Here is a 57671-nt window from a genome sequence, read left to right as displayed (position 1 = left end):
CCAGGTCGCCTCGCCCGCGAGCTGGTGCCGGTAGACCTCGACGGCGGCGGGGTCGGCGTGCGGGCCGCCCGGCGGCATGAAGAGGTTGACGCCGAAGGGCCGCGAGGTGAGCCCGCGTACCTGCTTGATCTCCTGGTACAGGCCTCCGGCCGTCTTGTACCCGCCGGCCAGGAACCCGAGCGCACCGGCCTTGCAGACGGCTCCGACGAGCTCGGGACAGGAAGCGCCACCCGCCATGGGGGCCTGCACGATCGGAAACCGAAAGAGATCGTTCAGTGCGGTGGTGGACATACGGGCATCGTTTCATGGCCGTGTCGGCGGGCCGAATCGGTAGGCGGGACAGGGAAAGGGCGGCACCCGTGAACCACGGATACCGCCCTTGTCACCGGCTGGGAGCCGAGCGCCCACCGCCCGTTGAAGGCGTACTTCAGGCGCGGAAACAGCCCTTTGCCGAGCGTCTACCGCCCGTTGAACGCATCCTTCAGACGCGAGAACAAGCCCTGCTGCCCCGGCTGGAACTGCCCGGTGGGGCGCTCCTCGCCGCGGAGCTTGGCCAGCTCGCGCAGGAGCCGCTCCTGCTCCGCGTCGAGCTTGCCCGGGGTCTGCACCTCGACGTGCACGATCAGGTCGCCCCGGCCGTTGCCCCGCAGGTGCGTGATGCCTCGGCCGTGCAGCGGGACCGACTGGCCGGACTGGGTGCCCGGACGGATGTCGATCTCCTCGATGCCGTCGAGGGTCTGCAGCGGCACCTTCGTGCCGAGCGCGCCGGCCGTCATCGGGATGGTCACCGTGCAGTGCAGGTCGTCGCCCCGCCGCTGGAACGTCTCGTGCGGGATCTCGTGGATCTCGACGTACAGGTCGCCGGCGGGGCCGCCGCCGGGGCCGACCTCACCCTCGCCCGCGAGCTGGATCCGGGTGCCGTTGTCGACACCGGCCGGGATCTTGACGGTGAGCGTGCGGCGGGACCGGACCCGGCCGTCGCCCGCGCACTCGGGGCACGGGGTCGGGACGACGGTGCCGAAGCCCTGGCACTGCGGGCAGGGCCGGGAGGTCATGACCTGGCCCAGGAAGGACCGGGTGACCTGGGAGACCTCACCGCGGCCGCGACACATGTCACAGGTCTGCGCGGACGTGCCGGGGGCCGCGCCCTCACCCGAACAGGTGGTGCAGACGACGGCCGTGTCGACCTGGATGTCCTTGGTGGTGCCGAAGGCCGCCTCGTTGAGGTCGATCTCCAGGCGGATCATGGCGTCCTGGCCGCGGCGCGTGCGCGAACGCGGACCGCGCTGCTGGGACGTGCCGAAGAAGGCGTCCATGATGTCGGAGAAGTTGCCGAAGCCACCCGCGCCGAAGCCACCCGCGCCACCGCCGCCGGAGGCCGAGAGCGGGTCGCCGCCGAGGTCGTAGACCTGCTTCTTCTGCGGGTCCGAGAGGACCTCGTAGGCGGCGTTGATCTCCTTGAAGCGTTCCTGCGTCTTCGGATCGGGATTGACGTCCGGGTGCAGCTCGCGCGCGAGCCTCCGGAAGGCCTTCTTGATCTCGTCCTGGGAAGCGTCGCGGCGCACGCCGAGTACGGCGTAGTAGTCCGTGGCCACTTACGACTCCGCCAGGATCTGTCCGACGTAACGTGCCACTGCGCGTACCGCTCCCATCGTTCCGGGGTAGTCCATGCGGGTCGGTCCGACCACGCCGAGTTTGGCGACTGCTTCGCCGCCCGAACCGTAGCCGACCGAGACGACCGAGGTGGAGCTCAGCCCCTCGTGGGCGTTCTCGTGCCCGATGCGTACGGTCATGCCCGATTCCTTGGCCTCGCCGAGCAGCTTGAGGAGCACGACCTGCTCCTCCAAGGCTTCCAGGACTGGCCTGATCATCAGGGGGAAGTCGTGTCCGAAGCGGGTGAGATTGGCGGTGCCGCCGATCATCAGCCGCTCCTCGTGCTCCTCCACGAGCGTCTCGAGGAGGGTCGCGAGCACGGTCGAGACCGTGGCGCGGTCCTCGAGCTCCTCGAAGGACTCGGGGAGGTCCTGCACCAGCTGCGGCACGTCGGCGAACCGGCGGCCGACGACCCGGCTGTTGAGCCGGGCCCGCAGGTCGGCGAGGGAGGTCTCGCCGAAGGGCGCGGGGCAGTCGATGACGCGCTGTTCGACGCGGCCGGTGTCCGTGATGAGCACGAGCATCAGGCGGGCCGGGGCCAGCGCGAGCAGCTCCACGTGCCGGACGGTCGAACGGGTCAGCGAGGGGTACTGGACGACGGCGACCTGACGGGTCAGCTGCGCGAGCAGCCGCACCGTACGGCCGACGACGTCGTCGAGGTCGACCGCGCCGTCGAGGAAGTTGTGGATGGCCCGCCGCTCGGGCGTCGACAGCGGCTTGACGCCGGCCAGCCGGTCGACGAAGAGCCGGTAGCCCTTGTCGGTCGGGATACGGCCGGCGCTGGTGTGGGGCTGGGCGATGTACCCCTCCTCCTCCAGCACCGCCATGTCGTTGCGGACGGTGGCGGGCGAGACGCCGAGCTTGTGGCGCTCGGTGAGCGCCTTCGAGCCGACCGGCTCCTCCGTCCCGACGTAGTCCTGGACGATGGCGCGCAGGACCTCGAGTCTGCGTTCGCTGAGCATTCGTGCGCACCTCCAGCTGTCGTCGTCGTTCCGGTTGCTCCGCTTTTGGCACTCACCCCGCCCGAGTGCCAGCAATCCCCCGGCCAGTGTACGGCGGCGGACAACGCTCCTGGCAAGGAGGCGGGCACGCAGCGGTTAGCGTCGCCCCATGGACATCGATTGGGAAGCGTACGGGTGGGAACGGCTGGCACGCGGAGTCGGCAGGGTCCGACTGCCCGGCTGGGACGCCACGGTGGGCCTGGTCGTGGGGGCGGAGGCGGTACTGCTGTACGACACGGGCTCGTCGCTCGCGGAGGGCGTCGAGCTCCGGGCGAAGATCGCGGCGCTGACGGACGGCCGAAGAGTGACGCACATCGCACTGAGCCACCCTCACTTCGACCATGTCTTCGGGACGGCGGCGTTCGCGGGTGCGGAGGTCTTCGGCGCGGTGGGGTCGGACGACCTCCTGGCCCGGGCGCAGGACCGGGAGGCCCTGCGCTCGGACGCGGTACGGCACGGGCTCGACGCCGCGGCGGCGGCGGAGGCGGTGGACGTGCTGGTGGCCCCGCGGCACGTGGTGTCGGGCGAGTGGACGCTCGACCTGGGCGGCCGGCAGGTGCTCCTGGCGAACATCGGCCCCGGCCACACGGGCCACGACCTGGCGCTCTTCGTCCCCGGAGAGCGGGAGGTCGTCTTCTGCGGGGACCTGGTGGAGGAGTCGGGCGAGCCGCAGGCCGGACCGGACGCGATCCCGTCCCGCTGGCCGGACGCGCTGGACCGGCTGCTGTCGCTCGGCGGCGAGGACGCGGTGTACGTGCCGGGCCACGGGGCAGTGGTGGACGCCACGTTCGTCCGGACACAGCGCGAGGAACTGGCACGCCGCTTCGCCGTGTCATAACGTCGCGCAGATGCGCAGCTACGACCCGGACCTGACCCCTGCCTGGAAGAAGCCGAAGGCCGTTCCGGAGATCCCGGCCGATCCCGACCTCGTCGTGGAGGAGGTCGCCACGGGCTTCTGCGGGGCGGTGATCCGCTGCGAGGCGGGCACGGTGACCCTGGAGGACCGCTTCGGCAAGCACCGGGTCTTCCCGATGGAGCCGCGCGGCTTCCTCCTGGAGGGCAGGGTCGTGACCCTGGTCCGCCCGGCCGCGGCGGCCCCGGTACGCCCCACCCGTACGGCCTCCGGTTCGATCGCCGTCCCGGGCGCGCGGGCGCGCGTGGCGCGGGCGGGCCGGATCTACGTGGAGGGCCGGCACGACGCCGAACTCGTCGAGCGGGTCTGGGGCGACGACCTGCGGATCGAGGGCGTGGTCGTCGAGTACCTGGAGGGCATCGACGACCTGCCGTCGATCGTGGCTGAGTTCGGCCCGGCACCGGACGCCCGACTGGGCGTCCTGGTGGACCACCTGGTCCCCGGCTCGAAGGAGAGCCGGATCGCCGCGCAGGTCACGTCCCCGGACGTCCTGGTGGTCGGCCACCCGTACATCGACGTCTGGGAGGCGGTGAAACCGTCCTCGGTCGGCATCAGGACCTGGCCGACGGTCCCCCGCGGCCAGGACTGGAAGACGGGCGTCTGCCGCGCCCTGGGCTGGCCCTCGGACAACACGGGCGCGGCCTGGCAGCACATCCTGTCGAAGGTCACGTCCTACAAGGACCTGGAGCCGGAGCTCCTGGGCCGAGTGGAGGAACTGATCGACTTCGTGACGGCTCCGTAGCGGGCCCCGCGCGGTGGTCGTCGCTCCCGGGCCTGGACCTCAGTCCACCAGGTCCCGCACCACCGCGTCGGCCAGCAGCCGACCCCGCAGGGTCAGCACCGCGCGCCCGTCCTCGTACGACCCGGGGTCGAGGAGCCCATCCCCAAGCGCCCGCCCGGCGGCCGCAAGCCCTGCGGGCTTCAGCAGATCCAGCGGGCACCCGTCCCGCAGCCGCAGCTCCAGCAGCACCCGCTCCACCCGGCGGTCCTCCTCCGAGAGGAGCTCCCGCCCGGCACCGGGCGACTTCCCGGCCCCCAGCGCCGCCGCGTACGCCCCCGGATGCTTCACGTTCCACCACCGCACCCCGCCCACGTGCGAGTGCGCGCCCGGCCCGGCGCCCCACCAGTCGGCGCCGCGCCAGTACAGCTCGTTGTGGAGGCAGCGCCCGGCCTCGGAGGTGGCCCAGTTGGACACCTCGTACCAGGAGAACCCCGCCTCCTCGAAGGCCGCGTCCGCGATCAGGTACCGGTCGGCGTGCACGTCGTCGTCGGTCATCGGCACCTCGCCGCGCCGGATCCGGCGGGCGAGCTGCGTCCCTTCCTCGACGATCAGGGCGTACGCGCTGACGTGGTCGGGCCCGGCGCCGATGGCCGCGTCGAGGGAAGCACGCCAGTCGTCGTCGGACTCCCCGGGCGTGCCGTAGATCAGGTCGAGGTTGACGTGCTCGAACCCGGCGGCCCGCGCCTCCGCGACGCACGCCTCGGGGCGACCGGGGGTGTGGGTCCGGTCGAGGATCTTCAGGACGTGCTGCTTGGCGCTCTGCATGCCGAAGGAGATCCGGTTGAACCCGCCCTCCCGCAGCTCCGCCAGATACGCGGGGTTCACGGACTCCGGATTCGCCTCCGTCGTCACCTCGGCGTCGTCCGCGAGCCCGAACTCGTCGCGGACGGCCCCCAGCATCCGTACGAGGTCACCGGCGGCGAGCAGCGTGGGCGTGCCGCCGCCGACGAAGACGGTCCGCACCGGCCTGGGGTCGTCGCCGAGGACCTTCCGGGCGAGCCGGATCTCCTCGGCGACCTGCCCGGCGTAGTTGTCCCGGGAGGCGAGCACGCCGCCGGCACCGCGCAGCTCGCTCGCGGTGTACGTGTTGAAGTCGCAGTAGCCGCAGCGCGTCGCGCAGTACGGCACGTGCAGGTAGAACCCGAGGGGCCGCTCCCCCGCCCCTTCCAGGGCGTGCGGGGGCAGCGCCCCGTCGTCGGGGACGTTCTCACCATCGGGCAGTACGGAAGGCATGAGCCCATTGTCCCGTACCGCCCGAGGCGAACCTCCGGCCTGTGGAAAACCGCCGCGACCACGCCCACCGTGCGGCGGCGGCCACTGCGGCTACGCCTCGCGCGAGCCCTCGTACATCGCGTCGATGAGGTGCTGGTACGTGCGCTCCACGACGGGCCGCTTCATCTTCAGCGACGGGGTCAGCTCGCCGTGCTCGACGTCGAGGTCGCGCGGCAGCAGACGGAACTTCTTGATCGTCTGCCAGCGCTGGAGGTTCTCGTTGAGGCGGTCGACGTACCCCTGGACCAGCTTCTCGGTCTCCGGGGCGGCGACGACCTCCGCGTACGTCTTGCCGGTGAGGCCCTGCTCGGCGGCCCAGCCGAGGATGGCGGGCTCGTCGAGGGCGATGAGCGCGGAGCAGTAGTTCCGGTCGGCGCCGAGCACCACGATGTTGGAGACGAACGGGCAGACGGCCTTGAACTGGCCCTCGACCTCGGTCGGGGCGATGTACTTGCCGCCGGAGGTCTTGAACAGGTCCTTCTTGCGGTCGGTGATCCGCAGGTACCCGTCGGCGGACAGCTCGCCGATGTCGCCGGTGTGGAACCAGCCGTCCGGCTCCAGGACCTCGGCCGTCTTCTCCGGCAGGCGGTGGTAGCCCTCCATGATGCCGGGGCCGCGCAGCAGGATCTCGCCGTCGTCGGCGATCCGGACCTCGGTGCCGGGGAGCGGCTTGCCGACGGTACCGGTGCGGTACGCCTCGCCCGGGTTGACGAAGGAGGCGGCGCTGGACTCCGTCAGGCCGTAGCCCTCCAGGATGTGGATGCCGGCGCCGGAGAAGAAGTAGCCGATCTCGGGTGCCAGGGCGACGGAGCCGGAGACGGCGGCGCGCAGGCGTCCGCCGAAGGCCTCGCGGAGCTTCTTGTAGACCAGCGCGTCGGCGACCTTGTGCTTGGCCGTGAGGCCGAAGGGGGCCGAGGCCGTGCCGGTGCGGCGGAAGTTGTCCTGGGTGACCTTGGCGTACTCGCGGGCGACGCCGGCCGACCACTGGAAGATCTTGTACTTCGCGCCGCCGCCCTCGCGGGCCTTGGCGGCGACCCCGTTGTAGACCTTCTCGAAGATGCGCGGGACGGCCGCCATGTAGGTCGGCTGCACGATCGGCAGGTTCACGATGATCTTGTCGATCCGGCCGTCGAGGGCGGTGACGTGTCCGACCTCGATCTGGCCGGAGGTCAGCACCTTGCCGAAGACGTGGGCGAGCGGCAGCCACAGGTACTGGACGTCGTCCTTGGTGACGAGGCCGGTGGCGGCGATGGCCTTGGCCATGTACGACCAGTTGTCGTGCGGGAGGCGGACGCCCTTGGGGCGGCCGGTGGTGCCCGAGGTGTAGATGAGGGTGGCGAGCTGGTCGGCGGTGATCGCGGCGACCCGCTCCTTGACGGCCTCGGCGTTCTTCTCCAGGTACGCCTTGCCGCGCGCTTCCAGGTCGGCGAGCGAGAGGACCCAGTCGTCGGTCTCCACGCCCTCGGGGTCGACGACCACGACGTGGTGGAGGTCGGGCAGCTCGGAGCGGCGCTCGCGCGCCTTGGCCACCTGGACCGCGTCCTCGGCGATCAGAACCTTGGACTCGGAGTCCGCGAGGATGAACGCCGACTCCTCGGCGTTCGTCTGCGGGTAGATGGTGGTCGTCGCGGCGCCCGCGCACATCACACCGAGGTCGGCGAGGACCCACTCCACCCGGGTGGAGGAGGCGAGGGCGACGCGCTCCTCGGGCTGCACGCCGAGGTCGATCAGGCCGGCGGCGATCGCGTAGACCCGCTCGGCGGCCTGCCCCCAACTGAGCGACTTCCAGTCGTCGGGGCCGGTGCCGGACGCGGCGGGGACCGGGTACCGGTAGGCCTCCGCGTCGGGAGTCCGCTCGACGCGCTCAAGGAAGAGGGTCGCCACGGAGGGCGGCCGGTTCTCGATCAGGGTCTGTGTGTCGCTCACGACGTCCTCCGGGCGGCGGCGGTGCCTGCTGGCGGTGCGTAACTACGTAACTAACTGGCGAGTAACCTTCGATTCGGGATCAGAGTAAGGGCCCGAGGACTGGCGCGTAAGAGCTTGCAAGCCCCCGCTTGGTAACGAACGGGTCCACGCGCCGTCGGCACGTGGACCCGTTCGATGCGCAAGGCACCTGCTTCTGACGTTCCCGGCTACTTCTTCTTGGAGGAGGACTCGTCGCTCGACAGGACGGCGATGAAGGCCTCCTGCGGCACCTCCACCGAGCCGACCATCTTCATGCGCTTCTTGCCTTCCTTCTGCTTCTCCAGCAGCTTCCGCTTACGGGAGATGTCACCGCCGTAGCACTTGGCGAGGACGTCCTTCCGGATGGCGCGGATGGTCTCGCGGGCGATGACCCGGGAGCCGATGGCGGCCTGGATCGGCACCTCGAAGGCCTGGCGCGGGATGAGCTCGCGGAGCTTGGCGACGAGCCGCACACCGTAGGCGTACGCGGCGTCCTTGTGGGTGACGGCGGAGAACGCGTCGACCTTGTCGCCGTGCAGCAGGATGTCGACCTTGACCAGGCTGGAGGCCTGCTCGCCCGTGGGCTCGTAGTCGAGGGAGGCGTAACCGCGCGTCTTGGACTTCAGCTGGTCGAAGAAGTCGAAGACGATCTCCGCGAGGGGCAGGGTGTAGCGGATCTCGACCCGGTCCTCGGAGAGGTAGTCCATGCCGATCAGGGTGCCGCGACGGGTCTGGCACAGCTCCATGATCGCGCCGATGAACTCGCTCGGGGCGAGGATCGTCGCCCGCACGACGGGCTCGAACACGTCATTGATCTTGCCCTCGGGGAACTCACTCGGGTTCGTGACCGTGTGCTCGCTGCCGTCCTCCATGACCACGCGGTAGACCACGTTGGGGGCGGTGGCGATGAGGTCGAGCCCGAACTCGCGCTCGAGCCGCTCGCGGATGACGTCGAGGTGGAGAAGACCCAGGAAGCCGACGCGGAAGCCGAAGCCGAGCGCGGCGGAGGTCTCCGGCTCGTAGACGAGCGCGGCGTCGTTGAGCTGCAGCTTGTCGAGAGCCTCGCGGAGGTCCGGGTACTCCGAGCCGTCCAGCGGGTAGAGACCCGAGAACACCATCGGCTTGGGGTCCTTGTAGCCGCCGAGCGCCTCGGTCGCGCCCTTGTTCAGGGAGGTGATCGTGTCACCGACCTTGGACTGGCGGACGTCCTTCACACCGGTGATGAGGTAGCCGACCTCACCGACGCCGAGCCCGTCGGACGCGGTCATCTCGGGGGACGAGACGCCGATCTCCAGCAGCTCGTGGGTGGCCCCGGTCGACATCATCTTGATGCGCTCGCGCTTGTTGAGCTGGCCGTCGACGACACGGACGTACGTCACGACACCGCGGTACGAGTCGTAGACGGAGTCGAAGATCATCGCGCGGGCGGGCGCGTCGGCGACACCGACCGGAGCCGGCACGTCCCGGACGACGCGGTCGAGCAGCGCCTCGACGCCCATGCCGGTCTTGGCGGAGACCTTCAGCACGTCCTCCGGCTGGCAGCCGATGAGGTTGGCCAGCTCCTCGGAGAACTTCTCCGGCTGGGCGGCGGGCAGGTCGATCTTGTTCAGCACGGGAACGATGGTGAGGTCGTTCTCCATGGCCAGGTAGAGGTTGGCCAGCGTCTGCGCCTCGATGCCCTGCGCAGCGTCGACCAGCAGGATCGTGCCCTCACACGCGGCGAGCGACCGGGAGACCTCATAGGTGAAGTCGACGTGCCCGGGGGTGTCGATCATGTTCAGGATGTGGGTCCTGCCCTCACCCTGCCCGTCGGTGGGCGCCCACGGCAGCCGGACCGCCTGGGACTTGATCGTGATGCCGCGCTCCCGCTCGATGTCCATCCGGTCGAGATACTGGGCACGCATCTGCCGCTGGTCGACCACACCGGTGAGCTGGAGCATCCGGTCGGCGAGCGTGGACTTGCCGTGGTCGATGTGCGCGATGATGCAGAAGTTGCGGATCAGAGCCGGGTCGGTACGGCTCGGCTCGGGCACGTTGGTAGGAGTCGCGGGCACGCAGGGTCTCGTCTCGGGGCGATGTCGGATCGATACGTAGGCTCCATGGTCCCATGCCCGCCGCCCTGCGCCCGGTTTGGGCGGCCCCGCGGGTGACTGATACTGTGGACAGCTGTGCCTCGTGTGCCCTCTCAGCTGCGAGTCACACTCCAGAAGGAACATCGAACCTGTAAAGGCTCTTTTCGTGGCGAACATCAAGTCCCAGATCAAGCGGAACAAGACCAACGAGAAGGCGCGCCTGCGCAACAAGGCCGTCAAGTCGTCGCTCAAGACCGCGATCCGCAAGGCCCGTGAGGCTGTCGCCGCCGGCGACTTCGAGAAGGCCACCGTTGCCACTCGTGCCGCCTCGCGTCAGCTCGACAAGGCTGTCTCGAAGGGTGTCATCCACAAGAACGCCGCCGCCAACAAGAAGTCGGCGCTGGCCACCAAGGTTGCCTCCCTCCAGGGCTGAGCTCTGATGTAACCGGTCGTACGGGACCCAGCGGGCCCTCTCTCCCGCTCCCGCCGACCACCAGGACTCGCACGCGGACGCGTTCGCCACGCGGGTGCGAGCCCACCCAGCTGTAACGCCGAAGGCCCCGCCGCCTCCTCCCCCAGGAGCCGCCGGGGCCTTCGCCGCGTCTGGGGACCGGGATGCCCCGATGCGTAGCACCGGACCGGAGAAACCGACGCCGGACGGCACGAGGTCGCGGTTGATCGCGGCTGATCCTGGGGGGAGAGAGCCGACTCCCCGCGACGCAAAACTGCCGCTGGCCCTCCGGGACCGAGAGCGGAGCCCACGGCGCGAAGCTGCCGACGCCCCTCCCCGGGGGCCGGGGCCGACACCCCGCGGCGCGAAGCTGCCGCCGGCTCCTCCGGGTCTCCGGGGGCAGAGCCCCCGGAGAACAACCTCATCCCCCACCAGCCCCCGGCAGGGTTTCGGGAAGGGGCGGGGAAATCGACTCAGGCGCCAGCCACGAACCACCCCGCACCGGCCCACCGCCCCGGCAGGGCAGGGCAGGGCAGGGCAGGGCACGGCACGGCACGGCACGGCACGGCACGGCAACCGGTACTCGCCCCAGCTACCCCCGCCGCATCCTCGCCGCCCGCGCCACCGCGACCACCGCCTTCTCCAGGGCGTACTCGGGATCGTCGCCCCCGCCCTTCACCCCCGCGTCCGCGTCCGCGATCGCACGGAGTGCGAGGGAGACGCCGTCAGGGGTCCAGCCCCGCATCTGCTGCCGCACGCGGTCGATCTTCCAGGGCGGCATGCCCAGCTCACGCGCCAGATCCGCCGGCCGCCCACCCCTCGCCGACGAGAGCTTGCCGATCGCCCGTACGCCCTGCGCCAACGCGCTGGTGATGAGGACCGGCGCCACCCCGGTCGAGAGCGACCACCGCAGCGCCTCCAGGGCCTCCGCGGCGCGTCCCTCCACGGCCCGGTCGGCCACGTTGAAGGACGAGGCCTCGGCACGGCCGGTGTAGTAGCGCCCGACGACCGCCTCGTCGATCGTGCCGTCGACGTCCGCCGTCAGCTGCGCGCACGCGGACGCCAGCTCCCGCAGGTCGCTGCCGATCGAGTCCACCAGCGCCTGGCACGCCTCCGGCGTCGCCGCGCGGCCGAGCGCCCGGAACTCCTGCCGTACGAACGTCAGCCGCTCCGCCGGCTTCGTCGTCTTCGGGCAGGCCACCTCCCGCGCGCCCGCCTTCCGCGCCGCGTCGAGCAGGCCCTTGCCCTTCGCGCCGCCGGCGTGGAGCAGGACGAGCGAGATGTCCTCGACCGGGTCGTCGAGGTAGGCCTTGACGTCCTTGATCGTGTCGGCGGAGAGGTCCTGCGCGTTCCGCACGATCAGGACCTTGCGCTCGGCGAAGAGCGAGGGGCTGGTCAGCTCCGCCAGCGACCCGGGCTGGAGCTGGTCGGAGGTGAGGTCCCGCACGTCCGTGTCGGCGTCGGCGGCCCTGGCGGCCGCCACCACCTCCTGGACGACGCGGTCGAGGAGCAGGTCCTCCTGCCCCACGGCGAGCGTCACGGGGCCGAGGAGGTCGTCGGGGGAAGTCTTTCTGGTGGCCATCGCGATCCAGCATCCCACGGGCCACTGACAGCCATGCCCGAGAGCCGTACGGCCATGCCCGAGAATGACCGGGTGAGCGAACGACGACACGTACTGGTACTCCCCGACCGCGACGCCGCCGAGGAGGTCGCCGAGGAACTCCCCGACCGCTTCGGCGTGGCCGAGACACCGCAACTCGTCCGGGACGCCCTGGCGGGCGAGGACGACGCCGAGGACGCCCAGTGGCTGGTGGTCGTCGAGGACCCGGACGGAAAGCTCGACGCGGCGGCGCTCGACGAGCTCGCCGCCGAGCACGAGGGCTGGCTGGAGGCCCCGTAAGGCCTCCTCCAGCCCGCTCGCGACGCCCGGGTCTATCGGGTGTCGGGCGTCACCGTGCGGCTGACCCCGTGGAGGGTGAGCGCGCGGGTGACGGCCCGGCGGCGCCCCCTCAGGGATTCGGTGTGCCGCCCCCGACGACCGGCAGCTCGTCGAACTCGATCCCGAACAGCTCCCGGTACGCGCCCCGCACCTCCTCGTCCCCGTCGAGCACCCGCTCGACGCGTTCCCCGTGGGCGCGGGTGATCAGCTTCCGGCCGCTGAGGGTGATCCGCCCCTCCTCCGTGAGCAGGGAGCAGATGAGGGAGCGCGGAAAGTGCGAGTCGGGCGAGGTCCGGTGGTACCACGCGCCGGCCGTGAAATCCGCGAGCTCACGGGGCCGCGCCTCCAGCCGGTACTGCGGCTTCCCGTCCCGCAGCACCTCCAGGTCGCCGTCGGCGGCCTCCTGGACACGGAACCGGCCGCCCGGGTCCTCCTGGTCCCCACGCTCGTCGAAGGCCAGCGGGTAGTGGCTGTGGTCGCCGAAACCGACGTCGGCCAGCCACCGCTCCCCGTCGGCCGTCACCACGAGCAGCGCCATGTGGTCGTACGGGATCCCGAGCCTCCCCTCCGGGTCGACGACGCGCGCCTGGAGCAGCGACACCCGGTAGCCGAACTCCCGCAGCAGTACCGCGAACGCGGTGTTGAGCTCGTAGCAGAAGCCGCCCCTGCGGGCGCCGACCACCTTGTCGACCAGTGCCTTCTCGTCCAGGAGGATGTCCTCGCCGAGATGGATCGAGAGGTTCTCGAAGGGCACGCTCAGCAGGTGCCGTACATGGAGTTCGCGCAAGGCGGCCGCGTCCGCGCGCACGGGCCGCTGCGCGCCGATCCGTGCCAGGTAGGCACTCGCGTCCGGAAGGGCGGGCGCCGCGGGGGCGGGAGCCGTCTGGTCAGGTACGTCCGTCACATCGTCACTCATGTGGCCAGTCTCCCTCTTCCCGGTCGGTCACGAGGCCCCGACGGGGGTCGACTCCTCTTCCCTCGTGGGCAGTTCACGCATGCGCGGAAGCGGCGAGGGCAGCAGCCACAGCACGGCGAGGACGGCTCCGCCGGTGGCGATCCACAGAGTCGGGCGCAGCCCGATCGCGGTGCCGAGCAGACCTCCGGCGAGCGCGCCGACAGGACGGAAACCGTGGTTGAGCGTGCGGAAGGCCCCCATGACCCGGGCCCGTACGGCGTCGGGGATCGCCGCCATCTGGAACGATCCCGCCGCGATGTCCACGATCATCACGCCGACGCAGGAGAGGAACTCGGCCACGAACATCACGGCCACCACCAGCGGAAGCGGCCCGCCGGCCAGGGGTATCAGGAGCAGGGGCAGCGTGAACCCGAGGAAGCCGACGACGAGCGAGGCGCCGACGCCGATCCGCCGGACGACGGCTCCGCTGACCGCGGCCCCGATGAGACCGCCCACCGCTCCGGCTCCGAGGATCAGGCCGAGCAGCCCCGCGCTGATGCCGAGTTCGGAGGTCGCGTAGAGCACGAAGAGGGTGTGGAACATGTAGTTGAACAGCTGGATCGTGCCGGAGGCGGCGAACAGTGCGCGCATGGACGTGTCACGGAGCACCCAGCGCATGCCTTCGGTGAAGTGCCCCTTGACCACGGGGGCCGGCGGAGGTTCGACCGCGCGGATCCGGGCCAGGAATCCGGCCGACGCCACATAGGTGAGGGCGTCGGCGACCAGGGCGAAGGGCGCGGTGAGGACCTGCACGAGGACGCCTCCGATCCCGGGGCCCGCGAGCCAGGACATCGAACGGCTGCCGTTGACCAGGGCGTTCGCCTGTATGTACCGGTCGGTGGGGACGAGCGCGACGAGGAGCGTGGTGTTGCAGGCCTCGAAGAGGACGGTGAGCGCGCCGATCCCGAAGGCCACCGTGTACAGCTGCGTGAGCGTCAGCGCGTCGAGAGCGTAGGCCACGGGGAGGGTCAGGATGAGCGCGGCTCGCCCGAGGTCCGCCGCGATCATGGCGCGTCTGCGGCGGGCCTGCCGGTCGGCCCAGGCGCCGAGCGGCAGGTTGAGCAGGAGGGCGGGGAGGAGTTCGGCCGTCTTGAGCCAGCCCATCTCGGCGGCGTCCGCGCCGAGGATCAGGACGGCGGCGAGCGGGATGGCGATGAGCGAGATCTGGTCCCCGGCGAGCGAGATGGTCTGCCCGGTCCAGTAGCGGCGGAAGGTCCGCTCGCGCAGCAGCTCCGGTATGCGGTCCACGAGGGCCATGCCGTTCACTCCGCTTCTCGGTGGTGGGGGACGTCCTGTTCCAGGTGGGCGATCCGCAGGATGCTGACGGCCCGGGCGCCCTCGGGCATGAGGGACGGGTCGGACTCGCGCCCCTCGAAGGGGCGGAGCAGCGCCTCGATCCGCTCGCCGAGGCCGGTCAGTTCCTCGGGGGTGAGGAAGAGCAGGGAGTCGCTGAACTGCTCGGCCTCCCGCCACTCCCTCGGCAGCGTGTGCCGGCGCTCGATGGCCCGGGTGACCCGCTCGAAGTAGCGCTCGGTGACAGCGGCCGTCAGGGCGCCCGCGGCCTCCGCGACCGTGGCGTCCTCGCTGTACTCCGGCCACTCCGTGTACCGGGCGGTGGCCCGCCAGGGCTTCTCCCGCCCCTTGCCGCCCGGCGCCTCCTCCACGAGGCCGTACTTGGCGAGTATCCGCAGGTGGTAGGAGCAGCTGGCCACGGACTCGCCGGTCAGCTCGGCGGCCTTGGTCGCGGTGAAGGGGCCGCTGCTGCGCAGCAGTCCCACCAGGGTCATCCGCAGGGGGTGGGCGTAGGCCCGCAGGGCACGCGGGTCGGTGAGGCGGATACTGCGGGGCTGCTCGCCCTCGGGTCGCGGTTCGCTGATCTCCGGCATGATGAAAAGCTATCCTTAGAAAGGTTCCTTTACAAGCGTTTCTTTACATGACGCGCCCCCTTCACCCCACCGGCTCACCGGCCCCTCGGCACGGCTACGAGCCCCCGCCCCGCACCCACCACCGCGACGGCCCCGTCCCGATCGGTCCGCAGCACCCGCGCCCCACCGGCCCGCAACGACTCCACGGTCCTCGGCGACGGGTGTCCGTACGGGTTGTCGCGCCCCGCCGACACCAGCGCGAGACGCGGCCGCACGGCCCGTATCAGCCCGGGATCCTGGTGCGCGGACCCGTGGTGGGCGACCTTGAGCACGTCCACCGGCCCCAGCCCTGGACCGCTCCTCAGAAGCGCGCGCTGAGCCGGCGGTTCGAGGTCGCCCAGGAGCAGCAGACGGAGCCCTCCGGCGGCCCGGACGAGGAGGGTGACACTGGCGTCGTTCGCCCCGTCGACGGAGCCACCGACCGATCCGCCGGAACCGGCCGGCGGCCACAGCACCCACCACTCCAGCGCTCCCACCCTCCGATGCTCGCCCGCCCCCGCACGGACCACCGGCACCCCGGCGGCGGCCGCCGTCCGCCGCACGAACGCGGCCTGCGCGGGCGGCTCTTCGAGCCCCGTGGTCTGGATCGCCCCCACCGAGCGCCCCCGCAGCACCCCTGTCAGGCCGGCCACGTGGTCGGCGTGGAAGTGCGTGAGCACCAGCAACGGCACCCGCCGCACCCCGAGCTCCCGCAGGCAGCGGTCCACCGGTACGGGGTCGGGGCCGGCGTCCACCACGACGGCCGCGTCACCGCCCGCCGAGAGCACCGTCGCGTCCCCCTGCCCCACCTGGCACATCGCGAACACCCAGTCCGGCGGGGGCCATCCCGTGGCCCATCGCGTCAAGGGCACCGGTCGGACGGTCACGAGCAGAAGCAGCGCGGCGACGAACCCGGCGATCCACCCCCGGTGCGGAAGCCTGCGCGCCCCGAGCAGCACGAGGCCCGTGACCAGCGCCAGGACCAGCCCGCCCCACCACCCGTCGGGCCAGGCCAGCTGGGCCCCCGGCAGCTCCCCACCCGCACGCGCCACCCCCGCGATCCACCCGGCCGGCCACCCCGCCACCCACGCGACCCCAACCGCGGCCGGCTCCCACACCTGCGCCAGGGCGAGCGCGGCGAAGCCGAGCACCGTGGCAGGTGCGACCGCCAGTTCGGCGAAGAGATTCGCCGGGATGGCGACAAGACTCACCCGGGCGGCGAAGACCACCACGACCGGCGCACACACCGCCTGCGCCGCGAGGGCCGCCGCCAGCGCCTCCGCGAGCCGCCCCGGCACCCGGCGCCGCCGCAGCGCCTCGCTCCACCGCGGGGCGACCGTCAGCAGGGCCCCGGTGGCGAGCACCGAGAGCAGGAAGCCGTAACTCCGCGCCAGCCAGGGGTCGTAGAGCACCAGGAGCAGGACGGCGGCGGCCAGCGCGGGGATCAGCGATCTGCGGCGCCCGGTGCCGATCGCCAGGAGGACGACGAGCCCGCACGCCGCGGCGCGCAGCACGCTCGGATCGGGCCTGCAGACGACCACGAAGGCCAGCGTCAGCGCTCCCCCGGCCACCGCGGTCGCCCGCAGCGACAGTCCGATCCGGGGAGCGAGCCCCCCTCGCTCCACCTGGTGCGCCCTCCCGGGACGCCCGATGAGCAGGAGCAGGACGACGGAGAGGTTGCTGCCGGAGACCGCGAGGAGATGCGTGAGGTCGGTGGCCTCGAAGGCGTCCCGCAGGTCGGGCCCGATCCTGGAGGTGTCCCCCACGACCAGCCCCGGCAGCAGGGCGCGCGCGTCCGGAGCCAGCCCCTCGGTCGCTCTCCGCAGCCCGGCGCGCAGTTCGCCCGCCGTGCGCTGCGGCGCGCTCGGTGGACCGACGATCCGCGGCGGACCCGCTCCGTCGACCTTGAGGACCGCGGCGAACGGCTCACCCGAGCGCAGCGGCGGCGCCAGCCGGGCTCCGACCCGCAGCCGTGTCGAGGGCAGGAGTCGCAGCCACTCGTCTCTGCCTTCCCCCGGCGGCACGATCAGCAGCACCGGCGCTCGCGTCCTGTGCGCCGATCCGTCCGGCCGCTCGACGCGGGTCACCTCCCCGTCGAGGACGACCGAGACCGGCGCCATCGCGTTGCCCCGCACCCGGGGCCGGGTGAGCCGTGGGTCGGAGGTGACGGTGACCTCCATCTGCGCCCGGACGTAGTCACGCGCCAACGCCGGCACTGGACCGCGCCGCAGGTCCGCCGCGTGCAGCCCCGCCGAGGCCGCCCCGGCCGCCGCGCACAGCAGGACCCCCGCGCACGCGGTCGCCCGCAACCGCCGCCCCGACGTCACCGGAGCGGTCCCGGGCGTCACCGGAGCGGCCACCGACACGTCCGGTCCCCCTCCCACGGCTTCCCGGGCCTCGTCCGCCCCGCCGAACCGCCGCAGGACCAGGACCGGAACCAGCAGGGCGATCGCCCCCACCAGGCAGACCGTGACACCGGCCACCGTCCACCAGCCGGTGACACCCACCGCACAGGCCGCCGCCGCCCAGACCGCCAGCGCGAGAGGAACGAGCCTCAGGTCGGCCGGTCCCTCCTCGCCCACCCTCCGGACCCGGTTCACGGCCGGACCAGCGGTTCGAGGTCGGCGAACCGGCGCTCCCCGATGCCGTTGACCTCCCGCAGCTCGGCCACCGACCGGAAGCCGCCCTGCTCCGTGCGATGGTCGACGATGTGCCGCGCGAGGACCGGGCCGACGCCGGGCAGGGTGTCGAGCTGTTCCACAGTGGCCGCGTTGAGACTCAGCGGCGTCGCCGGCCCGCCGGTCCCGGCACCGGCTCCGGGACCGGAGCCGCCGACCGGCACCCCCGGCAGCCCGACAAGGACCTGCTCGCCGTCCATGAGCACACGGGCCCGGTTGATCCCGGTCAGATCGGCCCCCGGTTCCGCTCCGCCCGCAGCCTTCAGCGCGTCCGCCACCCGCGAGCCCCCGGGCAGCGTCAGCACTCCGGGCCTGCGCACCTTGCCGCCGACGTCGACGACCACTCTCGCCCCACCCGCAGCGGGTCCGGGGCTCTGCTCATTCCCCGCTCCGGCCCGGGCCACGGATGCGGCGGGTGTGGCCGCCGCGGTCGCGGCGCGGACGATCTCGGGAGCCCGCACCGGCTCCGGCCGCCCCGTCCAGAAGTACCCGCCGGCGAGGCCGGCGGCCACGAGCAGGATCACGGTCAGCGCGGCCAGCGCCCGAGGTTCGAGCCCGCACCGCGTCTGCACCCACAGCGGAGTCCGCTCCCGCAGCACCGCCACGAGCCGCCCCCGCACCGCCCGCGCAGGAGACCCCCGCTCCGGCGCCTCAGGTGTCTCCGCTGCCTCAGGCACCGACGGCGGGAAGAGTGCGTCCCCCCGTCGCCGCACGACAGTCCGGGGCACCTCGGAGACCCGGCGCACCCGGGTGCGCCTCCGCGCCCGCCCAGGAGGCGCGCCGCGCCCTCCCGGGCGACTGCGCCCGTCGGAACCCGGCGCCCTGCCGGGCCCGCTCGTCGGAGCGCCCGGCCTGTCCGCGGCTCCGGTGGTGATCGATGCGATACGTGTACGAAGTGCCATGCTCGTGACGGTAGAGATCACGACGGCCCTGTGCGGGACTCACCCAAGTCCCGTGGAAAAGACTCTGGTTGTGGATATCTCCGTCACTCCTACGAGGAGGAGAAGGAGGTAGGGGAGGTAGGGGAGGTAAGGGTGGTGGCGGTGGCGGATCTCAGCGCGGTGAGACGACGACCGCGAGGAGCCCCGGGCCGGTGTGTGCGCCGATGACCGCCCCCACCTCGCTGACGTGGAGTTCCTCGATGCCCGGGATCCGCTCCTTGAGCCGGTCGGCCAGCACGGCGGCCCGCTCCGGTGCGGAGAGATGGTGCACGGCGATGTCGACGGCGCCGGAGCCGGCCCGCTCCACGGCGATCTCCTCCAGGCGCGCGATGGCCTTGGAGGCCGTCCGCACCTTCTCCCGCAGCTCGATGCGTCCGCCGTCGAGTTCGAGGAGCGGCTTCACCGCGAGCGCGGAGCCCAGCAGCGCCTGCGCGGCACCGATGCGCCCGCCCCGGCGCAGATAGTCGAGCGTGTCGACGTAGAAGTAGGCGGAGGTTCCCGCGACGCGCTTCTCGGCCGCCGCGACCACCTCGTCGAGAGATCCGCCCGCTTCCGCGACCTCCGCCGCGGCCAGCGCGCAGAAGCCCAGCGCCATGCCCACCATGCGGGTGTCCACCACGCGCACCGGCACCGGGGCGTCCTTCGCCGCGAGCACGGCGGCGTCGTACGTCCCGGAGACCTCCGCGGACAGATGGAGCGAGACGATTCCCCGCGCCCCCGCCTCCGCGGCCTCGCGGTAGGCGGCGGCGAAGATCTCGGGACTCGGCCGCGAGGTGGTGACGGGCCGCCGCTTCTGCAGAGCCTCGGCCAGGGACCGGGCCGAGATCTCCGTGCCCTCCTCCAGCGCGCGGTCACCGATGACGACGGTCAGCGGGACCGTCGTGATAGCGTGCCGCTCCCTCGTCTGGGGTGGCAGATAGGCCGTGGAATCGGTGACGATCGCGACATGCCGGGACATGAGCGGGAGGTTACCTCCCGCAGCCTCGGCGCGGCAGCCCGGCCCCCCGCCGGACGCCCCAGAGGCCCCTCCCCGCACCACCAGGCACCCGCGACCCGCCCGACCAAGCCAAGCCAAGCTCGGCCAGGTCAGGTCGTGGTCTCCGGTCGGGCCGACTTCTCCCACGGGTAGGCAGTGCGCCGGGGATCAGGCGCCGTGATCGCGGGCGGCTCGTCCCCGGCCGCCAGCCCCGCCGTCCCTGCGGGGCTCCCCCACGGGTCCGACGCACCCGACTCCGGCGCCGTCTCCGGACCGTCCCAGTGACGCAGGGCGCCCGCCTCGACGTCGATCTGAGCACTCAGCGAGGACAGGTCATCCTCCGCGAACTTCAGCGCCCGGTCCCGGGCAGCCCGGCGCAGCGCCTCGGCCGACCCCGTGATCTGCTCGGTCCGCCGCGTGAGCTCCGGCAGCTGTCCGGCCACCCACGCCTTGTCCGGCTCCCGCTCCATGCGCTTGAGGTCCCCGTCCAGTTCGAGCCCGTGTGCGCTGAGCCGGTGGAACAGGTCGAGCGACTCCTTCAGCGACGCGTCCTCACCCACACCCGCCTGCAGCGCCTCCTGCGTGGCCCTCATCGAGGTGCGCAGCGAGAGCCGCAGCCGGGCCAGCTCGCCCGCGACCCCGGCCTGACCGAAGCTCTTGGCACGCAGCGTGGTGTCCTCCACGGTGCGTCGGGCCTGGTCCAGGGTGCGGTCCACCCCACGCTTGGTCGCCTTGGCCACCTTCACGGTGGCGTAGATCCCCAACGCCACGAAGGCGAAGAAGAGCAGCGCCATGATCGTGATAATCGCGGCTTCCATGTCCGCCCCTCCGGCATCGGTCGAGTCCCCACGACTGTGGTCCCTCCACCGTAAACGGAGCGGGCAGGCCAGGGGTTCCATCGGAACCCCCAACCTGCCCGTAGGGGAAATCCCCCATGCCTCCGCCGTCAGCCGACAGACATCAGTCGCAGACGTCAGCCGTAGCCGTCAGCCTGCGACGATGTTGACCAGCTTCGGCGCGCGCACGATCACCTTGCGGATCTCCGCGCCGCCCAGCGCCCCGACCACGTGCGGGTCGGCCAGCGCCAGCGTCTCCAGCTCCGCGTCCGTGATCGACGGGGAGACCTCCAGGCGGGCCTTGACCTTGCCCTTGATCTGCACGACGCAGGTCACGGTCTCGTCCACGACGTACGCCGGGTCGGCGACCGGGAAGCCCTGGTGGACGACCGAGTCGGTGTGGCCCAGCTTGCGCCACAGCTCCTCGGCGATGTGCGGGGCCAGCGGGGCGACCAGCAGCACCAGCTGCTCGGCGACCTGCCGGGACAGCGCGCCACCGGTCTTCGTCAGGTGGTTGTTCAGCTCGGTGACCTTGGCGATGGCGGTGTTGAAGCGCATCGCCGCCATGTCCTGGGCGACACCGTCGATCGCCTTGTGCAGGGCACGCAGCGTGTCCTCGTCGGCCGCGGTGTCGACGACGGTGACCTCGCCGGTCGCCTCGTCGACGATGTTGCGCCACAGTCGCTGCAGCAGCCGGTACTGGCCGACCACGGCGCGCGTGTCCCAGGGACGCGAGACGTCCAGGGGGCCCATCGCCATCTCGTACAGGCGCAGGGTGTCGGCGCCGTACTCGGAGCAGATCTCGTCCGGCGTCACCGCGTTCTTCAGGGACTTGCCCATCTTGCCCAGGACGCGGCTGACCTTCTCGCCCTCGTACCAGAAGGCGCCGTCCCGCTCCTCGACCTCGGCCGCCGGCACGGCGATGCCGCGGGCGTCCCGGTAGACGAAGGCCTGGATCATGCCCTGGTTGTACAGCTTGTGGAACGGCTCGGCCGAGGAGACGTGGCCCAGGTCGAACAGCATCTTGGACCAGAAGCGCGCGTACAGCAGGTGCAGCACGGCGTGCTCGGCGCCGCCGACGTACAGGTCGACGCCGCCGGTGGGCATGCCCTCGCGCGGGCCCATCCAGTACTGCTCGACGGCCGGGTCGACCAGCTGCTCGGAGTTGTGCGGGTCCAGGTAACGCAGCTCGTACCAGCAGGATCCGGCCCAGTTGGGCATGGTGTTGGTCTCGCGGCGGTAGCTCCGCGGGCCCGCGCCGTCGCCCAGGTCCAGGGTGACGTTGACCCAGTCCTCGTTGCGGGACAGCGGGGTCTCCGGCTGGGTGTCCGCGTCGTCCGGGTCGAAGGTGCGCGGCGAGTAGTCCTCGACCTCGGGCAGCTCCAGCGGCAGCATCGACTCGGGCAGCGAGTGCGCGACGCCGTCCTCGTCGTAGACGATCGGGAAGGGCTCGCCCCAGTACCGCTGGCGGCTGAACAGCCAGTCGCGCAGACGGAAGTTGACGGTGCCTTCGCCGATGCCGCGGTCGGCCAGCCAGGAGGTGATCTTCGCCTTGGCGTCGACGACGCCCAGACCGTCCAGCGAGATCTCGTCGTTGGCGGAATTGACCAGCTTCGCCTCGTAGGAGGCGAAAGCGTCGTCCCACGTCGCCGGGTCGGTGCCGCGGTCGTCCGACGGCTCGACGACGCAGCGCATCGGCAGCTCGAAGGCGCGCGCGAAGGCGAAGTCGCGGGTGTCGTGCGCCGGGACGGCCATGATGGCGCCGGTGCCGTAGCCCATCAGGACGTAGTCGGCGATGAAGACGGGGACCTGCTCGCCGCTGACCGGGTTGGTCGCGTACGCGCCGGTGAAGACGCCGGTCTTGTCCTTGGCCTCGGCCTGCCGCTCCACGTCGGACTTGGAGGCGGCCTGCTTGCGGTAGGCGTCGACGGCCTCGGACGGCGTGGCGTGCCCGCCGGTCCAGACGTCGTGGGTGCCCTCGGGCCAGGCGGCCGGGACGATCTTCGCGGCGCCGTCGACCAGGGGGTGCTCAGGAGCCAGGACCATGTAGGTGGCGCCGAACAAGGTGTCCTGGCGGGTGGTGAAGACGGTGATCGCGCCGGTGTCGCCGACCTGGAAGTCGACGCGGGCGCCCTCGGAGCGGCCGATCCAGTTCCGCTGCTGCAGCTTGATGGCCTCGGGCCAGTCCAGCGCGTCCAGGTCGTCCAGCAGGCGGTCCGCGTAGGCGGTGATCCGCATGTTCCACTGGCGCAGCTTGGACTTGAAGACGGGGAAGTTGCCGCGCTCGGAGCGACCGTCGGCGGTGACCTCCTCGTTGGCCAGGACCGTGCCCAGGCCGGGGCACCAGTTGACGGGCGCGTCGGAGGCGTACGCCAGGCGGTACTCGCTCAGGACGTCGGAGCGCTCGGCGGCGGTCAGCTCGCTCCACGCGCGCGTGGAGCCGGGAACCTCACGCGTGCCGTTCTCGAACTGCTCGATCAGCTCGGCGATCGGACGGGCCTTGCCGGCCTCGTCGTCGTACCAGGAGTTGAAGATCTGCAGGAAGATCCACTGGGTCCACTTGTAGTACTCCGGGTCGATCGTGGCGAACGACCGGCGCTTGTCGTGACCCAGGCCCAGCCGGCGCAGCTGGACCTTCATGTTCTCCATGTTGGCCTCGGTGGACACGCGCGGGTGCGTGCCCGTCTGCACGGCGTACTGCTCGGCCGGCAGGCCGAAGGCGTCGAAGCCCAGGGTGTGCAGCACGTTGTGACCGGTCATGCGCGCGTGGCGGGCGTAGACGTCCGTGGCGATGTAGCCCAGCGGGTGGCCGACGTGCAGGCCCGCACCCGAGGGGTACGGGAACATGTCCATGATGAACTTCTTGGGCCGGGCGGCGACCTCGGGGTCGCCCGCCAGGTCGCCGGAGGGGTTCGGTGCCTCGTACGTGCCCTCGGCGTCCCAGAAGTCCTGCCAGCGTGCCTCGATGTCGGCGGCCATGGCCGCCGTGTAGCGATGCGGGGCCGCCATCTCGGCGGTCGTATTGATCTCGGTCATGGTCCTTGAAGCTCCATCGATCGTCTCTGCCCACTGCCACGAACTGCCGCGAAATGAAAAATCCCCTCGCACAGGAGGGGACGCCGCGCCGACTCCGGCGGGATGACGGTCGACGGGGCGACGGTCATGCGCCGGGACTGATCAGCGCGGCTCGGTAAGCAGGAGGCGTACGGCACGCATGGCGCCAGGGTACCGCAGGGCCCGCGCGGGCCGCACCGACGTTCCACGCGCGAGCGGACGAGGAAGACGTACGGGCACACGAGGAGTACGGGCACACGAGACGTACGAGCACACGAGGAGCATGTGCAAACGAAGAAGCGGGCCACCCGATCCGGGTGACCCGCTTCCTTTCTGTGGAGCTAAGGAGAATTGAACTCCTGACCTCCTGCATGCCATGCAGGCGCTCTACCAACTGAGCTATAGCCCCTTGCTGCTTTCCCGTCTCCGTTTCGGTTTCCCTCGCGGCGACAGACAGAACATTAACCGGCTCCCGGGCAGATCTCCAAATCGATTCCCCGAGCCCCTCCGACCTGCCCGGTAGGGTCGCCGACTGTGTCCGTCTCCGTGCTCTCGAAAACCCGCGCCCGGCCGTGGCCCCTGGCCACCGCCGCGGCGGTCTGCCTGCTCTCCTTCGCGTCCTTCTGGGTGGCGCAACGCCTCGCCCACGTGAACATGCTCGACGTGATGGTCTACCGGGCCGAGGGCGAGACACTGCGGGCCGGCGGGGACCTCTACGCGATGCGCGCCACCTCGGCGAACCTCGCCATGACCTATCCGCCGTTCGCGGCGGTGCTGTTCCTCCCGCTGACCCTGGTGAGCGTCCCGCTGATGCGGACGCTCACGACCGCGGGGAACCTGCTCCTGGTGATCGCCCTGGTCCAGCTGTCGCTCCAACTGGTCCGCCCCGCACTGTCCCGGACGGACCTGTGGCGTACGACACTGTTCGTCGCCGCCGCCGTGGTCTGGTGCGAGCCGGTGTGGACGACACTGCGGTACGGCCAGATCAACCTGCTCATAGCGGTGGCGGTCCTCTGGGACCTCACGCGCCGCGAGGGCAGCCGCTGGGCCGGGCTCGGGATCGGTCTCGCGACAGCGGTGAAGCTCACACCGGGGCTCTTCGTGGTCCTCCTGCTCGCCGCCGGCTTGCTCCTGTGGCGCCGGGACCACCGCTGGAACCAGTGGCTCCGCACGGGCGTGACGGCGACCGGGGTGTTCCTGGCGACGACACTGACCGTGGCGCTGGCCCTGCCGGCGGACTCGAAGAAGTTCTGGACGGAGACGCTCTTCGCGACCGGCCGGGTCGGCTTCGCCGAGGAGACCGCCAACCAGTCCATCAGCGGCGTCCTGGCCCGCCTGATGCACACGGATTCCCCGGGCATCTGGTGGCTGCTGACCGCGGCCGTCATGGGCGGTGCGGCGATGTACCTCGCAGTACGGGCCGCTGTCCGCGGCGACAAGGCGGCGGCTGTGATCATCTGCGCGTTCACGGCGCTGATGATCAGCCCGATCTCCTGGTCCCACCACTGGGTCTGGTGCGTGCCCCTGCTGATCCTGCTCGCGGACCGCGCCACGCGCGCGTGGCCGGTGACGGGTGTGGTGGCCCTGGCCTTCACGTCGTTCGCGCTGTGGTGGGTGCCGCACGACCCGGGCCGTCCCGAACTGGACCAGAACGCGGGTCAGATGCTGCTGTCCGCCGTCTATCCGCTGACGGCGACGGCGCTGCTCGTGGCGTACGTGCTGAAGGAGCGGCGTCAGGCTCTGGCGAAGGAGTAGAACCGCTTGAGGGTGCAGTGCTCGTCGAGGAGCCGGCCGTAGATCGGCTCCCCCTCCAGCTCGCGGTACGTCTCGATGGGGTCGCCTTTTATGATCAGCGCCCGCGCGCACTCCTCGCACCAGTACTGGAAGTCGGGATTGACGGGGTCCATGTCGCGCACGATGGGCGTACCGCTGCCGCACCAGTCGCACTTCCGCCTGTGTGCACCCATCAGTCAGCTCCAGCTGTGGCCGCAGGCCGCGCACCCATAGGACACCCTGCCGTTTTCGCCGAGCACTTGGGTCACCCTCCCGTCCGGATTCTCGTCCCCCTCCGGCCGTCCGATTCTGCCATGGCCCCGCAAGAGGGTCAGCGCGCTCGCCGGGGCAGCCCTGCCACGGCCCCGACGACCGCCGTGGCGGCCAGGGCGAGGCCGGTCGCCCAGAACGCGTCGGCGGACGCTTGTGCTCCGCCGGCCGTCAGGCGGCCCAGGAAGAGGGCGCCGAAGGCAGCGACTCCGATGAGCTGGCCGAGCTGGGTGACGGTGGCGAGCAGTCCGCTGGCGTCGGCGGCGTCCTCGGGCCGTACGGTGGCCAGCGCGCCGGTCAGGGCGGGACTGAAGGCCAGTGCGATGCCGACACCCACGCCGCACAGGGCCGGGTAGAGACCCCAGCCGCCCGTTCCCCCGTCCGCGAGGGACCGGCCGAGGGCGAGCGAGGCGCCCGCCGCGAGCAGGAATCCGCCCGGGATCAGCGCGCGTTGCGTACGGGCCGGCCAGCGCCGCCAGGTCAGTCCGACCACACCGAACGCGACGGCGGCGGGGCCGAAGGTGAGTCCGGCGCGCAGGGCGCTGAGCCCGAGCCCGCCCTGCAGGTGCAGGGTGAGGGTGAACAGGAACCCGGCGTTGACGCCCATCGCCACGGCGATCCGGACGACCGCCCGCCCCATGCCGGGAACCCGCAGGACGCGCGGGGCGATGAGGGGCGCGCCACCGCGCCTGGCGAGTCTCGACTCGTACGCGCCGAACACGGCGAGGAACAGCAGGGAGCCGCCGAGCGAGAGCCACGCCCACAGCGGCCAGCCCTGTTCCTCTCCAAGGACCAGGGGGACGGTCAGCAGGCACACGGCGGCCGCGAGGAGGAGCAGTCCTGGCAGGTCGAGGCCGCGGGTCCGCTCGGGCCCGGTGCGGGCGTCGCGCGGCAGGACGCGGGCGCCGAGGGCGAGCAGGGCGAGCCCGATCGGGACGTTGACCAGGAAGACCGGCCGCCAGCCCGTGCCGAAGAGGTCGGCGCTGACGAGGACGCCGCCGGCGACCTGGCCCGCGGCGGCGCCGGTGGCCAGGACGGCGGAGTACGCGCCGAGCGCCCGGACCCGGTGCTCTCCGGTGAAGTTCCGCTGGATGAGGCTCAGCACCTGCGGGATCATCAGGGCGGAGCCGGCCCCCTGGACCATCCGGAAGGCGATCAACTGGCCGGTTCCGGCGGCGAGTCCGCAGGCGAGGGAGGCCGCGGTGAAGAGGGCGAGGCCCCCGAGGTACATCCGGCGGTGGCCGAGCAGGTCACCGAGTCGGGCCCCGGTGATCAGCAGCACCGCGTAGGTGACGGTGTATCCGGCGACGACGAGTTGGAGTCCGGCTCCGGAGGCGGAGAGTTCGGCGCGGATGGTGGGGGCGGCGACGTTGACGATGAAGACGTCGAGGAGCGCCATGAACTGGGCGGCCAGCACCACGCCGAGCAGCGTTCCGGGTCGATTGTCGGTGCCACGGTCTTTACTGAGTACGGGACGTGTTGTGGTCGAGGGCATGCAAGGAGCGTGCCCGCGGTCCGATACGGGTAACGAGAGCCCGCTGATGCTGGTACTGACACCACCTGGCAACGGCGGCACGGGGACTCGACCATGGGGGTGTGACGACTGTGGCAGCTGTACCGATCCAGCCGCGCCGACGGCCTGAGCTGGCCGCCTTCCTGCGCGGCCGCAGAGCCCGGGTGACCCCGGAGGACGTCGGCATGCCGCCGGGGCTGCGCCGCCGCACACCGGGGCTGCGCCGCGAGGAGGTCGCCCAGCTCTCCGGGGTGGGTGTGACCTGGTACACGTGGTTGGAGCAGGGCCGGCCGATCAACGCCTCGGCGCAGGTGCTCGACGCCGTCGCCCGCACGCTCCGCCTCGACCGGCCCGAGCGGGAGCACCTCTATCACCTGGCCGAGGTGCCGTACACGCCGGAGCGCGCCGCCCCGGACGTCGAGGTCGTCAGCCCGGAGATCCAGGGAATCCTCGACGCCCTGGACCCGCACCCGGCGGTGCTCTACAACGCGCGGTACGACGTGCTGGCGACCAACACCACCTACGAGCGGCTCTTCCTGTGGGAAGGCAACGGCCTGGACACGGGCCCGTTCGGTTTACGCAACGTGCTGTGGGCGCTCTTCACCGCGCCGGAGCCGACGTGCCCCCTGGTCGACCGGGAGCAGGAGCTGCCGCTGATGGTGGCCCAGCTGCGGGGGGCGTACGGACGCCATGTGGGCGAGCCTGCCTGGGAGGCGTTCGTGCGGCGTCTGGCGGAGGCCAGCCCCGTTTTCGCGCGGCTCTGGCAGAGCGGCGACGTCGTGCCGCCGGGGACCCGGGTGAAGACCTTCCGTCACGAGGCGGTCGGCGAGATGCGGATGACCTCGGTCTCCCTCTCCGTCAACGGGATGCCGGAGTGCCGGATCGTGACGTACACGCCGAACGACGAGGAGAGCCGCCGCGCGATCCGGGCACTGGGCGGAAACGACGAATCCCGCCCCCTGTTGGGGACGGGATTCGGTGACTGTGGAGCTAAGGAGAATTGAACTCCTGACCTCCTGCATGCCATGCAGGCGCTCTACCAACTGAGCTATAGCCCCTCGTGTTCTCTGCGCTCTCTGCGCTGCGAACAAGATGAACTTTAGCCTGTGACCTGCCGGAAAGTGAAATCCGGGTCCGGCAGGCCGCTCACGCGCCTCAGTCGTCGTCGCCGAGGACCGGCTCGGGCAGCGTGCCGGCGTTGTGCTCCATCAGGCGCCAGCCACGGGCGCCCTCTCCGAGGACGGACCAGCAGCAGTTGGAGAGCCCGCCCAGGCTCTCCCAGTGCTGGGCCTCCAGGCCCAGGAGCCGGCCGATGGTGGTGCGGATCGTGCCGCCGTGGCTCACGACGACGAGCGTGCCGTCCTCGGGAAGCTTCTCGGCGTGTTCCAGGACGACCGGAGCGGCCCGGTCGGCCACCTCGGTCTCCAGTTCGCCGCCGCCCCGACGCACGGGCTCGCCGCGCTTCCAGGCGGCGTACTGCTCGCCGTAGCGGGCGACGATCTCGTCGTGGGTGAGTCCCTGCCACTCCCCCGCGTACGTCTCGCGCAGCGCGGAGTCGTGGGCGACGGTGTGTCCGGTGAGCGCGGCCAGCTCGGCGGCGGTGGCCGCTGCCCGCTTCAGGTCGGAGGCCACGACGGCGTCCGGCTTCAGCGCGGCGAGCAGCCGGGCGGCCCGGCGCGCCTGGGCGACGCCGGTCTCGGTCAGCTCGATGTCCGTGGACCCCTGGAACCGGCGCTCCAGGTTCCAGGAGGTCTGGCCGTGACGCCAGAGGACGATGCGGCGGCCACTGCCGCCCTTGGTGGTGCTCAGCTGAGCTCACCGTCCGGTCCGTCGGGCAGGCCGGAGCCGGCCTCCAGGTCGACACCGGTCAGGGCGGCGTGCTCGGCCGCCTTGCCGCGGGTCTTCAGGGCTTCCTCGGGCAGCGGAAGCTCGGGGCAGTCCTTCCAGAGGCGCTCGAGGGCGTAGAAGACGCGCTCCTCGCTGTGCTGGACGTGGACGACGATGTCGACGTAGTCCAGGAGGATCCAGCGGGCGTCGCGGTCGCCCTCGCGGCGGACCGGCTTGGCGCCGAGGTCCTTGTTGAGCCGCTCCTCGATCTCGTCGACGATCGACTTGACCTGGCGGTCGTTGGGGGCGGAGGCGAGCAGGAAGGCGTCGGTGATCGACAGCACATCGCTGACGTCGTACGCGATGATGTCGTGAGCGAGCCGGTCGGCGGCAGCCAGAGCGGCGGCGTTGACGAGCTCGATGGAGCGATCCGTGGCGGTCACAAGTGGGCTTTCGTCGGCGGTCCAGTACCCCTCCAGGGTCTCACGGACCGCCGACGCCGCCGCCAACGTTTATCCCGGGGCCTCTACCGGGCCCTCGGGGCCTTGTAGTCCTGGCCCAGGACGACGGTCACCGCGGCCGTTCCCGAGGGCTTGCCCTTCTCGACCGAGCCGGCCGGGAGCCCCAGGGTCTTGGCGACCTCGGCCGCCGTCACCTTCTGGGCTTCGTCACCGTAGATGACCTGCGACTTCTCCTGGGTTTCCGCCTCGGCGCCGCCGATGAAGACGTAGCCGCCGTTGATCAGGACCACCCGGGCCGCCTCGGTCGCGTCCTTGCCGGATCCGTCCCGCACGGAGACCCGCGGCACGTCGCCGGCGTCGGGCGCGGAGACCTTGCCGCCGAGGATGTCCTTCACCACGCTGTCGCTGGCGCCCTCACTGAGCGTGCCGTCCTGGCCGACCGGCAGCAGGGCCGTCTTGTGGTCGCCGATCTTGGCGTGCTCGGCGAGCTTCGCGAGGGAGGCGCCGAGGTCCTTCTCGGGGAGCGACGGGTCGAGGATCTGCACCAGGGACTCGACGGTGACCGTCGCGGCCTTCGGGTCGTCGGAGATCTTCCGCAGCACCCCGTACATGACCTGGCCGAAGCGCTGGAGCTGCTTGACCTCGGCCTCGCCGGGAGCCCGGTACGTCGCGTAGGCGACGGCCGCGCGGCCGCTCAGGCTCTGCTTCTCGCCCTTCTCGACGAGCGGTCCCGCGCCCTTCTTCGTGTCGGGCACGGCCGTGTCCGTGTCGACCTCGATGCCGCTGACCAGCTCGACCAGGTTCTCCAGGAACGGGGTGTCGAGCCGCCACGTGCCGGTGATCTTCGTGCCGAAGAGGTTGCCGATCGCCTCGCGGGTGCCGCCCGAGCCGTCGTCCTCGACCGACTTGCCGAGGGTGGTCGCGGAACCCTCGCCGTCGGCGACGGTGAGGTTGTTGGGGAGCAGGACCGTGGTGCCCTGCTTGGTGGTGGTGTTGTCGACGAGCAGGACGGTGGAGGTCCCCCCGCCCCTCGTGTTGTGGAGGTGGACGACGATCGTGTCGCGCTTCTGCGGCCCGGTCGCCGTGTCCTGCCGCTGCTCCGGGGCGGAGGCACCGGGGAGCATCCCGGCGGACCAGAGGTAGCCGACACCGCCCACGGCGGCGAGTACGAGGACGACGACGAGCGCGACGACCCGGTTGCGGCCGCGCCGCCTGGCCTCCTCGCGCCGCTCCGAGCGGCTCTCGGTGAACTTGAGCCAGTCGATGACGTCCTCGGAGTCCTCGTCGGGCTCCTCGATGAACGAGAACTGCTCGGTGCGGTACTCCCGGTCGTCGTCGCCCTGCCGGGCCGGGGCGGGCTGCTCGGACGCGGGCCGCTGGCCGGGTACACCGGCCGGGGCCGCCACGGGAGCCGCGGGTGCCGCCTGCGCCGCCTGCGCGGCCGGCATCGCCTGCGTGGCCTGTACGGGGGCGGGCTCGGCCTGCGCGGCCCACTGCTGCCCGGTGTCCGTGTCGTACGAGGGGTACGCGTAGCCCTGCTGCCCATAAGGGTCGTACTGCGGCTGCTGCTGGACGGGCTGCTGCTGCGCGTAGGGGTCGTAGCCGTACGCCTGCTGCGCCTGCTGCTGCGGCTGACCGCCGTACGGGTCGTAGTGCTGCTGACCGGGCTGCTGCGGCGTCGGCTGGTACACCGGCTGTCCGTACTCGTCGTAGCCGATGATCTGCGGCTGCGGATAGTACGGATCGTACGGATTCTGCTGGTCGTTCACCGGTGGCCCTCCCCGAAGCTCACTCGCCGCGGTACAACTGGCGCTTGTCGATGTAGCGCACCACACCGTCCGGGACGAGATACCAGACGGGATCGCCCTGGGCGACCCTCGCCCGGCAGTCGGTGGACGAGATCGCGAGCGCGGGAACCTCGACCAGCGAGACACCGCCCTTGGGCAGTCCGTCGTCGGTGAGGTCGTGGCCCGGTCGGGTGACGCCGATGAAGTGCGCGAGCGAGAAGAGCTCCTCGGCGTCGCGCCAGGTGAGGATCTGCGACAGCGCGTCGGCCCCGGTGATGAAGAACAGGTCCGAGTCGCTGTTGAGAGAGCGCAGGTCCCTCAGCGTGTCGATGGTGTAGGTCGCGCCGGGCCGGTCGATGTCGATCCGGCTGACCGAGAACTGCGGGTTGGACGCGGTGGCGATGACCGTCATCAGATAGCGGTCCTCCGCCGCCGACACGGCCTTGTGCCCCTTCTGCCACGGCTGCCCGGTCGGCACGAACACCACCTCGTCGAGGTGGAACAGAGCGGCCACCTCGCTGGCGGCCACCAGGTGACCGTGGTGGATCGGGTCGAACGTTCCGCCCATCACGCCGAGTCGGCGTTTGCCGCGGCCGCCGGTAGACACTTCCTGCTCTCCCATGCGTGCAGAGCCTACTGGCACCGCGGCGGACGCCGGTTCGGCGGTCGTCGGATCAGCGGTCGCGGTTGAAGCGCGTGGTGATCCACAGCAGCAGGAGCAGCGCACCGAGGGCGCCGAAGCCGGTGAGGTAGGGGCTGAGGCTTTCGTGGTTGCCACCGTGCTCGGTGGCACCCTCGGCGAGCGTGACCAGGTTGGCGGCGGTGCTGTGGAGGCTCATCGTCAGCAAAACCTATCGATCGGGGATGGGAGCGGAGACTTCGCGCACATCGTATGCGGGCCGTCCGGACACTCTCACGCCGACTCAGGCGTTGGCGTTGTCGTCGGTGTTGGCGTCGGAGTTGTCGTCGGTGCCGGCATCGCCGTCGGTACGCGTGGCGGCGTCGTCGGCGCGGTAGCCGCGCAGCAGGAACCAGGCGAGCAGGACGGCTCCCACGATCGAGCCGAGCAGCACGATCCGGAGGGTGTCCCCCGGGCCTTCCTGTGCGGCGGCCGCGAGCAGGGCCGCGGCCGCGTCGATGGTGTCCGGCATGTCCGTCGTGCTCCTCGGTGGTCCGCTGTGCCCGAGTTATCCACAGGCCCCGGCACACGGTAGCGCCAACGCCTAGGGTGGGTTCCGTCAGGGGGACGAGCACCGACTCGTACGAACAGGGGGCATCCATGACCGAGAACCACCAGGGGAACGTGCCGAGCAGGCAGCGAAAGCGGTTCCCCGGCATCTCCTCGCGGGCCTACGAACATCCGGCCGACCGCTCGGCGCTGGTCGCGCTGCGCAAGCTCAGCGGCTTCGACACCGCTTTCAAGGCACTCAGCGGCCTTCTCCCCGAGCGCAGCCTGAGACTGCTGTTCCTCTCGGACTCCGTCCGGGTGAGCGACGCGCAGTTCAGCCAGCTCAACGACATGCTGAGGGACGCCTGTTACATCCTGGACCTGGAGAAGGTCCCGTCGATGTACGTCACGCAGGACCCCAAGCCCAACGCCATGTGCATCGGCATGGACGAGCCGATCATCGTGGTGACCACCGGGCTGGTGGAGCTGCTCGACGAGGAGGAGATGCGGGCGGTCATCGGCCACGAGGTGGGCCACGCGCTCTCCGGCCACGCCGTGTACCGCACCATTCTTCTCTTCCTCACCAATCTCGCGCTCAAGATCGCCTGGGTGCCGCTGGGGACCGTGGCGATCACGGCCATCGTGACGGCGCTGCGCGAGTGGTTCCGCAAGTCGGAGCTCTCCGCCGACCGGGCCGGGCTCCTCGTCGGGCAGGACGTGCAGGCCTCGATGCGCGGTCTGATGAAGATCGCCGGCGGCAACCACCTCCACGAGATGAACGTCGACGCGTTCCTCGCTCAGGCCGACGAGTACGAGAAGGCCGGTGACCTGCGCGACTCGGTCCTGAAGATCCTGAATGTGCTGCCCCGCTCGCACCCCTTCGCCACGGTGCGGGCCGCGGAGCTGAAGAAGTGGTCGGAGAGCCGCGACCACCAGCGGATCATGGACGGGCACTACCCCCGGCGCTCCGAGGACAAGGACACCTCGGTCACGGACGCCTTCCGCGAGTCGGCCGGGCACTACGCCGATACGGTGCGGACCAGCAAGGACCCGCTGATCAAGCTGGTCGGGGACATAGCCGGGGGCGCCGGTGACCTCGCGGGCGACCTGGGCGGACGGCTGCGCAACCGCTTCGGCGGACAGAGCACCGGCCAGGGCGGCGCTCAGAGCACCAAGGAGGCCGACGGCCGGACCGGGGACGGCGAGACCAAGGACGGTCAGAGCGAGGGCTGAGCGCTCGGCGCCAGCGCACCGCACAGGGACGGGGCCGCGGGCCTGGTCGTGGCGTACGGGTCGGTGACCGCCGGCCCGCCCGCCTCCGGGGCCCGCGCTCCGGCGAGGAGCGGCTTCAGGGCGCCGGTGGAGCCGGGGCCGCAGGCCTGCGGTCCGGCCTCCACCGTGCTGGCCAGCAGCTCGGCCCGGTGCATGCGCAGGTCCTCGCGGTCGAAGCGGAAGTGCATCACGCGGTGGACGGTGAACAGCGAGGCCTCGGCGGCCGGTCCCACGCCGCCGGCGGCCGGACGCAGGGCGTAGGTGAACGTGTGGTCGGCGGTGACGTCCAGCGTGTCCGGGCCGGACTCCTCGAAACGGAGCGTGCCCTGGACGCGGGTGCCGGGGTCGGCAAGCACGACCTGCCGCGGGTCGAAGCGGACGAGCCAGGCGGCGAGGGCGTGCCGTCCGTCGTCGGCCGGTGACTCGACGCTTCGGTCGAACTGCTCCAGCTGGTCGGGGTCGAGCAGCAGCCGGACGGGCCGCACGGTCGTTCCGGAGAGCGTGTCGGGCTCCAGGGACGAGGCGACGAGGTAGTCCTTGGCGATGCTGAGGGCGGTGACGACCTGGCTCTCCGCGAAGTGGGAGGTGCGTCCGACGACGGGCAGGTTGATGCCGGCGGCTCCCGTGCGGTACTCGGCGACGGGGCTGCGGGCGAAGAGCTGCTCGGGCTGCCCGCCCGGGACGGTGCCCTGCGGGGCGAGCGGGACCACGGTGGTCCGCAGCGGTTCGGCCCGCTGGTCGGCGGGGGGCTGGTACGGGTTGCGGACGCCGAGGTAGATGGCGGTGCCGAAGGCGAGGAGGATCAGCAGGACCAGCAGGACGGCCTGCCGGGATCCGGTTCCGCCCTCCCGGGCGGTCCGGGACCGCACGGGCTGGGCGTACTCCCCCATCCGCTCCTGGGCGGAGAACTCCTGGAGGCGGGCAGCACGGACGAACGACTCGTCGAAGACGACGGATCGGTACTCGTCCTCACCACCGCCGGGGAGACCCTCGGGTGTCCCCTCAGGCGGGTCGCCACGCCCTGCCATACCTTCAGGGTAGGTCGGCGGGGGCTCCGGTAAACGCCGAGATGTACGACAACTTCGGAAGGGTGCGGCCGTCAGGGTGTACGGGGGGCGACGGAGACCCGCGGCGGTGCGTATGCGGCGGGCGGGGCCGGGGCCGGATTCGGGGTGTCCACTCCGGTCGTGGCCGGCGGCGGGATCTGGTCCTGGCGGTTGGCGACGGCGCCGCGGTAGACGGCGCTGAAGGCGAGGGCGACCATGCCGATGCCCATCAGGAGGGCCAGGATCCAGGCGACGGGACGGTGCCAGCGGGCGCTGCCCCGGTAGGGGCGCAGGGCGCCTCCGTGGCGGCCGTAGGGGCTGGCGTCGTCCCCGACGTCGTCGGGCTCGTAGGTGAGGCCTACGGGGTCGTAGCCGTCCTCGTAGGGGTCGTCGTCCCCGGATCCGACAGCGGCGCGGGTCCGGGCCGATTCGGCCTCTGCGCGGGCCTGGGCGGCTGCGAGTAGTCGCTCGACCGCGCTCGGCTCGTGCACCGTGGCGGCCCGTACGAAGGCCTCGTCGAACACCACGGTGGCGTAGTCCTCGTCTGCGCCTCCGCGGTCGACAGAGTCCTCAGGGTCCCCGCCGTCCGGGAACGGCGTGCCCCCCACGTCGTCCGGCACGGATTCAGAGTAGACCCGGTAGGTGGTTTTGGGCAGGGAGAGTGCGAACTCTCCCCGCCCGTACCGAAAGGAGCCGGTTATCGAACGTGGCCGTCGCCGGTGACGATGTACTTGGTCGAGGTCAGCTCGGGAAGGCCCATGGGGCCCCGGGCGTGGAGCTTCTGCGTGGAGATGCCGATCTCGGCGCCGAATCCGAACTGGCCGCCGTCCGTGAACCGGGTGGAGGCGTTCACGGCCACCGTGGTGGAGTCGACCAGCTGGGTGAAACGGCGCGCCGCGGCCTGCGAGGTGGTGACGATCGCCTCGGTGTGACCGGAGGACCAGGTGCGGATGTGCTCCACGGCCTTGTCGAGGGAGTCGACGACGGCGGCGGCGATGTCGTACGAGAGGTACTCGGTCTCCCAGTCCTCGGGCGTGGCCGGGACGACGGTGGCCTTGGAGGCCGGGGCGTGGGTGAGGACCCGCTCGTCGGCGTGGACGGTGACGCCGGCGTCGGCGAGGGCGTCGAGGGCCCGGGGCAGGAAGGCCTCGGCGATGTCCTGGTGGACGAGGAGGGTCTCGGCGGCGTTGCAGACGCTGGGCCGCTGGGCCTTGGAGTTGATCAGGATGTCCACGGCCATGTCGAGGTCGGCGTTGGCGTCGACGTAGACGTGGCAGTTGCCGGTGCCGGTCTCGATGACCGGGACGGTGGACTCCTCGACGACGGTGCGGATAAGGGAGGCGCCGCCGCGCGGGATGAGGACGTCGACGAGGCCGCGGGCGCGCATCAGCTCGCGGACCGATTCGCGGGACTCGCCGGGGACGAGCTGGATGGCGTCGGCGGGCAGTCCGGCGCCGCCGACGGCGTCGCGCAGGACCTTCACGAGGGCGTTGTTGGAGGCGTACGCGGAGGACGAGCCGCGGAGCAGGACGGCGTTGCCGGACTTGAGGCAGAGGGCGGCGGCGTCGACGGTGACGTTGGGGCGGGCCTCGTAGATGATGCCGACGACGCCGAGGGGGACGCGGACCTGGCGGAGGTCGATGCCGTTGGGGAGGGTCGAGCCGCGGACGACCTCGCCGACGGGGTCGGGCAGCGCGGCGACGTGGCGGACGTCGGCGGCGATGGCCCGGACGCGCTCCGGGGTGAGGGTGAGGCGGTCGATGATGCCCTCGCCGGTGCCGGCCTCGCGGGCCTTGGCGATGTCCTCGGCGTTGGCCTCGACGATCTCGGCGGTACGGACTTCGAGGGCGTCCGCGATCGCCAGCAGGGCGTCGTCCTTGGCCGAGCGCGGGAGTGGCGCGATTTCGGCGGCGGCGCCACGGGCCCGGTAGGCGGCCCGGGTGACCGGGGAGAGGTTGTCGAGGGGCGTGAGCGAGGTCATGTCCGCAGGGTACTGGCACCCCCGCGGACATCCCTCACGTATCCCGCACTCCGAGACACCCCTCAGTAGGGGTGGACACCGACCGGGGCCGCCGGGGGCGGGCCGTAGCCCTCCGCGATCCGCTGGTGGTAGGTCTCGCGGTCGATGACCTCGAGGCCGACGATCTCCCAGGGCGGCAGCTTCGCGGTCTGCCGGTGCTCGCCCCACAGGCGCAAGGCGACGGCCGCGGCGTCGTGCAGGTCGCGGGCCTCTTCCCAGTACCGGATCTCGGCGTGGTCGTTGGCATAGCGGCTGGTCAGCAGGAAGGGGTGGTCGTGGGCCAGCTGTTCGAGCCCGCGTCGCACCTCCTTCAGCGGTGACTCCGCCCCGGAGACGCTGAGGGTGATGTGCCAGAGTTTGGACAGGGGCCGCTCCTCGGCGCGTGATTCCCGTGTCTCGGTGGTGGTCTCGGTCTTCCTGTCCGTGGACCTGTCCCGTGCCTCGTCGAAGTCGGCTCCGGCCTCGACACTGGTCAGGGCGCGTTCGGCAGTCCCGCGGGGCGGTGCCCCAGGGCGCGCTCGTCTCACCGGCGGCCTCCTGTGTGATGCGTCTGGTGCTGTACCCCGCCTTGCTACTTACCCCCGAGACAAAGTTGACCAGCCCGAGGCGGCAGATGGGGCGGTTTTGGTAAACGTCCCTTCCGGATGGCCGTACTTTCAGCCGTTTCAGCGGATGACGACCAGGTCGTCGCGGTGGACGACCTCACGCTCGTACTCAGGGCCGAGTTCCCTGGCGAGCTCGGGGGTGGAGCGGCCGAGGAGCTGGGGGATCTCCTTGGCGTCGAAGTTGACGAGGCCCCGGGCGACGGCCCGGCCCTCCGCGTCGCGGAGCTCGACGGGGTCACCGGCCACGAATTCGCCCTCGACACCCGCGATACCGGCCGCGAGCAGGGATTTCTTGCCCTCGACGACGGCTCGTACGGCTCCGTCGTCCAGGGTCAGGGAGCCCTGCGGGGTGGAGGCGTGGGCGAGCCAGAGGAGCCGGTCGGCGGAGCGGCGGCCGGTGGGGTGGAAGTAGGTTCCGGTGTCGCGGCCCGTGAGGGCGTCGGCGGCGCGGCTCGCGGAGGTGAGGACCACGGGGACGCCGGCGGCGGCGGCGATCCGGGCGGCCTCGACCTTGGTGACCATGCCGCCGGTGCCGACGCCGGCCTTGCCGGCCGCGCCGATCTCGACGTGGGCGATGTCCTGGGGGCCGGTGACCTGCGCGATCCTCGACGTGCCGGGCTTGGCCGGGTCGCCGTCGTACAGCCCGTCGACGTCGGAGAGCAGGACGAGCAGGTCCGCCCGGACGAGGTGGGCGACGAGAGCGGCGAGCCGGTCGTTGTCGCCGAAGCGGATCTCGTCGGTGGCGACGGTGTCGTTCTCGTTGACGACCGGCAGCGCGCCCATGGCGAGGAGCTGGTCGAGCGTCCGGTAGGCGTTGCGGTAGTGGGCACGGCGGCTGGTGTCGTCCGTGGTGAGGAGGACCTGGCCGACGCGGACGCCGTAGCGGGCGAAGGAGGCGGTGTAGCGGGCGACGAGCAGGCCCTGGCCGACGCTGGCGGCGGCCTGCTGGCGGGCGAGGTCCTTGGGCCGCCGGGTGAGGCCGAGCGGTGCGAGTCCCGCCGCGATGGCGCCGGAGGAGACGAGGACGATCTCCTTCTCGCCGCCGCTGCGGACCTTGGCGAGGACGTCCACGAGGGCGTCGACGCGGTCGGCGTCGAGGCCTCCGGATGCGGTGGTGAGCGAGGAGGAGCCGACCTTGACGACGATCCTGCGGGCCTCCGTCACGTACTGCCTTGCCACGTCCGTCTGTCCCGTCACCTGCGTCGTCACCTGCGTCGTCCTCACTCGGCTGTCCCACGCGCCGCGCGTGCCCCGCCGCGGCTGCCAGGCAATCTACGCGAGGCGGGAGGGCTGCCGCTCGTCCATTCCGTTCTCTGGACCGGGCCCGTCCGGGCCGTCGGGACCGTCCGATCCCCCGGTCGCCTTGCCGCGGGGCACCAGGATCCGCTGGGAGATCAGATAGGTGAACGGGATCGCGACGACGGCCGCGACGAGGGGCGCGATCCTGTCGTCCATGCCGGCCCAGGTGACGAGCGCGTACAGACCGACGCTCTGCACGAGGTAGTTGGTGACGTTGGTGAGGGGGAAGAGGGCGAACTTCTTCCAGGTCGGCCGGGTGCGGTAGGTGAAGTAGGTGTTGAGGAAGAAGGAGCCGACCATGCTGAGGACGAAGGCGAGGGAGTACGCGGCGAAGTAGGGCATCCAGGGGTGGAGCAGCAGGTAACACCCGAAGAACGTGCAGGTGTTGACGCCGCCGACGAGCGCGAACCGGAAGATCTCGGCCAACCGTGCCCGGCGTGACCGCCGCGCGTTGCCCTCGCCTCCCTCGCCGCCCGGCGCCATCAGTGCTCCCGGTCGTTGGCCGCGACGCGGATGCGCTCGGCGGAGGCCAGCTCGGCGGCCCCGCGCCCGAAGGAGCGGTGGGTCTCCTTCACGAGGAAGTGCGGCCGCCGTTTCGTCTCGTAGTAGATCCGGCCGATGTACTCGCCGATCAGCCCGAGCATCACCATCTGCACTCCCCCGAGCCCCACGATGATCGCGACCAGGGTGACGTATCCGGGTGCGGTGACGCCCTGGGTGATCGCGGCGACGGCCACCCAGGCCGCGTACAGGACGGCGAGGCCGCTGAGCATCATTCCCAGCCACAGGGCGATGCGCAGCGGTCGGTTGTTGAAGGAGATCAGTCCGTCCATGCCGTAGTTGAGCAGGGAGCTGAACTTCCACTTCGTCTCGCCGCCCTCACGCGCGGCGTTCTGGTAGTCGAAGGTGACGGTGTCGAAGCCGATCCAGGAGAAGAGACCCTTGGAGAAGCGGTTGTACTCGGGCAGCGAGAGCAGCGCGTCGACGGCGGCGCGGGAGAGCAGACGGAAGTCCCCGACCCCGTCGGTGAGTTCCACGTCGACCCAGCGGTTGACGGCCCGGTAGTACACACGGCTGAGCGCCGAGCGGAGCTTCTTGTCCCCTTCGCGGGTCCGCCGCGCCATGACCTGGTCGTGGCCCTGGTGGAAGAGGTCCAGCATGCGCGCGAGGAGCTCGGGCGGGTGCTGGAGGTCGGCGTCCATGATCACCACGGCGTCGCCGGTGGACTTGCGCAGGCCCGCGAGCATGGCGGCCTCCTTGCCGAAGTTGCGGCTGAAGGAGGCGTACTGGGTGCGGTGCGGGTGCCGGGCGGCGATCGCGCGCAGCTTGCCGAGGGTGCCGTCGGAGCTGCCGTCGTCCACGTAACAGATCTCGTAGCCGACCGGGAGCCCGTCGAGCACCTGTCGCATGCGCGCGTCGAACCGCTCGACGACGTCCTCCTCGTTGTAGCAGGGGACGACGACGGAAAGCCTGGTCATGGAACGGTCACTCCAGAGGGATGAGCGAGATTACGTCCTGAGGGACCGCCACCGAACTCTCCTTCGAGCAGCGCGGCCACGGTACTGAGCGGCGGTGACCGCTGGGCGTCGCCCGGGTGGCCTCCCCTGGTCGGCATGTCGTCCATGCTGCAAAGCATGCGGGGAAGATATTCATATACGGGGCATCCTTACCCATTTGTCACCCATAGAGACGCCGTGCCACGCATGTTGACCCCCTGGAGCGAAGAACCGGTGAGCAGGACGACCACCCCGGAGCACGGCAGCGCACTGACAGGCAAGAGCGAGGACGAGGACGAGAGCGGGCCCACGGAGCGCGCCGACGGCATGGGGCGGGCACTGTCCTGGACCGGGCTCGTCGTCGCCGCCGGCGCCGGCGCGCTCCTCTCGGTCGGTGCCTTCCTCGGGCTCTACGTCCGCCCCACCTCGGACGACTGGTGCGCCCTGTGGAAGGCCCGGGACATGGGCGTCCTGGGGATCACCGCGGACTTCTACCGCACCCAGAACGGACGCGTCACCAACGCCTTCCTGACCGGCCTGGTCTACTCCGACGACATGCGGGGGCCGAAGCTGCTGCCCGCCCTCCTCGTGGTCGCGCTCGGCGCCGCGCTCTTCCTCCTCGCCCGCGCGGCGCTGCGCGCCCTGCGCGTGCCCCCGCCCTCCCGGGTCCTGCTCGCCGCCGCCGCCGCGCTCCTCTCCGCGCTGCTGTTCTTCGCGGGCACCCGCTCGTACCAGGTACTGCTCTGGGCCCCGGCGACCATCTCCCACACCCTGCCGAGCGTGATCGCCCTCTGGGCCGTGCTCGGCGCCGTCCGCGCGGCCCGCGGCGGGCGCGGGTGGGAGCGGTCGGCGGCGGTCGGCGCGGCGCTGCTCCTCGGGACGGCGCTCGGCATGCTCAGCGAGCCCTTCGCCCTGGTGGCCGGGGTGTTCGCGGTCGCGGCCGGTCTCCTCTGCCTGCCCCGGCTCGGCTGGACGAAGGACCGGTACGCCTCGACCTGGTGCGCGGCGGCCTGCCTGGGCCTCGCCGTCGGCCTCGTCCTGCTCTCCACGTCACCGGGGGCGCGGTGGCGGCGCGCCCAGCATCCCCCGGAGCCGTTGTCGTTCTCGCTCCTGAGAGAAACGTTCCGCGACTGGTGGCGCGTGTGGGAGACGATCGGCGGCCAGTGGGCGTACGCGGGTGCAGCCGCCGCCGGGGTGCTGCTGGGCCTGTGGCTCTCCCGCACGACGCGGAAACCCGCCCCCGTCGCCGGGCTCCCCCCGCGCCGGCTGTTCCGGATCGCGGTGCTGCTGCCGCTGCCGCTGATCGCCCTCGCGAGCCTGGCCGTCACGTACGGGCTGCGCACCGGGTACGGGGACGTGGGCTGGACCTACGGACGCACCTGGACGAGCTTCCTGCTCCCGCTGCTCCTCGCCCTGTGCGCGTACGGCACGTGGGGCGGGTACCGGCTGGGGCTCCTGCTCCGGACGGCCGGACGGCCCGCCGCCCGTGCCGCGGTGCTGGTCGCGGCGGGCGCGGTCGCCGTCGGGAGCACGGCCGCCCTCGTGCGGCCGGTGTACGACCTGACCACGAGCACGGTGGTGCGCGCGACCGCCTGGGACCGGCAGAACGCGCGGATCCGGGCGGAGGTCGCGGCGGGCGCCCGCGAGGTCGCGTACCGGCCGCTCCTCATCGGCGGGCTGACCGAGCCGCTGTTCGCCCGCACGTACGAGCGGGACTGGGCGGCGCGGTGCACGGCCACGTACTACGGCGTGGACCGCATCCACCGCCCCTAGGGGGTGTCTTGTCGATCAGGCCGGGCTCGCGGGCTGATCGACAAGACACCCCCTAGACCCCTCCCGGCCCACGTCACCCCCCCGCGAAACGACGGAGTGGGGCGCCCCGGGCCGAACCCGGGACACCCCACTCCGTACCGCTTATCGCTGCGCCGACGTCAGCCGGCCGTGCGGGCCGCCCGGTTCGCGCCCCAGCCCTCCCAGGCGGAGCTGATCATGGAGCGGACGTCGTGCTGCGCCTTCCAGCCGAGCTCCGACTCGATGCGCTCCGCGGAGGCGACCACGCGGGCCGGGTCGCCCGGCCGGCGCGGGGTGACCAGGGGCTCGGCGCTGTGACCGGTGATCTCGTTGATGAGGTCGACCATCTCGCGCACCGACACGCCCTCGCCTCGCCCGATGTTCAGGGTCAGCGTGGCCGTCTCGCCGGCCTCGCCCGCCGCGGCGAGCGTGCGGGCCGCCGCGAGGTGGGCGGAGGCGATGTCGGCGACGTGGATGTAGTCGCGGATGCAGGTGCCGTCGGGCGTCGGGTAGTCGTCACCGAAGATGCGCGGGGACTCGCCGGCGTCGAGCCGCTCGAAGACCATCGGCACCAGGTTGAAGACACCGGTGTCGGCGAGCTCGGGGGCCGCGGCGCCCGCCACGTTGAAGTAGCGCAGGCAGGCGGTGGAGATGCCGTGGGCCTGGCCGACCGCGCGGGCCATCCACTCGCCGACGAGCTTGGTCTCGCCGTACGGGCTGAGCGGCAGGCACTCGGTGTCCTCGGTGACGAGGTCCACGTCGGGCATGCCGTAGACGGAGGCGGAGGAGGAGAAGAGGAAGCTCTTCACCCCGGCGCCGGCGGCGGCCTCCAGGATGGTCTGGAGCCCCGTCACGTTCTCGCGGTAGTAGAACAGCGGCTGCTCGACCGACTCGCCGACCTGCTTCTTGGCCGCCAGGTGGACGATGCCCTTGACCGCGTGCTCGCGCAGCACCCCGTCCAGGAAATCCCGGTCCAGGACCGAGCCCTTCTCGAGCGCGACGCCCTCGGGGACGCGCGCCGGGTTGCCCGTGCTGAGGTCGTCGACCACGACGACACGCTCGCCGGCCTCGGTCATTGCTTTGACGACGTGGGAACCGATGTATCCGGCGCCGCCGGTGATGAGCCAGGTCATTCCGACAGTTTAGCCACAGACCGATGGCCCCCCTTCGGGCCGCACAGGGGTCCGAAGGGAGGCCATCGAGGTCCACCAGGGGGTTCCGGAGCCTGTCCGGCCCTAGGGGGTGTCCGGGAAGTCCCTAGCGCTCTATCTCCGCGAAGACGGAGTCCCACCGGTCGAGGACGCTCGGCAGCGACAGCCGCGCGACGTGCTCCCGCCCCGCGGCGCCGTACCGCCGCCGCATCCCGGCGTCGTCCATGAGCTCGCCGAACGCGGCGGCCAGCCCGGGCACGTCGGCCGGCGGCACCAGGGTGCCCGTGACACCGTCGTCGACGAGCTCCCGGACACCGCCCGAGACGTCGAAGCTCACGCACGGCACGCCGCACGCGGCGGCCTCGGCCAGGGCCATCGGACGGCCCTCGCGCTCGCTGCTGATCGCGACGACCGACAGCTCGCGGTAGGCGGCCGCCATGTCCTTGACCGTGCCGCGCAGGACGACCTGGTCGGCGACGCCGAGGTCCTCGGCCTTCATCCGCAGCTCCTGCTCCAGCGGGCCGTCGCCGAAGAGGTGCAGCTCCCAGCCCGCGCGCCCCTCACGGGCCCGCGCGAAGGCCTCGATCATCCGGTCGTACCGCTTGATCGGGTCGAGCCGGCCGACCGCGCCGATCTTGCGGGTGTCGAGCGGAGCCGGCTCGTCCGGGTAGAACGGCAGCGGGTTCGGCATGACCCGGACGTTCGGCACGCGCTGGTTGACGAACTCGACCGCGTCGCCCTGGGAGAGGACCAGGGTCTGCTCCAGAGCCGGATAGTGCCGGCGGATCAGCCCGAGGTTGGCGCTGCGCCGGGCCTGCGCGAAGGACTCGTGGTACTGCCCGATGCCCTTCAGGTGCTGCCACTCCAGCGGCATGACCCAGTCCGCCGCCCACGGCGAGCCGAAGACGATGTAGCCGTCCTGGACCGACGACAGCCTGCGCTGCATCTCCGCGCGGGCGTGCTCGCGGGCGGCCCGCGCCCGGCGGGCGTCGGCGCGCCGCGCCAGGCTGAGCCGGTCGCCGACCGTCCGCACCGGCGGCTTGGGCTCGGGGCTCGGCGGGTAGAGCGTCGCGTGGCGGTACGCGCGCGTGGAGTTGTACGGGAACGGCTCCGCGCTCGGCCGGATGCCGATCAGCTCGACGCGGTGGCCGCGCTCGCCCATGCCCTGGGCGAGGGTGTGCAGCACCCGCTGGGAGCCGCCCATCGAGTCGACGTCGACGCCGACGAAGAACACGTTGCGGGCAGGGGAGGCCTCAGTCATGGGTGCCGCCTTCGAAAAAAGCATCGACCACCAGCTTGCTCGCCTGGCCGGTCTCGTACGAGCAGAACATCTCCTGGAAGCGCGTGTAGCGCTGGGCGTGCCGCTCGCGCACGCCCTCCAGGTCGCGCACGGCGGCGGCGAGGTCCTCGGTGGTCGTCAGCATCGGACCCGGTGCGATGTCCTCGAGGTCGTAGTACGTGCCCCGGTCACCGCCCTTGTAGTCCTCGTAGTCGTCCGTGTACAGCAGTATCGGGCGACCGGTGTTCGCGTAGTCGAACATCAGTGACGAGTAGTCCGTGAGGACCGCGTCCGAGGCCAGCATCAGGTCGTTGACGTCGGCGAACCCCGAACCGTCGCGGAGGAAGTGGCCGAGCGCCGGATCGACCTTGAACCGGTCGTACGGGTGGGCGCGCACGACGATCGTCCACTCGTCGGCCAGGTACGGGGCCAGCGCCTCGAAGTCCACCCGGATCGACTGGCCGGTGCGGCGGGCCGCGTCGCGGAAGGTCGGCGCGTAGAGCAGCACCTTGCGGCCGTCCGGGATGTCCAGGGCCTCACGGGCGGCGGCCGCCCTGGCCCGCTGCTCCGGCTCGGCCCAGCGCACGAGCACGTCGTTGCGCGGGTAGCCGGAGCGGATCAGCTCGGCCCCGACCTCGAAGGCGGGGACGAAGGTCCGCTCGAACTCGGCGCTCGGGCAGACGAGCGCGTCCCAGCGGCCGACGGCGGCACGGAAGCGCCCCTTCTCGATCTCCGAGGCACCGCGCAGCGACGGGACGTCGAAGCCCATGGCCTTGAAGGTCTGACCGTGCCAGGTCTGGAGGTACCGGGTGCCCTTGGGCTTCGTGTACAGGTACGGCAGGTTGTGCGAGTCGACCCAGTACGTGGCCCGGGCCAGCGCGCTGCCGTAGGCGAAGCTGCCGCGCTTCACGAGCTTGACGTCGTCGGGGAAGGAGTCCCGGCTGCCCGAGTAGGCCCAGATCACGTCGATCGGGAGGTTGCGGCGCTTGAGCTCCTCGTAGACGTAGCGGGGGTTGTCCGCGTAGCCGCGGCCCTCCACCGCCTCGAAGACGGCCAGGCCGCGCTTGCGCGGGAGCCTGGCGACGGCGTCGTAGGCGGTCGCCTTGCCCTCGTTGCCGACGAGGATCTTCTTGACCTTGCCGACCTTGGCCTTGGTCTTGCGGGCGTAGGGGCCGAGCGGTTCGAGGGACTTCAGGACGCCGGAGCGCTGCCAGGTCACCTCGAGACGCCCCGCGCCCTTCTGCTCGGCCTGGACGCGCAGGTGGTGGATGCCGAACTGGTGGTACCGGAGGGTGGCGCGGAAGTCGGGCTGGTCGTGCTGGGCCAGCAGGATGTCCGTGCGCCGGGCGCCCTCGCGCTCCAGGGCGATCACCGGGTGGCGGCAGGTCGCCACCCCGACCTTGCCGACGGGGACCTTGCGGAGGTCGACCTCGGCCTTGGACACGTACTGTCCCGCGCCGTCCGCGACGAGCGTGAGCGGCACGCTCAGCGGCGTCTTGTGGGCGGCCAGCTTGACCGACGCCTCGGTGTCCGAGGTGATCAGGCCGACGGGGTCGTACGTCCGGATCTCCAGGCGCAGGACCGGGCCGAGCATCGACACGGAGGTCAGCTCGTGCCGCAGGCGGCCGCTGCCGAGGGCCTGGTCGTGGAGGTGCCACTCGCTGAGGTCCAGCTCGGCGCGGCTCGCGTCGTCGGCCGGGGCGACGTCGCCCCAGTAGAAGACTCCGTCCACCTCGGTCACGGCGCGGGGCGCGAGCTGCGGCCGGCCGAAGTGGCGGGCGGCCACGGCGACGTCCTCCAGCCTGCCGGTGCGCAGCAGGTGGAGGCAGACGCGCTCCTCGCGCGAGAGCCGCTCGTAGGTCTCGTCGGAGATCTCGTCGAGGTACGGGGTGACCTCGGCGGCGAACTCCGCGATCCATTCACCGTCGCGGAAGGGAAGATCGCCCAGGTACAGGCGGAAGTCGTGGCGGAGGAACTTGTAGTCCTTCTCCGCCCGGAGCCCGGCCGCGCCGCGCTCCTCCAGCCAGGCGTCGATCAGCCGGGCCACGCCGATGCGGTCGCGAACGTTCTGGATCTTGTGCCGGCTCGACGAGATGGAGACGCTCTCCGGCGCGAGGCGCCAGGTGTAGACCGACCACGGCACGACGGCGAAGCTCTCCGCGAGCGTGTACGCCTGCGCGGAGAACAGCTGGTCCTCGTAGTGGATGCCCTCGGGGAAGACGAGGCCGTGGTCCCGGATGAAGGCGGTCCGGTAGAGCTTGTTCGTCGACAGGTGGTCGAAGAAGTACTCGGGCGCCTCGGCGATGCCGGCCACGACCCGCTGCTCGGTGAAGAGGTGCGGGTACCACAGGCCCGTCGTGTCGGTCGCCTCGTAGAAGCGGGTCACCTCACCGGTGACGAAGTCGACGCCGGTCTCCTCGGCGACGAGCAGCATGCTCTTGCAGGCGTGCCGCGGCAGTTCGTCGTCGCTGTCGAGGAACATGACGAACGGGGCGCGGGCGAGCGCGATCCCGTGGTTGCGGGGGGCGCTGCAGCCGCCGCTGTTCTGCTCCAGGCGCGCGTACCGCACGCGCGGGTCGGCGGCTTCGAGTGCCCGCGCCACACGCTCCGTGTCATCGGTCGAGCAGTCGTCGGCGATGATCACTTCGATGTTGTTCAGGGTCTGGTCGAGTACGGACCGAACCGCTCGCGGGAGCCGTTCCTCATCGTTGTAGACGATGACGACGACGCTCACATCGGGGACGTCGGTGGTCGGCATCCAAGTCCTCTCACACAGGCATGCGGTAGTACAAAGCGCGTTCACAGTTGACTGATGAACGCCCTCGGCGACCGCCAAGTCACTCCCCCGGGGGGAATTGTTCCGAAATTGGTTTCCCGCTCATCGGGGGGTGTTCAGCGTCTCGCCAGGATCCTCCTGATACGTCCGGACAGCACCTGGCGGGCGCCCGCCATTCCGCCCGTGAGCCGGAGGGTCAGGGCCCGGCGCGGCGAGGCCACGACCTGGACGAGCAGGATGCGGCCGAACCTTCCGAGGGCCACGCCTCGCCGGCCGGCGAAGCCGTCCGGGGTCCGGATCTCGGCGCGGCCGGTCGAGCCGTCCGCGTAGCGCAGCACGGCGACGAACGACCAGGAGGCGAGCCGGCCGGCCCGGACAAGCCGGCCGCTGGGGATCCGCGCGGTGGCGGTCCAGCCGTCGCCGGCGGGGACCAGCGGGGCGGCCTCGGCGAGGAGCTTCGCGCCCGAGACGCGCTCGGTGCACTCGACCCGGACGGAGACGGGGTGCAGCGCGCCGACCCGGCCGTACAGCTCGTGCACGGTCAGGGTCACCCGGGCGCTGCCGCCGACGGCGGCGACACCGTCCACGGCCACGGGCAGCCCGGCCGGGGACAGCTCTTCGAGACCGTCCAGCGGTACGTCGGCGGGGGCGGCGGCCAGCACCGGGGCGCCGTCCTCAGAGCGGGGGTACGGAGGGACGAGCCGCGGCCGGCCGGCGGCGAGCTCCGCGAAGCGGGTGAGCTCACGGCCCTCGGGTACGGCGGCGAGGGCCGTGATCCCGGCGTGCAGCCAGCGGTGCGGCGCCCGGGCGGCGGCGACCGCCGCGTCGTCGAAACCGGCGACGTGGTCACGGGTGACCGTCCACCAGTCGGCGCGGTAGGCGGCGGGCCGGCGCGGCAGCTCGCGGAGGTACATGGGGAGGTCGTAGTCGAGGAACTTCGTCTGCGCGGGGACCGCGAGCGCGGGACGCCCGGCCTTGCGGAAGACCTCGACGACGGCGCGGTGCGCGGCGACCCGGTGCTCCCAGTTCGCCACGGAGCCCTGGCGCAGCGAGATCGACAGGTTCGCGGCCTGGCGCCGTACGTGCCAGACGTACAGGGGGACGTCGGTGACGGCGAGCCGGGGGGCCGCGGCCTGGACGCGGGCGCTGAAGACGAAGTCCTCGTAGTGGAAGGCGCCCTCGGGGAAGCGGATCGCATGCCCGTTCAGGAAGTCACGGCGGTAGAGCTTGTTGACGGAGAGGGTGTCGAGGACCAGCTCGGGGTGGTCCTCGACGCCGTCGAGGACGGTGCCGGGGAGGGTGGCGCCCCGGGAGACGTCGTACAGCGAGGGCGCCCAGACGGTCTCGCGGCCCTCGGGGAGCTCGCGCCGCACGCAGAGGCCGGTGACGACGTCCGCGCGCTCCTCGGCCGCGACGGCGAGGAGCCGGTCGACTGCGCCGGGGACCAGCACGTCGTCGCTGTCGAGGAACAGGACCCACGGGTGGACGGCGGCGGCGATGCCGTCGTTGCGGGGGGTGCCGCAGCCGCCGCTGTTGTCCTCGCGGACCAGCGGCTTCACGCGCGGCTCGTCGGCGAAGCCGGCCAGCACGTCGGGCGTCGCGTCCACGGAGGCGTCGTCGACGACGACGACCTCACCGACGGCCTCGCCCTGCGCGAGGGCGGACCGGATCGCGTCGCCCACGTGCTCGGCGTCGTTGTACGCGATGACGACGACACTGACCCGTGCCGCGTGGGGTGGCTCGACCATCCGAGCATCGTAGCGGGAGCAAACCGGACCCCCGACCGGAGAACCGGAAGGGAGGGCCGCCGAGCGCGTCGGCGACACTCCCTTGACGGCGGACATGCTAGAAGGGGTCGAACTCGTCGTACTCGCGCTGTGCGTCGTCCCGCTGCGCGTCCCGGTCGCGGCGGCGCTGCGCCGCCGGACGCGGGGCCTCCAGACGGTGGTCCTCGCCACGGCGGCCGAGCATCTCGGCGCCCGCCATCATCGAGGGCTCCCAGTCGAAGACGACCGCGTTGTCCTCTGTGCCGATCGCCACACCGTCGCCGGCGCGGGCACCCGCCTTCATCAGCCTGTCCTCGACGCCGAGGCGGTTGAGGCGGTCGGCCAGGTAGCCCACGGCCTCGTCGTTGTTGAAGTCGGTCTGGCGGACCCAGCGCTCGGGCTTGTCGCCGCGCACCCGGTAGACGTCCTCGGCCTCGTCGTACGTGACGGTGAAGCCCGCGTCGTCGACGGCCTTGGGGGTGATGACGATCCGGGTCGCCTCCTCCTTCGGCTTGGCCGCGCGCGCTTCGGCGACGATGCCGGCGAGGGCGAAGGAGAGCTCCTTGAGTCCCGTACGGGCGACGGCGGAGACCTCGTACACCTGGTAGCCGCGGGCCTCCAGGTCCGGGCGGATCATGTCCGCGAGGTCCTGGCCGTCCGGGATGTCGATCTTGTTGAGGACGACGATCCGGGGACGGTCCTCGAGGCCGCCGTACTGCCGGAGCTCCTCCTCGATGATGTCGAGGTCGGAGACGGGGTCGCGGTCGGACTCCAGCGTCGCCGTGTCCAGGACGTGCACGAGGACCGAGCAGCGCTCGACGTGGCGCAGGAACTCCAGGCCCAGGCCGCGGCCCTGGCTGGCGCCCGGGATCAGGCCCGGCACGTCGGCGATCGTGTAGACGGTCGAGCCGGCGGTGACGACGCCCAGGTTCGGGACGAGGGTCGTGAAGGGGTAGTCCGCGATCTTCGGCTTGGCGGCCGACAGGACGGAGATGAGCGAGGACTTGCCCGCGCTCGGGTAGCCGACGAGGGCCACGTCCGCGACGGTCTTGAGCTCCAGGACGATGTCCCGCGACTCGCCGGGCTCGCCGAGGAGGGCGAAGCCGGGGGCCTTGCGGCGGGCGGAGGCCAGCGCGGCGTTGCCGAGGCCGCCGCGGCCGCCCTGGCCCGCGACGAAGGTGGTGCCCTCGCCGACGAGGTCCGCGAGGACGTTGCCCTGCTTGTCCAGGACGACGGTGCCGTCCGGCACGGTCAGGACGAGGTCCTGGCCCTCCTTGCCGGAGCGGTTGTCGCCGGCGCCGGGCTGGCCGTTGGTGGCCTTGCGGTGCGGCGAGTGGTGGTACTCGAGCAGGGTGGTGACCGACTGGTCGACGACCAGGGTCACGTCGCCGCCGCGACCGCCGTTGCCGCCGTCGGGTCCGCCGAGCGGCTTGAACTTCTCCCGGTGAACGGAGGCGCAGCCGTGGCCTCCGTTACCCGCGGCGACGTGCAGCTCGACGCGGTCCACGAAGGTGGTCATGGTGGTGCCTCCATTGGGGGGTCCCCGGCCGATGGCGGGGGAAGTACGGAATGTCTATCTAGTAACACGCGAAAGGCGGACCCGCTTCCCGTACGGGAAGTGAGGTCCGCCTCCGCAAAGATCCGATCAGGCGACCGGAACGATGTTCACGACCTTGCGGCCACGGTGGGTGCCGAACTGCACCGAGCCGGGCAGCAGGGCGAACAGCGTGTCGTCGCCGCCACGGCCGACGCCCGCGCCGGGGTGGAAGTGGGTGCCGCGCTGGCGGACGAGGATCTCACCAGCGGAAACGACCTGACCGCCGAAGCGCTTCACGCCGAGCCGCTGAGCGTTGGAATCGCGCCCGTTCCGGGTGGACGATGCGCCCTTCTTGTGTGCCATGTCTCAGTCCCTCTTACTTCGCAGCCGCGGGGATACCGGTGACCTTGATCGCCGTGTACTGCTGACGGTGACCCTGGCGACGGCGGTAGCCGGTCTTGTTCTTGTAGCGCAGGATGTCGATCTTGGCGCCCTTGTGGTGGTCCACGACCTCGGCCGTGACCTTGATACCGGCCAGGACCCACGGGTCGCTGGTCACGGCGTCGCCGTCGACAACGAGCAGGGTCGAGAGCTCGACCGTGTCGCCAACCTTGGCAGTGGAAATCTTGTCAACCTCAACGATGTCGCCGACAGCAACCTTGTGCTGGCGACCACCGCTGCGCACGATGGCGTACACGCGGATCTCTCTCTCACTCGGGATGAAACCTCTGAAGCCAGCCGCTCACACGGGCCCGAGGGCCCGCGGCGTTCCGGAATCGGACGAGCGGCCTCTCCCGACGAGCGGGAGGGAGGTGCTCAGAGGCGCGACGCGTCCAGTCAGACACGCCGACGGTCTAGGTTACGGGCGGCTGCCACAAGGGGTCAAATTCGCCCTAGGGGTGCCTCGCCGCCGCGAGCCCGAGCCCGGCCTGATCGGCGAGGCACCCCTAACGGGTGCGGGCCGCCCCCTTGGGGACGGCCCGCACCCGGTGGATCAGTCCTGGGCCGGAGCCGGGGTCTTCTCCGCCGCCTTCTTGGCCGGGGCCTTCTTGGCGGTGGTCTTCTTCGCGGCCGTCTTCTTGGTCGCCGCCGTCTTCTTGGTGGCGGCCTTCTTGGCCGTGGCCTTCTTCGCGGTCTTGCGCGCGGCCGTCTTCTTGGCCGGCGCGGCCTCGGTCTCGGCCTCCGCCTCGGGCTCCGCGGTGGCGGCCTCGGTCTCAGCCGGGGCCGTGGCGACCACCAGGACGGCGGCCTCCTCGGCACCCGCGGGGGAACCGGCGGGAGCGGTGGCCTTACGGACCACCCGGCGACGGGCACGCGGCGGGGCGGCCACGGGGGCCTCCTCGACGGCAGGCTCGGGCGCGGTCTCCACGACGGGCTCCGGCTCCGGGGCGGCCACGGGGGCCTCCTCGGCGACGGGCGCGGCCACCGGCTCGACGACGGCGGGCTCGGCGGCCTCCGTGGTCGACACGACCGGGGACGTCACCCGGCGCGTGGCGCGGCGACGGGCGCGCGGGGCCGGGGTCTCCTCGACCACGGCCTCGACGACCGGCTCGACGACCGGTTCGGCCACCGGCTCGACGACCGTGACGGCCTCGGCGACGGGCTCCGGCTCCACCACGTAGGTCTCGGTCTCCACGACACGGGCCGGGGTGACCGGGGCGGCCGGCGCGGACACCCGGCGGGTGGCGCGGCGGCGGCCACGACCGCGCGTGGCGGCGGCCTCGGCCTCGGCGATGCTGCCGTACAGCTCCTCGTCCGGGGCGATCGGCTCGGGCAGGGCGACCGGCTCGGCCAGCTCCGCCGCGACCTCGGCCTCGGTCTCCACCTCGGCACCGGACTCGGCGGTCTCGTGCTCGTGCTCGTGCTCATGGACGTGCTCGGCGCCGCCGCGGCCGCGCTTCTTCGCCCGCTTGCCACCGCCGCCGGTGACCGCCGGCTGCTCCATGTGGACGATGACACCGCGGCCGTTGCAGTGGACGCAGGTCTCGGAGAAGGACTCGAGGAGGCCCTGGCCGACCCGCTTACGGGTCATCTGGACCAGGCCGAGCGAGGTGACCTCGGCCACCTGGTGCTTGGTCCGGTCACGGCCCAGGCACTCCAGGAGGCGGCGCAGCACCAGGTCGCGGTTGGACTCCAGGACCATGTCGATGAAGTCGATGACGACGATGCCGCCGAGGTCGCGCAGCCGGAGCTGGCGCACGATCTCCTCGGCCGCTTCGAGGTTGTTCCTCGTCACGGTCTCTTCGAGGTTGCCGCCCTGGCCGGTGAACTTGCCGGTGTTGACGTCGACGACGATCATCGCCTCGGTCTTGTCGATCACCAGCGAGCCGCCGGACGGCAGCCAGACCTTGCGGTCGAGCGCCTTCATGAGCTGCTCGTCGATCCGGTACGTCGCGAAGACGTCGACCTCGCTCGTCCACTTGGACAGGCGGTCGGCCAGGTCCGGGGCGACGTGCGAGACGTAGCCGTGGATGGTCTCCCACGCCTCGTCACCGCTGACGATGACCTTGGAGAAGTCCTCGTTGAAGATGTCGCGGACGACCCGGACGGTCATGTCCGGCTCGCCGTACAGCAGGCTCGGCGCGCTCGTCGAGATCTGCTTCGCCTTCTTCTGGATGTCCTCCCACTGCGCCTGCAGACGCTCGACGTCGCGGCGCAGCTCGTCCTCGCTCGCGCCCTCGGCGGCGGTGCGCACGATGACGCCCGCGTCCTCGGGGACGATCTTCTTGAGGATGGTCTTCAGTCGGGCGCGCTCGGTGTCCGGGAGCTTGCGGCTGATGCCGGTCATCGAGCCCTCGGGCACGTACACGAGGTAGCGGCCGGGCAGGGAGACCTGGCTGGTCAGGCGGGCGCCCTTGTGGCCGATCGGGTCCTTCGTGACCTGCACGAGGACCGACTGGCCGGACTTGAGGGCGGTCTCGATGCGGCGCGGCCCGTTGGCCATGCCGAGCGCCTCGAAGTTGACCTCACCGGCGTACAGGACGGCGTTGCGGCCCTTGCCGATGTCGACGAACGCGGCCTCCATCGACGGCAGGACGTTCTGGACCTTGCCCAGGTAGACGTTGCCGACGTACGAGGTGGCCTGCTCCTTGTTGACGTAGTGCTCGACGAGCACGTTGTCTTCCAGGACGCCGATCTGGGTGCGCTCGCCGCTCTGGCGGACGACCATGACGCGCTCGACGGCCTCGCGGCGGGCCAGGAACTCGGCCTCGGTGATGATCGGGACGCGGCGGCGGCCCTGCTCGCGGCCCTCGCGGCGCCGCTGCTTCTTGGCCTCCAGGCGGGTCGAGCCCTTGATGGACTGGACCTCGTCGGCGCTCGTGCCGGCCTCGGCCTTCTCGCGGGCCGGGCGGGGCTCGCGGACCTTGACGACCGTGCGGACGCCTTCCTCGTCGGTGCCCTCGACGTCGGCGGCGGCGTCCCCGCTGCGGCGGCGACGGCGACGGCGACGGCGGGAGCTGCTGGAGCCGCCGGCGTACGCCTCGGTCTCGTCCTGCTCCTCTTCGCCCTCCTCGGTCTCGCCCTCGTCCTCGGCGCGGACCTCGTCGGACTCCTCCGAGTCCTCGACCTCGGTGAGCTCACCGCGGCGACGGCGACGGCCGCCACGGCGGCGACGGCGGGACGGTCGGTCCCCGTACTCGTCGGCTTCCTCGGTCTCGTCGGCCTCGTCGAGCTCGTCGGCGGCGGCCTCGACCTCGGGCTCGTCGGCGACGGTGGCCGGGACGGGCTCGACGGCGACGGGCTCGCCACGGCGGCGGCGACGGCGGCGGGAGCCGGACTCGGCCCGCTCCGTGGCCTCGGGGATCTCGATGGGCCCGGCCGTCTCGACGACCTCGGCCTCGACGGTCTCGACGGTCTCGTCGGTCTCGTCCTCCTCCAGCTCCTCCGGCTCCACGATCCCGGCGGCTGCCATCGCGGCCGTCTCCGGGGTCTGGAACATCGGCTCGGCGAAGACCGGGGCCTGGAAGACGGCGACGGCGGGACGCTCGGCGCGGCGGGCGCGGGACGTCTCCGGCTTCGCGACGGGCTCGGAGGTGAACTGCGGCGAGGTGGCGCGGCGACGGCCGCGGCCGCGGGTGGCGGCGGTCTCGGCGGCGGCGACCTCGGTCTCGTCGGCGGCGATCTGCGCGACGACGGCCTGCGGCAGGGACTCGCCGGTGGCGGTCTCCGCGGCGGCGGTCTCGGCGGGCGCCTCGGGGGCGGCCTCGGGCGAGGTGGCCCTGCGGGTGGCGCGGCGGCGGGTACGGGGGGCGGGCGCGGCCTCGGGGGTTTCCTCGACCGGGGCGGCGGCGACCGGCGCGGCCTCGGCCGCGGGCTCCTCCACGGCGGCCGTGGACGTCACCGGCGACGTGGCCTTACGGGTGGCACGACGGCGGGCCGGGCGGGCCGGAGCGGCCTCGGGGGCCTCCTCGACCGGGGCGGCGGCGACCGGCGCGGACTCAACCGCGGGCTCCTCCACGGCGGCCGTGGACGTCACCGGCGACGTGGCCTTACGGGTGGCACGACGGCGGGCCGGGCGGGCCGGAGCGGCCTCGGCGGTCTCGTCGGCGGCCGGAGCGGCGGCGGTCTCGGCGACCGGCTCGGCAGCGGCGGGGACCTCTGCGAGGGGGGCGCCGACCTCGACGGTCTCGACGGCCGGTGCGGTGGCCTTGCGGGTGGCGCGGCGGCGGGTGCGCGGCGCGGGGGCGGCCTCGGCCTCGACCGGTGCGGCCTCGACGGCCGGGGTCTCGGCGGGCGCCGTGTTCTCGGTGGCCTGGGTGCCCTCCGTCACCGGCGGACCGGCGGGGCGGGAAGCGGCGCGGCGCCGGCGGCGCGGCGGCAGCTTGTCACCGGGGGCGTTGGTGTCTTCGTTGGACTCGAGCATGCGGGCGGTTCTCCCGTCACGCTCCCGGGCGCCGCGTCTGGTTCCGGTCCGGCGGCACGATCACGCCTGTGGCGCGGTGCCGCCGTCCGGGGCGCGGGCGCCGCACGGGAGCTGATGTCTGGCTCGCCGGTTCCGTACGCCCTGTGCGTACGGCCTGGCGAAAGTCTCCTGGTCTGTGCGCTGCCCGACCCAGGTGGCTCCCGAGTACCAGGGCGGCGCTACAACGACCGCTCCCTACGCGGTACCTGCACCCGGCGCCGTCGCTGAGGCGGTCCCGGCGGCCGTGGTTGAAGCGGCCGTGACTGCCTCGCGGTCGGGCGCGAGCGGGTCGGTCACCGTGCCGGACTCCTCGTCGAAGAGCCCCTGCGCCAGCCTGGTCACCGCAGCGGGGACCGGCGGCGCCAGGTCGGCCACAGCTCGGAGACCGGACAGGACGTCGTCGGGTCGTACGGCAGGTGTCACGTGCCGAACAACCAGCCGCAGTATCGCACAGGCGCTGTCCAGCGGCCTATCACCCTGGGGATCGCCCTGGGGAGAGGAAACCGTCAGCTCGGTGACCGCGGAGCGGGCGTCGAAGGTGCGGATGCCGTTCTTGGTCTTGCGCTGTACTTCCACGGTCTCGGCCGCGAGAAACGCGTCGGCGGCCTTCTTCGCGTCCTCGACGGTGACGCCTTCGAGCCGCAGCTCCCACACGGAGGCGGTGAGGCGGTCGGCGAGACCCGAGGTCCGGGCCTCGACGGCGTCGGTGATGTCGAGGCCCGCGGGGAGGGACTCGTCGAGCAGGGCCCGCAGCATCTCCGGGTCGCGCGTCTGGGTGAGCGCGATCTCCAGGTACTCGGCCTCGGAGCCCACACCCGTCGGGGCGGCGTTGGCGTACGACACCTTGGGGTGCGGGGTGAAGCCGGCCGAGTACGCCATGGGCACCTCGGCACGGCGCAGCGCACGCTCGAAGGCGCGCTGGAAGTCACGGTGGCTGGTGAACCGGAGGCGGCCGCGCTTGGTGTAGCGCAGTCGGATGCGCTGCACCGCCGGTGCGGGCGGCGGGCCTTCGGGCTGTCGCTTGCCCAGTGGTTCTTCTCCTCGGTGCGGGGCGGGCGCGGGGGGCGCGCCGCCCACAGGTGTACGGGGGTTCCCTCGGGGCCCGGCCGGCTCACCCCCGCTTGTGCAGGGAGATCTCGGCCTCGGCCACCATGCCGGGAACGGTCTGTCGTGGTGCAGCATCTCCCAGGTTACGCGCCTGACCCTGTGGAGCGTTCACAGGCTCGGGCCGCCGCTCCCCGCCGACCAGGGCGTGCCACGCGTCGCGGCGCGCCCGGCGCACGGTCTCCCGTGCCGAGGCGAGGGCTCCGCGGACCGCCCGGCCGGTCTCCACGGCGGCCTCCTTCGCGGGCCGCCACACGGCGTCGCGGACGAAGTGGCCGACCGGGGTGCACACGCTCCGGTAGAACCAGCTCACGGGGCGGCCGAGCAGGTTCCACGCGAGCCACTTCAGGGCGCGGCCGACCGCCAGGGAGATGTACCCGGCCATGCGCCAGCCGATGGCGAGGGCGGCGGCGATCTCGCGGCCGATCACCGCGAGGACCCGTCCGACGGGGGTGAGCACCCAGCGGTACAGGAAGGCGGCGGGGACGACGACGAGGACCTTCCCGAGCCACATCAGGCCGGTCGCGAGGCCCTTCAGGAGCCAGGCGACGCCCCTTCCGAGCAGGACGAGACCGTGGCCGAGCGGTGTGAGGACGTACCGGTACGCCGCCGAGGCCAGCGGCACGGCCACGTACCGCCACAGGGCGGTCCACAGCCAGACCAGCACCGCCCACAGCGCGAGGCCGACGCCGCGGCCGAGCGGTGCGAGCAGCCGGGCGTACACCCAGGCCGACGCATGGGCGAGGCCGCGCCCGAGCGGTGCGAGGACGGCGCGGTACAGCCAGGCCGCGGGGGCGGCGATCAGATGGACGGCGAGCGGTACGAGGACGTGGCGCCACAGGCCGAGCCAGGGCCAGTAGAAGACGGCTCTGAGCAGCCACCACGTCACCGCGGCGAGGGCTTCGGCCGTCCGGGCGACGGCGCGGCCGACGGGCGCGAGCACGTTCTCGTGGAACCAGCCGTAGGCCCGGCCGAGCGGGTGCAGCAGCACGCGGCCCAGGAAGGCGCCGGACAGGGCGAGCGCGTCCCAGACGAGGCGTACGGGGACGACGACGACCAGCACCACGATCCGTACGGGGATCCTGATCGCCGCGGTCAGGCAGCCTTCGGGCGCCGGGCCGGGGGCCGCTTTCTCCAGGTACATGTCCCGGGAGACGCAAAAGTCCCGCTCACGGTTCACCTCGGCCGCCGGATCCGGACTGTTCGGCACCGCCTCCTTGAGAGGCCCCGTAGCCTAGGTGCCGACGCCCGCTCCCCACACACGTTGCGCATCCCCCCACCTAACCCAGGACACGTTGAGGCTCGGTATGAAAATATCCTTCCTGCTGGTTGACCGCTGTCACATCGGCGGCGTGGTCAGCGCCATCCACAACCTGGCGAAGGCGCTCGCGGATGACCACGAGGTCGAGCTCGTCTCCCTCCGCCGCAACCGCGACCAGGCGTACTTCCCGCTCGAC

General features: G+C 71.8%; 49 protein-coding genes and 2 tRNA genes (2 of these 51 running past the window's edge). 9 read left to right on the top strand and 42 right to left on the bottom strand.

Annotated elements, in window-relative coordinates; all coding sequences use genetic code 11:
- From DEJ46_RS26745 to hrcA, 3 genes are all read right to left on the bottom strand, one after another.
- Positions 1-291: the 5' end (the start) of a nitronate monooxygenase gene (locus tag DEJ46_RS26745; protein ID WP_150270344.1), read on the bottom strand. Its footprint begins 792 nt before the window's first position; 291 of the gene's 1083 nt are visible here — the first part of the coding sequence; the start codon lies at positions 289-291; its stop codon lies beyond the left edge, outside the window.
- Between the two features lie 167 nt (positions 292-458).
- The gene (dnaJ, locus tag DEJ46_RS26740) at positions 459-1595 is read right to left on the bottom strand and encodes a molecular chaperone DnaJ (RefSeq protein WP_150270342.1); all 1137 of its coding nucleotides are present in this window, start codon (positions 1593-1595) and stop codon (positions 459-461) included.
- Positions 1596-2615, bottom strand: a complete 1020-nt coding sequence (gene hrcA, locus DEJ46_RS26735; protein ID WP_024759069.1) for a heat-inducible transcriptional repressor HrcA — start codon at positions 2613-2615, stop codon at positions 1596-1598.
- A gap of 148 nt (positions 2616-2763) precedes the next feature.
- On the opposite strand from hrcA, the gene DEJ46_RS26730 reads away from it, so the two are divergent.
- Both DEJ46_RS26730 and DEJ46_RS26725 read left to right on the top strand, forming a co-directional pair.
- Positions 2764-3492: an MBL fold metallo-hydrolase gene (locus tag DEJ46_RS26730; protein WP_150270340.1), complete on the top strand. Its 729-nt coding sequence runs from the start codon at positions 2764-2766 to the stop codon at positions 3490-3492.
- Between the two features lie 10 nt (positions 3493-3502).
- On the top strand, positions 3503-4309 hold the full coding sequence (locus tag DEJ46_RS26725) for a DUF3097 domain-containing protein (protein WP_150270338.1): 807 nt from the start codon (positions 3503-3505) through the stop codon (positions 4307-4309).
- 39 nt (positions 4310-4348) lie between these two features.
- Here the strand turns inward: DEJ46_RS26725 and hemW are convergent, their stop codons facing one another.
- From hemW to lepA, 3 genes are all read right to left on the bottom strand, one after another.
- On the bottom strand, positions 4349-5581 hold the full coding sequence (gene hemW / locus DEJ46_RS26720) for a radical SAM family heme chaperone HemW (protein WP_150270336.1): 1233 nt from the start codon (positions 5579-5581) through the stop codon (positions 4349-4351).
- A gap of 90 nt (positions 5582-5671) precedes the next feature.
- Positions 5672-7546, bottom strand: coding sequence for an AMP-dependent synthetase/ligase (locus DEJ46_RS26715; protein WP_150270334.1), 1875 nt, complete (start codon positions 7544-7546; stop codon positions 5672-5674).
- Positions 7547-7752: 206 nt separating this feature from the next.
- A complete protein-coding gene (lepA, locus tag DEJ46_RS26710; protein WP_150270332.1) occupies positions 7753-9618 on the bottom strand; it encodes a translation elongation factor 4 in 1866 nt (621 codons plus the stop codon).
- A 184-nt stretch (positions 9619-9802) separates the two neighbouring features.
- Here lepA and rpsT point away from each other — a divergent pair, with 184 nt between their 5' ends.
- Entirely contained in the window at positions 9803-10069 is a 267-nt protein-coding gene (rpsT, locus tag DEJ46_RS26705; RefSeq protein ID WP_150270330.1) for a 30S ribosomal protein S20, read from the top strand.
- A 610-nt stretch (positions 10070-10679) separates the two neighbouring features.
- On the opposite strand, the gene holA is transcribed toward rpsT, so the two are convergent.
- Positions 10680-11669, bottom strand: a complete 990-nt coding sequence (gene holA, locus DEJ46_RS26700) for a DNA polymerase III subunit delta (protein WP_150270328.1) — start codon at positions 11667-11669, stop codon at positions 10680-10682.
- Between the two features lie 54 nt (positions 11670-11723).
- Here holA and DEJ46_RS26695 point away from each other — a divergent pair, with 54 nt between their 5' ends.
- Positions 11724-11987 (top strand): hypothetical protein, encoded by a 264-nt coding sequence (locus tag DEJ46_RS26695; protein WP_150270326.1) that lies wholly within the window; start codon positions 11724-11726, stop codon positions 11985-11987.
- A gap of 109 nt (positions 11988-12096) precedes the next feature.
- Here the strand turns inward: DEJ46_RS26695 and DEJ46_RS26690 are convergent, their stop codons facing one another.
- The 9 genes from DEJ46_RS26690 to DEJ46_RS26650 form a co-directional block, all read right to left on the bottom strand.
- Positions 12097-12942, bottom strand: coding sequence for an arylamine N-acetyltransferase family protein (locus tag DEJ46_RS26690; RefSeq protein ID WP_150270325.1), 846 nt, complete (start codon positions 12940-12942; stop codon positions 12097-12099).
- 27 nt (positions 12943-12969) lie between these two features.
- A complete protein-coding gene (locus DEJ46_RS26685) occupies positions 12970-14238 on the bottom strand; it encodes an MFS transporter (RefSeq protein ID WP_150270324.1) in 1269 nt (422 codons plus the stop codon).
- Positions 14239-14243: 5 nt separating this feature from the next.
- The gene (locus tag DEJ46_RS26680; protein WP_150270322.1) at positions 14244-14867 is read right to left on the bottom strand and encodes a winged helix-turn-helix domain-containing protein; all 624 of its coding nucleotides are present in this window, start codon (positions 14865-14867) and stop codon (positions 14244-14246) included.
- Between the two features lie 74 nt (positions 14868-14941).
- A complete protein-coding gene (locus DEJ46_RS26675) occupies positions 14942-17485 on the bottom strand; it encodes a ComEC/Rec2 family competence protein (protein WP_150270320.1) in 2544 nt (847 codons plus the stop codon).
- Entirely contained in the window at positions 17482-18240 is a 759-nt protein-coding gene (locus DEJ46_RS26670) for a helix-hairpin-helix domain-containing protein (RefSeq protein ID WP_411757785.1), read from the bottom strand. The genes DEJ46_RS26675 and DEJ46_RS26670 overlap by 4 nt, the downstream gene beginning before the upstream one ends.
- A 376-nt stretch (positions 18241-18616) precedes the next feature.
- On the bottom strand, positions 18617-19462 hold the full coding sequence (locus DEJ46_RS26665) for a DegV family protein (protein WP_150270316.1): 846 nt from the start codon (positions 19460-19462) through the stop codon (positions 18617-18619).
- A 128-nt stretch (positions 19463-19590) separates the two neighbouring features.
- On the bottom strand, positions 19591-20298 hold the full coding sequence (locus DEJ46_RS26660) for a hypothetical protein (RefSeq protein WP_150270314.1): 708 nt from the start codon (positions 20296-20298) through the stop codon (positions 19591-19593).
- A 168-nt stretch (positions 20299-20466) separates the two neighbouring features.
- Positions 20467-23352, bottom strand: coding sequence for a leucine--tRNA ligase (leuS, locus tag DEJ46_RS26655; RefSeq protein ID WP_150270312.1), 2886 nt, complete (start codon positions 23350-23352; stop codon positions 20467-20469).
- A gap of 354 nt (positions 23353-23706) precedes the next feature.
- Positions 23707-23779: transfer RNA gene (locus tag DEJ46_RS26650), tRNA-Ala, on the bottom strand.
- Between the two features lie 125 nt (positions 23780-23904).
- Here DEJ46_RS26650 and DEJ46_RS26645 point away from each other — a divergent pair.
- Complete coding sequence (locus DEJ46_RS26645; RefSeq protein ID WP_150270310.1) at positions 23905-25125, top strand: glycosyltransferase 87 family protein; 1221 nt, start codon at positions 23905-23907, stop codon at positions 25123-25125.
- Here DEJ46_RS26645 and DEJ46_RS26640 read toward each other — a convergent pair.
- Entirely contained in the window at positions 25104-25337 is a 234-nt protein-coding gene (locus DEJ46_RS26640) for a hypothetical protein (protein ID WP_055643500.1), read from the bottom strand. The two genes, DEJ46_RS26645 and DEJ46_RS26640, sit on opposite strands and share 22 nt — an antisense overlap.
- A 137-nt stretch (positions 25338-25474) precedes the next feature.
- Positions 25475-26830, bottom strand: coding sequence for an MFS transporter (locus DEJ46_RS26635; RefSeq protein WP_223835500.1), 1356 nt, complete (start codon positions 26828-26830; stop codon positions 25475-25477).
- A gap of 179 nt (positions 26831-27009) precedes the next feature.
- On the opposite strand from DEJ46_RS26635, the gene DEJ46_RS26630 reads away from it, so the two are divergent.
- A complete protein-coding gene (locus tag DEJ46_RS26630; RefSeq protein WP_150270308.1) occupies positions 27010-27930 on the top strand; it encodes a helix-turn-helix transcriptional regulator in 921 nt (306 codons plus the stop codon).
- Here DEJ46_RS26630 and DEJ46_RS26625 read toward each other — a convergent pair.
- From DEJ46_RS26625 to DEJ46_RS26600, 7 genes are all read right to left on the bottom strand, one after another.
- Positions 27912-27984: transfer RNA gene (locus DEJ46_RS26625), tRNA-Ala, on the bottom strand. The two genes, DEJ46_RS26630 and DEJ46_RS26625, sit on opposite strands and share 19 nt — an antisense overlap.
- A gap of 97 nt (positions 27985-28081) precedes the next feature.
- On the bottom strand, positions 28082-28735 hold the full coding sequence (locus DEJ46_RS26620; RefSeq protein WP_150270306.1) for a histidine phosphatase family protein: 654 nt from the start codon (positions 28733-28735) through the stop codon (positions 28082-28084).
- Positions 28732-29196 carry a ribosome silencing factor gene (gene rsfS, locus DEJ46_RS26615; RefSeq protein ID WP_150270304.1) on the bottom strand — a complete coding sequence of 155 codons (465 nt, stop codon included), beginning with the start codon at positions 29194-29196 and terminating at the stop codon, positions 28732-28734. The genes DEJ46_RS26620 and rsfS overlap by 4 nt, the downstream gene beginning before the upstream one ends.
- Positions 29197-29279: 83 nt before the next feature.
- Complete coding sequence (locus DEJ46_RS26610) at positions 29280-30983, bottom strand: LCP family protein (RefSeq protein WP_150270303.1); 1704 nt, start codon at positions 30981-30983, stop codon at positions 29280-29282.
- 19 nt (positions 30984-31002) lie between these two features.
- A complete protein-coding gene (gene nadD, locus DEJ46_RS26605; RefSeq protein WP_024756717.1) occupies positions 31003-31623 on the bottom strand; it encodes a nicotinate-nucleotide adenylyltransferase in 621 nt (206 codons plus the stop codon).
- Positions 31624-31675: 52 nt separating this feature from the next.
- The gene (locus tag DEJ46_RS39295; protein ID WP_189504114.1) at positions 31676-31840 is read right to left on the bottom strand and encodes a hypothetical protein; all 165 of its coding nucleotides are present in this window, start codon (positions 31838-31840) and stop codon (positions 31676-31678) included.
- An 84-nt stretch (positions 31841-31924) separates the two neighbouring features.
- Positions 31925-32152 (bottom strand): hypothetical protein, encoded by a 228-nt coding sequence (locus DEJ46_RS26600; protein WP_150270301.1) that lies wholly within the window; start codon positions 32150-32152, stop codon positions 31925-31927.
- Between the two features lie 128 nt (positions 32153-32280).
- Here DEJ46_RS26600 and DEJ46_RS26595 point away from each other — a divergent pair, with 128 nt between their 5' ends.
- The gene (locus DEJ46_RS26595) at positions 32281-33402 is read left to right on the top strand and encodes a M48 family metallopeptidase (RefSeq protein ID WP_150270300.1); all 1122 of its coding nucleotides are present in this window, start codon (positions 32281-32283) and stop codon (positions 33400-33402) included.
- Here DEJ46_RS26595 and DEJ46_RS26590 read toward each other — a convergent pair.
- The 7 genes from DEJ46_RS26590 to DEJ46_RS26560 all read right to left on the bottom strand — a co-directional run bounded on the left by DEJ46_RS26590 (position 33387) and on the right by DEJ46_RS26560 (position 39889).
- The gene (locus tag DEJ46_RS26590) at positions 33387-34469 is read right to left on the bottom strand and encodes a hypothetical protein (protein ID WP_150270298.1); all 1083 of its coding nucleotides are present in this window, start codon (positions 34467-34469) and stop codon (positions 33387-33389) included. The genes DEJ46_RS26595 and DEJ46_RS26590 overlap by 16 nt on opposite strands.
- A gap of 71 nt (positions 34470-34540) precedes the next feature.
- Entirely contained in the window at positions 34541-35107 is a 567-nt protein-coding gene (locus DEJ46_RS26585; RefSeq protein ID WP_150270296.1) for a hypothetical protein, read from the bottom strand.
- Between the two features lie 77 nt (positions 35108-35184).
- Entirely contained in the window at positions 35185-36468 is a 1284-nt protein-coding gene (locus DEJ46_RS26580) for a glutamate-5-semialdehyde dehydrogenase (RefSeq protein WP_150270294.1), read from the bottom strand.
- Positions 36469-36530: 62 nt separating this feature from the next.
- The gene (locus tag DEJ46_RS26575) at positions 36531-37034 is read right to left on the bottom strand and encodes a hypothetical protein (RefSeq protein ID WP_150270292.1); all 504 of its coding nucleotides are present in this window, start codon (positions 37032-37034) and stop codon (positions 36531-36533) included.
- Between the two features lie 138 nt (positions 37035-37172).
- The gene (gene proB, locus DEJ46_RS26570; RefSeq protein WP_150274788.1) at positions 37173-38276 is read right to left on the bottom strand and encodes a glutamate 5-kinase; all 1104 of its coding nucleotides are present in this window, start codon (positions 38274-38276) and stop codon (positions 37173-37175) included.
- Positions 38277-38384: 108 nt separating this feature from the next.
- A complete protein-coding gene (locus DEJ46_RS26565; protein WP_150270290.1) occupies positions 38385-38894 on the bottom strand; it encodes a GtrA family protein in 510 nt (169 codons plus the stop codon).
- Positions 38894-39889, bottom strand: coding sequence for a glycosyltransferase family 2 protein (locus DEJ46_RS26560; RefSeq protein WP_150270289.1), 996 nt, complete (start codon positions 39887-39889; stop codon positions 38894-38896). Before DEJ46_RS26560 ends, DEJ46_RS26565 begins: the two co-directional genes overlap by 1 nt.
- 252 nt (positions 39890-40141) lie before the next feature.
- On the opposite strand from DEJ46_RS26560, the gene DEJ46_RS26555 reads away from it, so the two are divergent.
- Complete coding sequence (locus DEJ46_RS26555; RefSeq protein ID WP_190622895.1) at positions 40142-41680, top strand: DUF6056 family protein; 1539 nt, start codon at positions 40142-40144, stop codon at positions 41678-41680.
- Between the two features lie 158 nt (positions 41681-41838).
- Here the strand turns inward: DEJ46_RS26555 and galE are convergent, their stop codons facing one another.
- From galE to DEJ46_RS26505, 10 genes are all read right to left on the bottom strand, one after another.
- The gene (gene galE, locus DEJ46_RS26550; RefSeq protein ID WP_150270287.1) at positions 41839-42831 is read right to left on the bottom strand and encodes a UDP-glucose 4-epimerase GalE; all 993 of its coding nucleotides are present in this window, start codon (positions 42829-42831) and stop codon (positions 41839-41841) included.
- 124 nt (positions 42832-42955) lie between these two features.
- Entirely contained in the window at positions 42956-44110 is a 1155-nt protein-coding gene (locus DEJ46_RS26545) for a glycosyltransferase (RefSeq protein ID WP_150270285.1), read from the bottom strand.
- Positions 44103-46886, bottom strand: coding sequence for a CDP-glycerol glycerophosphotransferase family protein (locus tag DEJ46_RS26540; RefSeq protein WP_150270282.1), 2784 nt, complete (start codon positions 46884-46886; stop codon positions 44103-44105). Before DEJ46_RS26540 ends, DEJ46_RS26545 begins: the two co-directional genes overlap by 8 nt.
- Before the next feature lie 134 nt (positions 46887-47020).
- Positions 47021-48652, bottom strand: coding sequence for a glycosyltransferase (locus DEJ46_RS26535; protein ID WP_150270281.1), 1632 nt, complete (start codon positions 48650-48652; stop codon positions 47021-47023).
- Between the two features lie 97 nt (positions 48653-48749).
- Complete coding sequence (obgE, locus tag DEJ46_RS26530) at positions 48750-50189, bottom strand: GTPase ObgE (protein WP_150270279.1); 1440 nt, start codon at positions 50187-50189, stop codon at positions 48750-48752.
- Between the two features lie 126 nt (positions 50190-50315).
- Positions 50316-50570, bottom strand: coding sequence for a 50S ribosomal protein L27 (rpmA, locus tag DEJ46_RS26525; RefSeq protein ID WP_024756701.1), 255 nt, complete (start codon positions 50568-50570; stop codon positions 50316-50318).
- A 13-nt stretch (positions 50571-50583) separates the two neighbouring features.
- Positions 50584-50904 carry a 50S ribosomal protein L21 gene (rplU, locus tag DEJ46_RS26520; protein ID WP_015033583.1) on the bottom strand — a complete coding sequence of 107 codons (321 nt, stop codon included), beginning with the start codon at positions 50902-50904 and terminating at the stop codon, positions 50584-50586.
- Between the two features lie 297 nt (positions 50905-51201).
- A complete protein-coding gene (locus DEJ46_RS26515) occupies positions 51202-55071 on the bottom strand; it encodes a ribonuclease E/G (protein WP_150270277.1) in 3870 nt (1289 codons plus the stop codon).
- A gap of 234 nt (positions 55072-55305) precedes the next feature.
- Positions 55306-56097 carry a TIGR03936 family radical SAM-associated protein gene (locus DEJ46_RS26510; protein ID WP_150270276.1) on the bottom strand — a complete coding sequence of 264 codons (792 nt, stop codon included), beginning with the start codon at positions 56095-56097 and terminating at the stop codon, positions 55306-55308.
- A gap of 124 nt (positions 56098-56221) precedes the next feature.
- Positions 56222-57424, bottom strand: coding sequence for a hypothetical protein (locus tag DEJ46_RS26505; protein ID WP_150270274.1), 1203 nt, complete (start codon positions 57422-57424; stop codon positions 56222-56224).
- A 142-nt stretch (positions 57425-57566) separates the two neighbouring features.
- On the opposite strand from DEJ46_RS26505, the gene DEJ46_RS26500 reads away from it, so the two are divergent.
- Positions 57567-57671, top strand: partial view of a glycosyltransferase gene (locus DEJ46_RS26500; protein ID WP_190622893.1) — the beginning only. 1872 nt of this gene lie beyond the right edge of the window; 105 of the gene's 1977 nt are visible here — the first part of the coding sequence; it begins with the start codon at positions 57567-57569; its stop codon lies beyond the right edge, outside the window.

This window comes from Streptomyces venezuelae, from assembly GCF_008642375.1.
Lineage (GTDB): Bacteria > Actinomycetota > Actinomycetes > Streptomycetales > Streptomycetaceae > Streptomyces > Streptomyces venezuelae_G.
This window is presented reverse-complemented; position numbering and strand designations above follow the sequence as displayed.

Coding starts and splice junctions, on each gene's coding strand:
- hrcA (WP_024759069.1), bottom strand. CDS start 2,615: ATGCTCAGCGAACGCAGACTCGAGGTCCTGCGCGCCATCGTCCAGGAC.
- DEJ46_RS26590 (WP_150270298.1), bottom strand. CDS start 34,469: ATGGCAGGGCGTGGCGACCCGCCTGAGGGGACACCCGAGGGTCTCCCC.
- DEJ46_RS26685 (WP_150270324.1), bottom strand. CDS start 14,238: ATGGCCCTCGTGGACCGCATACCGGAGCTGCTGCGCGAGCGGACCTTC.
- DEJ46_RS26580 (WP_150270294.1), bottom strand. CDS start 36,468: ATGACCTCGCTCACGCCCCTCGACAACCTCTCCCCGGTCACCCGGGCC.
- DEJ46_RS26695 (WP_150270326.1), top strand. CDS start 11,724: ATGCCCGAGAATGACCGGGTGAGCGAACGACGACACGTACTGGTACTC.
- DEJ46_RS26660 (WP_150270314.1), bottom strand. CDS start 20,298: ATGGAAGCCGCGATTATCACGATCATGGCGCTGCTCTTCTTCGCCTTC.
- leuS (WP_150270312.1), bottom strand. CDS start 23,352: ATGACCGAGATCAATACGACCGCCGAGATGGCGGCCCCGCATCGCTAC.
- DEJ46_RS26560 (WP_150270289.1), bottom strand. CDS start 39,889: ATGACCAGGCTTTCCGTCGTCGTCCCCTGCTACAACGAGGAGGACGTC.
- holA (WP_150270328.1), bottom strand. CDS start 11,669: ATGGCCACCAGAAAGACTTCCCCCGACGACCTCCTCGGCCCCGTGACG.
- DEJ46_RS26515 (WP_150270277.1), bottom strand. CDS start 55,071: ATGCTCGAGTCCAACGAAGACACCAACGCCCCCGGTGACAAGCTGCCG.
- obgE (WP_150270279.1), bottom strand. CDS start 50,189: ATGACCACCTTCGTGGACCGCGTCGAGCTGCACGTCGCCGCGGGTAAC.
- DEJ46_RS26595 (WP_150270300.1), top strand. CDS start 32,281: ATGACCGAGAACCACCAGGGGAACGTGCCGAGCAGGCAGCGAAAGCGG.
- DEJ46_RS26535 (WP_150270281.1), bottom strand. CDS start 48,652: ATGGTCGAGCCACCCCACGCGGCACGGGTCAGTGTCGTCGTCATCGCG.
- hemW (WP_150270336.1), bottom strand. CDS start 5,581: ATGCCTTCCGTACTGCCCGATGGTGAGAACGTCCCCGACGACGGGGCG.
- DEJ46_RS39295 (WP_189504114.1), bottom strand. CDS start 31,840: ATGAGCCTCCACAGCACCGCCGCCAACCTGGTCACGCTCGCCGAGGGT.
- DEJ46_RS26640 (WP_055643500.1), bottom strand. CDS start 25,337: ATGGGTGCACACAGGCGGAAGTGCGACTGGTGCGGCAGCGGTACGCCC.
- galE (WP_150270287.1), bottom strand. CDS start 42,831: ATGACCTGGCTCATCACCGGCGGCGCCGGATACATCGGTTCCCACGTC.
- DEJ46_RS26680 (WP_150270322.1), bottom strand. CDS start 14,867: ATGCCGGAGATCAGCGAACCGCGACCCGAGGGCGAGCAGCCCCGCAGT.
- DEJ46_RS26545 (WP_150270285.1), bottom strand. CDS start 44,110: ATGACTGAGGCCTCCCCTGCCCGCAACGTGTTCTTCGTCGGCGTCGAC.
- rpmA (WP_024756701.1), bottom strand. CDS start 50,570: ATGGCACACAAGAAGGGCGCATCGTCCACCCGGAACGGGCGCGATTCC.
- DEJ46_RS26725 (WP_150270338.1), top strand. CDS start 3,503: ATGCGCAGCTACGACCCGGACCTGACCCCTGCCTGGAAGAAGCCGAAG.
- DEJ46_RS26540 (WP_150270282.1), bottom strand. CDS start 46,886: ATGCCGACCACCGACGTCCCCGATGTGAGCGTCGTCGTCATCGTCTAC.
- DEJ46_RS26600 (WP_150270301.1), bottom strand. CDS start 32,152: ATGCCGGACACCATCGACGCGGCCGCGGCCCTGCTCGCGGCCGCCGCA.
- DEJ46_RS26565 (WP_150270290.1), bottom strand. CDS start 38,894: ATGGCGCCGGGCGGCGAGGGAGGCGAGGGCAACGCGCGGCGGTCACGC.
- nadD (WP_024756717.1), bottom strand. CDS start 31,623: ATGGGAGAGCAGGAAGTGTCTACCGGCGGCCGCGGCAAACGCCGACTC.
- DEJ46_RS26730 (WP_150270340.1), top strand. CDS start 2,764: ATGGACATCGATTGGGAAGCGTACGGGTGGGAACGGCTGGCACGCGGA.
- DEJ46_RS26690 (WP_150270325.1), bottom strand. CDS start 12,942: ATGAGTGACGATGTGACGGACGTACCTGACCAGACGGCTCCCGCCCCC.
- DEJ46_RS26665 (WP_150270316.1), bottom strand. CDS start 19,462: ATGTCCCGGCATGTCGCGATCGTCACCGATTCCACGGCCTATCTGCCA.